Raw genomic sequence first — 57671 nt, forward strand, 5'->3', positions numbered from 1 at the left:
ACTTTGAATGTGTATTTAGACTTTTAAAATCAGTTTTCCAGATTTTTTGCCTTCAGTTTTTAATAAAAGCTGAAAGTAAAAGCAGAATTTGCTTGGCGACCATAGCGTTGTGGACCCACCTGATTCCATGCCGAACTCAGAAGTGAAACGCAATAGCGCCGATGGTAGTGTGGGGCTTCCCCATGTGAGAGTAGGACATCGCCAGGCTTTAAATTTTAAAGAGCCCGTTTTAAAAGACGGGCTTTTTTAGTCCTTAAAGACAACCACTATGCTGATATAGCTCAGGTGGTAGAGCGCATCCTTGGTAAGGATGAGGTCCCCAGTTCGAGTCTGGGTATCAGCACCAGTATTTAGAGTCATCTTGCAGCGCGAGATGCACCCAAGCAAGATGTTGTTTGGCGACCATAGCATTGTGGACCCACCTGATTCCATGTCGAACTCAGAAGTGAAACGCAATAGCGCCGATGGTAGTGTGGGGTTTCCCCATGTGAGAGTAGGACATCGCCAAGCTTTATTTCCACGCCTCAGCATTTGCTGGGGCGTTTTCGTATCTAAGAAATGTCTTCTAATACTAATCTGGAAAATTAACTGGTCAGCTCTATCCATCGTCTCGAACACATCTTGGAGACTCTAGTGGAGCACTCCAAAAAACTATTCCATGCGCTACACACTTTAGAGACGATATCTTCGTAATCCGAAAAAGACTGATTGGCGAGATAGTGTTGTCTCAACCAACTCCATACTTGTTCTATGGGGTTTAGCTCCGGAGAATAGGGTGGGAGCTTGATGACACTGATGTTCTGAAATTCATCAGCAATATCTTCGGTGTGCCATCCTGCGCCATCCATAATGACGACGGCATGACGTCCCTTTTCGGTGACTGCGGCGATCTGCTTAAGGTGTTCAACCATAATCTCTTTGTTAACCCAAGGAACTACCATTGCTTCTCCGAGCTCTCTAGTGGGGTATACTGAGCCAAACAAATAAGCATACTCAAATTGCTGTTGTTTTACCGCTCTAGGCCTTGAACCACGTTCAGCCCAAAGTCGAGTTGTCGTATTTTGCTGGCCAAATCTTGCTTCATCTTGAAACCAAACATCAACTCTCTCAAGTCCCATATGTCCGTGGATCTTAAGGATCGTTTCGATTTTGAATTTTTTTAAAATCGTCTTGGATTTGTTGGGATTGTTTAGGGTGCTTGGAGCGGGAGGTTATCCAAGAAAAGCCCATATGATTGAGCAAATAATAAATAGAATCTGGGTGGTAGTACTTACCAAACTCTTCGGCGATATAGGTATGAATGTCAGCACCAGTTAATCTACCCCTTGATGAATCCTCTGCTCGATTCTTTATGTATAGGCTTAATTGCTCACGTTGTTGAGGATTAAGGAAAGCAGGCCGACCCGTTCTTGGTTTTTCTTGCAACCCATCAAGCCCGTCCTCAAGGAAAGTTTGTACCCATTTGTTGACACTGGTTCTACTGACTTTAAGGAACTTGGCAATTTGGGTGCGAGAATGACCATCTTTAAAGTGGGACAACGCAAGTAATCGCATCTTCATCTGGATAGATTTTTGTTGGCTAGCGAGCTTTTTAAAGTCAATGTTATCGAGGCTGTCCATAGCATCCGTTTTTTCGCAAAAGTAATAGCATCAATTAGATCATATTTTTACTTAGATTGGTATAAGCTTTATTTCCACGCCTCAGTATTTGCTGGGGCGTTTCACACTTCTCGTCTTAAACAGTAACCTTTTCTCAAATCAAAACAGTGTTAGACTCGTTATTATCTTTGTTTGTTTACTAGCAGTATTACGATGGAACGATATAGTCCTTTCATTATCACGGGTGGACCAGGAGCAGGTAAGACGACCTTGCTTGATGCCTTAGCTGCTCATCATTGTGTGACGTTTTCAGAAGTGCCTAGAATGCTCATTGAAGAGCAATCGAAACAAGAGGATGGGATACTTCCTTGGAATCAATTGGCCGCTTTTGCTGAGCTATGCTTTATTGAGATGATGCGTCAAAAGCATAAGGCTTCAAGCAGTGAATCGCTGAGCTTTTTGGACCGAGCTATTCCTGATATATGTGCTTATCTGAACTTCGGTAATGAGCAAGTACCATCAGAAGTACTAGAGCAAGCTAAAACCGGATATCAGAGTATAGTCTTTACCTGTGAACCTAATATCGAGACATATGTTCAAGATGAAGTTCGCCCATATCCGTTTGAAGAGGCGTTACAGATTCATCGACAATTGATAAAGCAATATCAATCCTTAGGATATCGTTGTATCACAGTGCCTTTTTCGCACCTAGATCAGAGGGTTGATTTTGTCTTGACCGAGTCTTACGCTCATTTAGGCCTAATGGCATAGCAAGGAATAGTTAGATGCAAATCAAAGGCTCAGACGTGGTTATCAGTAAGCTGTTATTTATAGGACAAGAAACTTTAAACTTCTCTCGCTACTTAGCGCAAAGAATGTCTCACGATAGAATTAATGTTAATGCAGGCTACCTTGCCTATATCACTTTGTTATCTATCGTCCCTCTTTTAACGGTGCTGCTCTCGGTGTTGTCTTCATTTCCTGTGTTTTCAAACACCGGGGAAGTACTTCAAGACTTTATTATCAGACATTTTGTCCCTGCCGCTGGAGATGCGGTGTACTCTGCGCTAGTCGAGTTTGTCTCGAATACCGGTAAGATGACGGCAATAGGTAGTGCGTTCTTATTTGTTGCTGCGCTCATGCTGATTTCTAATATCGATAGTAATCTTAATTATATCTGGCGTGTGAAAGTTAAGCGCCGTAGAGTTTTCTCCTTCTCGATGTATTGGATGATTCTGACTCTTGGACCTATTTTAATTGGTGCGAGTATTGTAGGCACTTCCTATGTGACGTCTTTAAAAGCTCTGGAGCACGATGTCGTTAGTGGTGCTTTTAGTTTGTTTATCGCATGGTTACCAGCAATCATGGCTTTTTTTGCCTTTATCGGCCTTTATATGCTGGTCCCAAATAAGAAAGTACGTTTTAGTCACGCACTTGTTGGCTCTATTGTCGCTACTGTACTTTTTGAAATTAGTAAAAAGGGCTTTGCTTATTACATTACGCAATTCCCTTCCTACCAACTTATCTACGGGGCATTAGCCGCCATTCCTATTTTGTTTTTATGGATTTATTTGTGTTGGTTTATTGTATTAATTGGGGCTGAATTCACCGCGGCGATGGGAGAGAAAGAACACTGGCTACCCGATTCGAGCGTGTTACAATCTGAAGCTATGATTGAAAAGCGTGATAACAAGGAAAGCATAAGTGATAGCACTAATTCAAAGAGTCAGTGAGTCGTCGGTAACCGTAGATGGCGAAATCGTCGGGAAGATCGACAAAGGTTTATTAGTGCTACTTGGTGTTGAAAAAGACGATGACGAAGCGAAAGCGAAACGTTTAGTCGAGCGAGTAACCACCTACCGTGTGTTTGAAGACGAGAATGGGAAGATGAATCTCAACGTCAAACAAGTTGGCGGGAGTGTTTTAGTCGTATCGCAATTTACCTTGCCTGCGGATACCAAAAAAGGAACAAGGGCTGGCTTTTCGCGCGGAGCTTATCCTACTGATGCTGAACGTCTCTATGATTACTTTGCCGATCACTGTTCCGAAGTTTTACCGACTGAGCGTGGTCGCTTTGCCGCAGATATGAAGGTGTCATTAATTAATGATGGCCCTGTGACCTTCTGGCTACAAGTGTAATCGAGTAGAGCATTAGTTTGCATGCGAAAGGATATCTATGTTTAAGCTTATTACTCCAAAAACTGACAACCAGTTAGCTAAGTACTACCAATTTAGATGGCAGATGCTAAGAGAGCCATGGCGATTACCTTTCGGTTCTGAGCGTGACGAATACGATGAGATGAGTCATCATCGCATGATAGTGGATGGGCGAGGAAGACCTATGGCTATCGGTCGTTTATACATTACCCCAGATAACGAAGGCCAAATTCGTTATATGGCAGTAAAAAGTAATCGCCGTGATAAAGGGATGGGTTCTCTTGTTCTAGTGGCATTGGAATCTTTTGCCCGTCAAGAAGGGGTGAAGCGTCTGGTTTGTAATGCTCGTGAAGATGCGATTTCATTTTACGAAAAAAATGGATTTACTAGCCAAGGAGAGCTCAATGATCAGAAAGGTCCTGTGCGCCATCAACAAATGGTAAAACAGCTTGACCCTTTAGCTAAGGTGTTAAGAAGACCGGAATGGTGTGCTGAGCTGCAAGAACGTTGGGAACAACAAATACCTATCAGTGACAAAATGGGCATCAAGATTAACCAATACACTGGTTATCGTTTTGAATGTGGTGCTCAACTAAATCCAAACCTCAATCCTCATAATACGATGTTTGCTGGCTCAGCCTTTACTCTTGCCACATTAACAGGATGGGGGATGACATGGCTATTGATGCGCGAGCGTGGCCTACATGCAGATATAGTGCTGGCAGACAGCCGTATTCGTTATCGTCATCCAGTAGAAGCGAGCCCGGTTTCCGTAACCTCGCTAGATGGTATCAGTGGAGACCTTGACCGCTTGGCAATGGGAAGAAAGGCGCGCATTATCATCAACGTAACTATCTACAGTGGCGATGTGCCTGCTGTGGAGTTTGTCGGCACGTATATGTTGCTGCCAAACTACAAAGATACGTTGCTCTCTACATAATCATCTTAATCGCAGCTGGTTATTATTGGACCTGCTGCGATTCTTGATTGGTACATGCTCCCTCTTTAAACTCGATATGACCAGTCAGCAATTCAATCTTATAGTACGAACCACACTCGGAATTGAGCATTAATTGCAGGGAGCTCAGTGGATCGTTTCTCAAGTCAATAGCGCTTTCTGCTTGTCCATTCCATTCTTGGCTTGATACTTCTAGCGAAGCAAGGGTTAATTGCCCCCTATCTGCGTTTAGCTTAAGTGGTGATATGGATATATCAGTAGGATCCGATTCATCAGTGCTGAACTGCGTATTGTAGAAATTAGCCTCGAGAGAGCCTGATAAAGTGTGCTGTAGCGATAACTTATCAGCGGTAAGAGCATTGATTGATAATGCCATATCGGCGCGACCAGAGATTTGTATTTTTTTGTTGTCCGTCAAGTAGTTGAGTAGCTCGACGGGGGCTGAATACGCTTCAGCACTAATTTGTAAAGGCTGGCTTGGCGCAGCAAAGTTCAGCTCTGCGGAGGCACTGATATAGCCCTGATCATAGGGGATAAATAACCGGCTGAGCTGCCATTTTCCATGGGTACTTTTTGTTTCTAGTGCCACTTGAGTAGCGACAGTGCTGTCGATACTGGCACTATTGATCGAAGCAATCGCATTTCCTTGCCAAAATCCCCAACGATAATCTTTTTTGATAAGTAGATCTTCCGCCTGTAGATTGAGACCTGTGACTTGCCAATAAGGCTTGCGAGCAAGTTGAATCCATTGACTGCGATTTATATTCAGCGAATCGATAGAGAATTGTCGAAGATCGCTGAGGTGTAAGTGAGTAAACAGATCCGTTAAAGAGTGACCTAGCTGCTCTTGGTAATACTTGATTCCGTCTAAATCGACCTTGTTCAAGGCAATTGAATTTGGGGTCAATGTGCCTGCAATTTGAATTCGTCCCTGTTCTAGGTTGGTGTCGAGATCTTTGATATCGAGTCTATTTGGCGAAACGCTCAGTTCTAAAGTTGGCTCAATAAAATCAAATTGTTGCCATTGCAGTTTATCGGCATCAAGTGACAGATAGGCTTGCTTTTGAGTCCATATCGAACGAGTAAGATCGATATTTTCTAATGAGGCACTGACGTTTTCGGCATGTGCTCCTTGATAGGTAATGTCGGCGTTCAAAACATCTAAACTGTTGATATGACCAACGACAGAAGTCACTGTGCTTAATAGCCCTTTATTGAGTTCGGAGACGTCTATCTTTAGCTTATTGATAGTGGCATTGACTAAAGACCAACGGCCATTCTCTATTTGTGCTTGAGTCGTGATCTGTGCATCTTGCCAGGAGAATGAGGCGCCGTAGATTGTCGAGTCGCTACCTGCCATAGAGCCATCCACAAGAAGAGCATCGATAGCTTGACCTTGATAGTAGAGCTGAGAGGCCCGAACTTGAAAATCTGCCTTAGTTTTTTCAATGGATACACCAATCTTAAGGTTTCTAAGTTGGAGCTGAAGATCGTTGACGATCACATTATGTCCAGAATAATCCACATGATCTAGGGCGATATTGTTGATCTGGTAACCGGCCAAAGAATCGAAGTCTAATGGTAGCTCTGATAGATTAGCGCCACTAACAAACAACTCGTTAATATTCAGTAGTTGTGACGTCGATGTTGGTAACGAAAACCAAACCGACAGTTTGTTGACACTAATGGGTTGGAGCTCAGTCTTTGAAAAGCGAGCATTCAAAAAATCAATTCTATTCGGGTAGTGGTAGCTTATGGTCTCGCTATCCACCTTAATATCCAATGTTTTTTGTAAAGCATAGGTAATAATTGGCTTGGCATACTGGGTATGCAAAGCACCAAAAACGATCAAAACTGAAAGTAAGCCAAGCGCAAGCACTGCTACCCAAAGCGCAATTATCTTTCTTATCACGAAGTTATTTTCCTACCTTCTAACATAAACAATAATTTAGCCTGAATAACACTAAAAAGCCCCTCAAAAAGAGGGGCTAGAGTTAAAAAATTGAACGTTTAGCTAACAATTAGTCCAGTTGAGGGCCCGCAGCGACCAAGGATTTACCTTCTGCGTTATCTGTGTATTTATCAAAGTTAGTGATGAAACGTTTCGCTAAATCTTCAGCTTTGCTTTCCCATTGTAGTGGATCCACATAGGTATCTCGTGGGTCTAGAATGGTTGAGTCAACACCTGGAAGCGAAGTTGGTACTTCTAGATTAAACACTGGAATGGTCTTCGTTTCAGCATGCTCAATAGAGCCATCTAGGATCGCATCAATGATGCCGCGAGTATCTTGAATAGAGATACGTTTACCACTACCGTTCCAACCTGTATTCACCAGATAAGCTTCTGCGCCTGCCGCTTCCATACGCTTCACTAGAACCTCAGCGTATTTCGTTGGGTGTAGCGTTAGGAACGCAGCCCCAAAACATGCTGAGAATGTTGGTGTTGGCTCTGTAATGCCACGCTCAGTACCAGCTAGCTTCGCTGTAAAGCCTGAAAGGAAGTGGTACTTAGTTTGCTCTGGTGTTAGCTTCGACACTGGAGGAAGCACGCCGAATGCATCTGCTGACAAGAAAATTACCTTGTTAGCATGACCACCTTTCGATACCGGCTTGACGATATTTTCGATATGGTGAAGTGGGTACGAGACACGAGTGTTCTCTGTCTTCGAGCCATCATCAAAGTCAATTGAGCCATCGTTACGAACAGTGACGTTCTCTAATAGTGCATCTCGACGAATCGCGTTGTAGATGTCTGGCTCAGCTTCTTTTGAAAGGTTGATGGTTTTCGCGTAACAACCACCTTCGTAGTTGAAAATACCGTCATCATCCCAGCCGTGCTCATCGTCGCCGATCAGCGCACGTTTTGGATCGGTTGATAGGGTCGTTTTACCTGTACCAGACAGACCGAAGAATACAGCTACATCACCGTCTTCACCCATGTTTGCAGAGCAGTGCATTGAAGCGATATCTTTGAGAGGAAGGAAGTAGTTCATCATTGCGAACATGCCTTTCTTCATTTCGCCGCCGTACCACGTACCACCGATAAGCTGCATTCTTTCTGTTAAGTTGAAGACAGTGAAGTTTTCAGAGTTTAGCCCATGCTCTTCCCATTTTTGGTTAGTGCATTTTGCACCATTCATTACGACGAAGTCTGGCTCAAATGTAGCAAGTTCTTCTTCTGATGGGCGAATAAACATGTTCTTAACGAAGTGAGCTTGCCATGCCACTTCCGTGATAATACGAATGCAGAGTCGAGTATCTGGGTTCGCACCGCAATAGCCGTCGATGACAAAAAGGCGTTTATTGGAAAGTTGACCCGTAACGAGTTGTTTTAGGTCATCCCATGCCTCTTTAGACATAGGTTTGTTGTCATTTTTTACTTTATCGGATGTCCACCACATTGTATCTCGGGTGGTATCATCTTTAACGATAAATTTGTCTTTTGGTGAGCGACCAGTAAAGATACCCGTATCTACAGCAACGGCGCCAAGCTCAGTGACTACGCCTTTCTCGTAGCCTTCTAGACCTTCGCGAGTTTCCTCTTCAAATAACTGTTCGTAGCTTGGGTTGCGTACAATGTCAGTTACGCCAGTGATTCCGTACTTGGTTAGATCGATTTGTGCAGCCTTATTAATGTCCATAACGGTCATAGGTGCTCCTTATTGGATTTTTGTAGGGATTTTAAAAATTTTTTTGTAATTCGTTATTTATTATTGTTTTTTATTTTGAACTCCATGCTAGCAACCGCGACCTGAGAAAACAGGGATATAGTTCAAAAATTATTCATCAGTTATTGATGGTTTTAAGCGTTTTGTCACATATTGAAATTAGGCGAATTCTCCCTAATGCAAAGCTTTGCGTTAGATCAAATGTAACACATGATTTACGTCTTTTGTTAGTGCATTTGCATTAATAATTTGCACTTTTGTTAAATAAAACGAACAAAAAAAGCCAGATCACATATGATCTGGCTTTTATGCATTTTTGCACGCTAAAAGTTAGTGGATAGTCTTGTTATCCGACTCTGCGTCTGCGTAAAGTGCTTTGATTTCCGGCTCATCAAAAGAGTAGGTGGTTCCGCAATAATCACAATGAAGAGCTACGGCACCATCTTGCGCTAAAATATCGAAAATTTCTTCTTGGGAGACGGTGATAATTGCAGCCCCGCTGCGCTCACGTGAACAGCCGCAGAAAAATTCAACGTCTTTAGGCTCAAAAAGTTTCACTTTGTCTTGGTTATACAAACGGTAAAGCAGCTCATTGGCCTCTAGACCAAACAGCTCCTCATCTTTAACGGTGTTGGTTAGCTGTTCTAGGTGTTCGAAATCTTCTGGAGTACCAGTGCCATCTGGCATTACCTGTAAAAGCATGCCGGCAGCGTGTTTGTTGCCTTCGACATCGCCAGTACGGATCCACAAACGTGTTTTCAGTTGCTCAGAACGCTCGAAGTAGCCTTCTAATACTTCAGATAAACTGTCACCTTCCAATCCAACAACACCTTGGTAACGTTCACCGTGGTCTGGAGTAATTGTGATCACTAAGTATCCTTTACCCATCATGTCATGGATGGATGCATCGTCAGCAAGGTCACCTTCCCAGCGAGCGACTCCGCGTAGTTTTTGGTTGTGATCACCATTAATCACTGCAAGTGAGACAGGACCATCACCTTGTAATTGCATGGTGATAGAGCCTTCAAACTTCAGCGTAGCAGTTAGCAAGCTTGTTGCGACAAGTAGCTCACCCAAAAGCTTTTGAATTGGCGCTGGATAATCTTTGCTGGACAGTATCTCCTGATAGGCACTATCTAGTTGCACAAGTTCTCCGCGCACTGATAGCTCTTCAAAGAGGTAGCGATTTAATGTGTTGTTAGCCATTTAGGAAACTCCAGCTTATTGATGTTTAAACTTAATAATGTCGCGACGCTGTTTTTTATCAGGTCGGCGTTCAGGGCTTGGGTTGTGAGCATTTAGCTTTCTGCGCAGAGCGTTGTCTTCTCTTTTTGCAATACTCTCAGATGTTTCAGAGTAGAGAGTTTGCGCTTCCGGTGCCCCTCTGCGTTGATCGGAAATGCGTTCGATGGTCACCGTCTTTTCTTCATTGCCTTGTCTCAGGGCAATGACAGCACCCAATTCTACAATTTTGCTTGGTTTAGAGCGTTGTCCATTATAGTGGACTTTGCCACCATCGACCATGTTGCGAGCAATGCTCCTCGTCTTATAGAATCGAGCAGCCCACAGCCATTTATCTAGACGAACGACTTTTTCTTCGGAACTCATGGTGAATCCTATTATCTAACTCAGTATCAGAGTGTTAGTACAGAATCGCCGATAGCGGCCGGTATTAACTGACAAGTCTGGCGAACTTCTGATGTGTTTATAATGATAATAGTTGCTTAAATGGAGTTCAGATCTAATTATTTCAACCCCATTTTCCGGATTGCACTACTGTCAAAATAGATATGCTATAGTTAGATTGTCACCCATATAAAAAATGATTATTGATAAGTTAGCAATTACAATCAATTATACCCTCATTAGACGTTAAGCAAGGCAGGAAATCAGGAGAGTGAAAGGAATATCTTTATCGGCTACGAGTATCAACAGCACTTCTTCAACTTCATTTTTACGTCGTTGCCTGCAATATCAAGCTCAAATCAGCGTAATGCTCACTTTGGTCATGCTAGCGGTGTCTGCTTGGATTGCTGGGATTTTATTGTGGCAGATTTTTCCGCAGACGCACTCTGTGAGCCGATGGGTTGCTCCCGTTGCCGTGAACAACCCTTCGCAAGTTCAGTCGAATGATTTACACTCTTCAGACATCAACAAAGCCAATATTTTTGGGCAGTACAGTCGTGAAAAAAAAGTGGTGAAAGCACCACCAGTCGTAAAAGCCGTAAAAGAGGCGCCAAAAACACGTTTGAATGTCACTTTAGTAGGCTCAGTTGTGAGCAGCAACCCTAATTCAAGCCTAGCCGTGGTCGCTCATCGTGGTAAACAAGGGACCTATGGTGTTGGAGAGCAGATCGAAGGTACTCGAGCCACGTTGAGTGCAGTGATGATCGATCGAATTATAATTTCTAACTCTGGAACTGATGAAACCGTGATGTTGGAAGGTTTAAAATTTGAAAAGCCCGAGTTAAAAACAGCACCACAAGTCGCTGCGTCTAACATCACCGGAAACAATCCCATTAATTCAGAGGAAAAACTGGCAGCGATTCGCAGAACGATTACTCAGAATCCTCAAAGCATTTTTCAGTATGTTCGACTTTCCCAAGTTAAAAGGGATGGTCAGGTGAAAGGTTATCGAGTCAGCCCAGGGCGCGATCCAGAATTGTTTAATGCCGTTGGATTGCAAAGTGGTGATATTGCAGTGGCGCTCAATGGTGCCGATCTCACCGACCCAGCCGCTATGGGAAAAATCTATCAGTCTATTTCAGAGCTTACCGAACTTAATCTAACGGTAGAGCGTGGCGGGCAACAACATGACATATTCATTCAGTTTTAGTTATGCATAAGGTATTACAAGGGAGCACCATGTGAAAAGTTGGCTCAAAGCAACTACCTGGTTATTGATGGGAAGCCTATTGGCTACGCCAGCGGTATCAGCCAATGAATTCAGTGCCAGTTTCAAGGGAACGGATCTTAATGAGTTTATTAATATCGTCGGACGAAATCTGGACAAAACTATTATTGTTGACCCTTCCGTGCGAGGAAAGGTGGATGTGCGTAGCTATGATGTTTTGAATGAGGAGCAGTATTACAGCTTTTTCCTTAACGTCTTAGAGGTGTACGGTTTTGCCGTTGTAGAGATGGATAACGGTATCTTAAAGGTCATCAAGGCTAAAGATGCGAAAACGTCAGCTATCCCGGTAGTAGGAGATTCGGACACGATAACTGCTAACGGAGACGATGTCGTGACACGTGTCGTTACGGTTAAAAATGTGTCGGTAAGAGAGCTTTCTCCGCTGTTGCGTCAGCTAAACGATAATGCCGGAGCAGGCAATGTGGTTCATTATGATCCGGCTAATATTATTTTAATCACTGGACGATCAGCCGTTGTTAACCGACTTACCGATATTATTCGTCGAGTAGACCAAGCTGGGGACAAAGATGTTGAAGTGGTAGCGCTTAAAAATGCGTCGGCCTCGGAAATGGTTCGCATTATAGATGCGTTGAACAAAACGACAGAGGCGAAAAGCACGCCGGCATTTTTGCAACCTAAGCTGGTGGCTGATGAGCGCACTAACTCAATACTCATTTCCGGTGACCCAAAGGTCCGAGAACGCTTGCGTCGTTTGATTAGGCAGTTAGATACCGAAATGGCCACGAAAGGTAATAACCGAGTTCAATATTTAAGGTATGCCAAAGCTGAAGAACTGGTAGAGGTACTCAAAGGGGTCTCGGAAAATCTTCAGAAAGAGAAGCAAGGTGGATCGAAGCAGGCGGTAGCAGCAGGGTCAGAAGTAATGATAAGTGCTCACCCTGATACTAACGCGCTCGTGATTACCGCGCCGCCAGACATCATGAAGGCGTTACTTGAGATCATTCAGCAGTTGGACATTCGTCGTGCTCAAGTTCTTATTGAGGCACTGATCGTAGAATTGGCTGACGTTGATGGCGCCAACCTTGGCGTGCAATGGGGAGATGTCTCATCAGGTAGTATGGTTCAGTTCTCTAATACGGGAGCTTCTATCGGTAGTGTCATGCTAGGTAGAGAGGAAGCTAAAGATAAGGTCACAACGGAAACTCGATATAGGCCGGATGGTACACCGTATAACGTCGAAACGAAAACTACCGGTGACTACACCAAACTAGCGCAAGCACTTGGTGGCGTGCAAGGAGCGGCAGTCGGCATTGCGTTGGGTGATTGGACTGCGCTTATCACTGCGGTTTCCAGTACGTCTAACTCCAATATTTTATCTTCTCCTAGCATTACAGTGATGGATAACGGAGAAGCCTCGTTTATCGTTGGTGAAGAAGTGCCAGTATTGACGGGTGCTACTGCAGGTTCAAATAACTCCAACCCATTCCAGACGGTTGATCGTAAAGAGGTGGGTATCAAGCTTAAAGTGATCCCGCAAATCAACGAAGGTAACTCGGTTCAGCTCACTATTGAGCAGGAAGTGTCGAACGTGCTTGGCGCAAACGGTGCAGTTGACGTACGCTTTGCCAAACGACAGCTCAACACATCAGTGATGATCCAAGATGGTCAAATGCTGGTATTGGGTGGTTTGATTGATGAACGTGCTGCTGAAAGTGAGTCGAAGGTCCCTTTCCTTGGCGATATCCCATATCTAGGCCGTTTATTTACCTCCACCAGTACAACGGTTGAGAAAAAGAACCTAATGGTGTTTATTAAACCGACAATTATCCGCGATGGTATGACGTCTGATGGTATTACTCAGCGTAAATACAACTATATTCGAGCTGAGCAGCTATTCAAAGCGGATAAAGGCTTGACTCTGATGGACAATGCGCACATACCAATATTGCCGGAGTATAAAAATACCACGCGCTATCCATCTGAAATTCAAGCATTCTTTGAGCAGATAGAAGCGAAGTAATTATGGATACTAGCCAGAACTGTCCTTTGGTCACTCGTCTACCATTTAGTTTTGCTAATCGCTTTAAGGTGGTATTCGACTCCTTAGAATCTGACGCCATGCTCTACTACGTAGAGCCGTTGGCGTTGAATGCATTACGAGAAGTCAAGCGAGTGTTTCGTCAACCTTTTTCGTTACACGCCCTCTCTTCTGAGGAATTTGATACAAAGCTCACTCAAGCATATCAACGCGACTCTTCCGAGGCTCGTCAATTGATGGAAGATATCGGGGCGGACAGTGATGATTTCTTTTCGCTAGCGGAAGATTTACCACAAGATGAAGATTTGTTGGAATCGGACGATGACGCGCCTATTATCAAATTAATCAATGCGATGCTTGGAGAAGCCATCAAAGAGAGCGCATCGGATATTCACATTGAAACCTTTGAAAAAGTACTGTCGATTCGCTTTCGTATTGATGGGGTGCTGCGTGATGTGTTGGCGCCCAGTCGCAAGTTAGCACCGCTGTTGGTATCGCGTGTTAAAGTCATGGCTAAGCTAGATATAGCAGAGAAGCGAGTGCCCCAAGATGGTCGTATCTCATTGCGAATTGGTGGCAGAGCGGTAGACGTTCGTGTCTCTACGATGCCATCGTCACACGGTGAGCGTGTGGTAATGCGTCTGTTGGATAAAAACGCGACACGCCTAGATTTACATAGTTTGGGTATGACACAAGCGAACCATGAAAACTTTAGACATCTGATTAAGAGGCCACACGGCATCATTTTGGTAACTGGCCCAACGGGTTCTGGTAAATCCACGACTCTGTATGCAGGTCTGCAAGAGATAAACAGTAATGAGCGCAATATACTGACTGTTGAAGACCCTATTGAATTTGATATCGATGGTATCGGTCAGACGCAGGTTAACCCCAAAGTAGACATGACCTTTGCTCGAGGTTTGCGTGCCATTTTACGTCAAGACCCCGACGTGGTGATGGTGGGTGAGATTCGCGATCTTGAAACGGCTCAAATTGCTGTTCAAGCCTCATTAACGGGGCACTTGGTGATGTCGACACTACACACTAATACAGCTGTTGGTGCGATTACGCGAATGCGTGATATGGGCATTGAACCGTTTCTTATTTCCTCTTCTTTACTGGGCGTTCTTGCTCAGCGTTTGGTAAGGACATTGTGCAATGACTGTAAAACGCCTTACCCAGCTGATGGAGCTACGAAGCAGCTGTTTAGGATGAACGAACATGAGGAGCTAGTGCTCCACAAGGCTGTTGGTTGTGAAACATGCAACCATAAAGGCTATCGTGGTCGTACCGGGATTCACGAATTGTTGATGGTGGATGACAAGGTGCAGACCCTCATTCATGACGAAGCGGGTGAGCTGGTCATTGAAAAAGCCGTGCGTTCACATACTCCAAGTATTCGAGATGACGGTTTCGAAAAGGTGAAGCGTGGTATCACCTCTCTTGAAGAAGTCATGCGCGTTACCAAGGAAGCGTAAGTGGCAGCGTTTGAATATAAGGCTCTGAATGCCAAAGGAAAGCAAGTAAAAGGCTTAGTCGAGGGAGACAATGCCCGCCAAGCACGCTTGCGCCTAAAAGAACAAGGTATGATTCCTATCGATATTGTCGAAGCGAAAGGCAAGTCGAGCAAAACAGCCAATGGTGGGAGCTCAAAGCCTACTTTTAAGCGTGGTATCAGTACGCCTGATTTAGCCTTGTTCACACGTCAATTATCGACACTAGTACAATCGGGGATGCCGCTCGAGGAATGTCTAAGAGCCGTATCAGAGCAATCAGAGAAGCCGCGAATTCGTAGCATGCTGGCAGCAATACGCTCTAAAGTCACCGAAGGTTATACCTTGTCAGACAGTTTGGCGGAGTATCCGCATATCTTTGATGAGCTGTTTCGTTCCATGGTTGCTGCTGGTGAAAAATCGGGCCACCTAGATTCTATCCTTGAGCGTTTAGCGGATTACGCTGAAAACCGTCAAAAACTTCGCTCCAAATTGCAACAAGCCATGATTTATCCAGTCGTGCTGGTGGTGTTTGCTATTGCTATTGTGGCGTTTCTGTTAGCAGCGGTAGTCCCTAAAATCGTCGGTCAGTTTGTTCAAATGGGACAAGAGTTACCTAAGTCGACGCAGTTCTTGCTTTCCTCCAGTGATTTTGTACAACAGTGGGGCATTGTCGTGGTCGCAGTGTTACTGGTGCTGTTCTACCTATTCAAAGCGGCATTGAAAAGACCTGCAATACGAATGAGTTGGGATACTAAGGTGCTCCGCCTTCCTTTGATAGGTAAAATTGCACGTGGTCTTAATACTTCTCGCTTTGCTCGAACATTGGCAATCTGTACCTCGAGCGCGATTCCAATTCTTGAAGGCATGAAAGTGTCAGTTGATGTCATGACCAATCATTTTGCTAAGAAGCAAGTCTCCGCTGCCGCTGACAATGTCCGAGAAGGCGCAAGTTTGCGTAAAGCACTGGAACAAACCAAACTTTTCCCTCCAATGATGTTGCATATGATTGCCAGTGGTGAGCAAAGCGGTGAGCTCGAAAATATGTTAACGCGTGCCGCCGACAACCAAGATCAGAACTTTGAATCGACGATAAACATCGCTTTGGGAATTTTTACACCCGCCTTAATCGCACTTATGGCTGGCTTGGTACTATTTATCGTAATGGCCACATTGATGCCCATTTTAGAAATGAACAATTTAATGTCTGGATAATCTAATCAGATCATGAAATCACAACCCTCTGCCTAGAGGCGTTTTCTTTGGAGTGAGAAATGAGAAAAACAAACAGAAAACAGGCTGGCTTTACGTTACTCGAAGTAATGGTTGTTGTCGTTATCTTAGGTATTTTGGCAAGTTTTGTGGTTCCTAATCTTTTGGGTAATAAAGAGAAAGCGGATCAGCAAAAAGCCATTACCGATATTGTTGCGTTAGAAAATGCGCTTGATATGTATAAATTGGACAACAGCGTTTATCCGACAACGGATCAAGGCCTTGAAGCGCTGGTGACAAAGCCAGGTAATCCAGAGCCACGTAACTACCGTGATGGTGGTTATATTCGCCGTTTACCTACTGATCCATGGGGCAATGACTATCAATATTTGAGCCCTGGTGATAAAGGCACTATCGATATCTTTACCTTAGGTGCTGATGGTCAAGAAGGTGGTGAAGGTGCAGCAGCCGATATTGGCAACTGGAACATTCAAGACTTTCAGTAATCGGTAATCAGTAGGGCGAGTATTCGCCCTACCTTTTTCAGTGGTATGTCATGCGTTCTTTTATACGACAACATCATCAAGGCTTCACCTTACTGGAAGTGCTCCTGGTATTAGTGTTGTTATCCATCAGTGCCGTCGCTGTCATTTCGACGTTACCTCAACCGCAAGACCAACAAGTGAAACAACAAGCTCAGCGCTTATTCCAAAGGCTTCAGCTCTTCAATGAAGAGGCCATGTTAGCTGGAAAGGACTTTGGAATACGAGTTGATGAAGGTAAAAACCAGTATGTGTTTCTAGAGCTTACAGCGGATGGTTGGCAAAGAGTGTCATTGAATCAGATTCCTGACGAAACCGCGCTGCCGGAAGAGATGACTGTTAAACTCGATTTAAGCAATGGTGTCTGGGGCAATGATGACCGATTATTTGAACCCGGCACTTTGTTTGATGAAGATATGTTTGCGGACGTTGAAAAAAAGAAAAAACCGGAAAAACCGCCGCAAGTCTTTATTCTTTCGAGTGGAGAAATTACACCGGGAATCTTTGTTTTAGCGCCTGTAAATCGAGCACTTAAAGCGCAGTCTTGGTATGTACAGATCCAAGATAATGGTTCGTTGCAGCTCATGGACGACGAGGATTGGAATGAAAAAAAACGCTAGAGGGATGACCCTGCTTGAGGTGTTGATTGCCCTCGCTATCTTTGCAACGGCTGCCATTGCGATCATTCGTTCCGTGAGCCAGCATATCAATACCTTGAACTATCTAGAAGACAAGGCCTTTGCCGCTATGGTAGTGGATAATCAAATGGCCAAGGTTATGCTGGATACGTCTGCGTTTAAAGCTCAGAAAGGGAGTGAGAAATTGGCGGGACGCGAGTGGTTTTGGAGCGTCACTCCCGTTAAAACATCTGATGATTTACTTGAGGCCGTTGATGTAAGTGTGGCACTAGATAAAAAAGCCAGTCCCATTGTGACGGTGAGGAGCTACGTTGATAGGTAAGCGTTCTCAAGGCTTTACATTGATTGAAGTTTTAGTGGCTATCGCCATCTTTGCTAGCCTCAGTGTTGCGGCTTATCAGGTGGCGAATCAAGTTCAACGAAGCAATGAGCTCTCACAGGAGCGTAGTACTCGTTTACAGGAAATCCAAAGGGGTTTTGTCTATCTGGATAGTGACTTTAGGCAAATGGCACTTAGGCAGTTTCGACACGAGGGAGAGGCGCCGTTCAATCGCCTAATCTTGTGGCAGCAAAACTTATTGGAGTCTGAAGGGAAGGGGCTACTTTTCACTCGTTTGGGGTGGCTTAATCCGCAAAATCAATTTCCACGCGGTGAAGTGGCGAAAATTGGTTATCGATTAAAGCAAGGTAAACTGGAAAGGGTTTGGTGGCGTTATCCTGACACCGCAGTGGGTGAACCTCCAGTTGTGCTTCCGATTTTTAGTGGTGTAGAAAATTTTGATATGCGTTTCTACAGTGGTGAGGCGTGGCTTGAGGAGTGGCGAGCTGACTTGTCATTGCCATTGGCTGTCGAAATTAAACTCACCTTTGAAGATTATGGTGAAATAAGCAGAATTTATCTGACTACGGCGGGTACCATCAGCACGTCATCACAAGCAAGTGATCGTGAAAGGGAATATGACCAAGAGGGCCAAGACGGCAGTCGTGAGCCAGTTGAGGGTAATCAAGGAGGCGCTGTTGAAGAGAGTGATGGCTAACCCCCAAAAAGGGGTTGCCTTGATTGTTATTCTGCTGCTTTTAGCCATCATGGTATCGATAGCTGCCACGATGTCGGAACGCTTGTTTAGTCAATTCACTCGCGCTTCGAATCAGATTAACTATCAACAGGCCTATTGGTATGCCATTGGTGTTGAGGCGCTGGCCTCTGTGGCAATAAAAGAAAGCTATAAGGATAACAAAGACAGCGTCAATCTAAATCAGCCTTGGGCTCTGGAGGAGCGCACTTATCCACTCGATTATGGTCAAGCAACTGGCTATATTCGAGATATGCAGTCATGCTTTAATGTAAATGCTTTGGCAAATGTGACACCGAATGCCAATAGCGCCACTAAGCCTTTTTTGGTGCGTTTCTTTCAGCGATTGCTGGAAGAAAGTGAAGTAGAGAATTACCAAGCCGAACAGATTGCTGATTCGACATGGGAGTTTATCAATAAGGAAACGACTGTTCGCTCCGTGTCTGGAGTTGGGGACAGTTACTATGAGTCTTTGTCGCCAGCGTATGTTGCCGCCAATAGCCTAATCGCCGATAGCTCTGAGCTAAGAGCAATTAATCAGATGTCTGGTGAGGCTATGTTGAGAATCGCACCGCTAGTGTGCGCGTTACCAACATCCAGGTGGAAGCTTAATGTTAATACGATTTCGGCCGAGCAAGCACCGCTACTCGCAGCGTTATTTGCTCCGAACTTGTCGGTAGATAATGCTAAACAGCTTATTGAAAGCCGTCCCTTTGATGGATGGTCCAGTGTCAATCAGTTTTTAGCAGAATCACAAATGGGTGTTGTGGATGATAATACAAAGCAGCAAGGTTCCCCTTTTCTTACTGTGGACAGTGTTTACTTTGAGTTAGATGCGCAGGTGGTTGTGGATGAATCGAGGCTGCGACTAAGAACCTTGTTTTTTAGCCAAGATAGGCAAGATGTGACGGTAGTTCGCCGTCGTTTGGGAGGATTTAGTGAGCGAGTTTTTAACCGTTCGCCTGAACAGTCAACCGACTAGCCCTGTGCACTGGGCGGTTTGGTCGACTAATCAGCAAGAAGTGATAGCGAGTGGTGTGCTAGACAGTTTAGCGCAGCTCGAAGAGATCAAAGAATACGCGCAGCAGCGTGTCACTATGCTCATGTTATGTGCGCAGGATGTTCACTTCGCTCAAGTTGAGATCCCTGCTGGTGGTGCTAGACAGTTTGAAACCATGCTGCCATTTTTGGTGGAAGATGATATTGCTCAAGATGTTGAACAGCTGCATTTTACAATTCTTAACAAGCATGCTGATACAGCGGCAGTTTGCGCGGTAGATAAACGTTATTTATCCGAGGTTCTTGACGCGTTTTTACAGCATGGAATTGACGTTAAAAAGGTTGTTCCTGATGTTTTGGCTTTGCCCAAGTCACCACATGTTTCTGCGATTGAAATGGACGAGCAATGGCTGTTTCGCACGGCAGAGTGGTCAGGGATGACCGTTGATAATAACTGGCTTGAAGCGGTCATCAAGTCAGATTATTTATCTTCTCAAGAGCAAGAAGAGTCTTCTGCTATCGTGGTAGTGGAAAGCTACTCAGCAGAACCTGCCGTTGTCCATTCGTATTCTGACCATGTTTCATGGCAAACTTTGCCTGCAGAGCCTGCGATGGCACTACTTTCAAGAGGTGTAGTGTATAGCGGTGCTAGCTTACTGAGCGGTGACTTTAAACCTAGAGCTTCGTTCTTAAAACATTGGAAGGTATGGAAGAAAGTCGCTATTGCGGTCTCAATTCTTATCGTTGCTTTAATTGCTGAGCAAGTGGTGCTGTTAAATCAGTATGAAGCTCAAGCGGCGGCCTACCGGGCAGAAAGCGAACGCATTTTTCGCAGTGTATTTCCAGATAAAAACCGCATTCCTACAGTGAGTTATCTGAAAAGGCAGATGCAAGATGAGTTAGGTCGATTAGGGAGTTCCGACATATCCAGCGCCTCTGTGCTGGAGTGGCTAGCAAAACTACCTGACACCGTGGGTCAAGTGAATGGTATGCAAGTTGAGAGCTTTACCTTTGATGGAAATCGCAATGAAGTTCGCATGAGTGTCACCAGTAAAGACTTTGAAAGTTTTGAAGCGGCGCGAATAAAACTGGAAACGCAATTCGATGTGTCGCAAGGTCCCCTCAACCGCAATGGTGAAGTGGTGATGGGTAACTTTGTGTTGAAGGCAAAATAGGGTCAAACATGAAAGGTCTACTTCTTAGCGTACAAAGCCGGTGGCTTAGCATCACTCCAAGGGAACAGCGACTGGTATTGGCGTGTTCTGTCGTTGCCATTGTAGGGATTATCTATTGGGGGATACTTGCTCCGTTTGCCCAGCGAACCGAGAGTGCGCAAATACGTATTCAGTCAGAGCGTCAATTGCTATCTTGGGTTAGTGAGCAAGCCGATACCATAGTAGAAAAACGTCGTGCTGATGGTGGTGTTGTTTCTAAACAGCCCTTAAATAAGGTTATCACGTCATCAACAAGTCGATTTAATGTTGAGTTAATTCGCATGCAGCCTCGTAATGATCAGCTGCAGGTCTGGATCAAACCGATTCCGTTTGAGTTCTTCGTAAATTGGTTATCATATTTGCAGGATAAACACGGAGTGACGGTGGAAAACATGGATATTGACAAGGCGGATCAGAGTGGTGTGATTGAAGTGAACCGTCTGCAATTTAAAAGAGGTAGCTAAGTGAAGCAAGTCATAAAGTATACTTTACTTTGTACTGGTGTGTTCACCGCGAGTGCTATCTATCATTTGCCTGCACGTGTTGCGTTGAGCTATTCGCCATTGCCTCAAGGTATTTATATAGATGGTGCACAAGGGACTATCTGGCAAGGTAGAGCGCAAAATGTTCGAGTTCAGAACCATCAACTAGGAGAGCTTATCTGGTCTTTCTCATGGTCAAGCTTGCTAACCCTGTCACCAGAGTATGCCATTAGGTTTGGCCGTGGCAGTACGCTCGGTCTCTCTGGTAAAGGGAATGTCGGTATTAACTTTTCAGGGCCTTATGTCGATACGTTGTTAGCCTCTATACCGGCCGATAAGGTTTTACAATACTCTCCAGCACCTGTGCCACTAACGGCTGGTGGACAACTTGAATTGGCCATCAAATCGCTGCAATACCAGTCTCCTTGGTGTGCAGAGGGAGAAGGGAGTTTGTCATGGAGTGCGGGCTATATTGAAACCCCTGTTGGCAGTGTAAGCCTCGGTCCGACTATTGTTGATTTAACCTGTAATGATAGTGTCTTAATTGCAAAAGGCAGCCAATCGAGTGAACAGGTCTCTAGTGAGTTTTCTGGGCAGTTGACGCCGAATCGACAATATCAATCCAGCGTCTGGTTCAAACCAGAAGGCGATTTTCCGCCAACCATGCGTCGACAGTTGAGCTGGTTAGGAAACCCTGATAACCAAGGTCGTTATTCCTTTAATTATCAAGGGCGATTCTAAGGGATAGCGACGAAGTAACTGGTAGGGTTAAATGTAAAAAGGAGGCGAAGCTTCCTTTTTACATTTATTGTTGCGCTTATTTCTGAATGAGAATCTTATCCCAAGCCAGTGTTTGGTCACCAGTGACAATGAAATTTGGATTTTCCAAAGTGTCCCTTTGGTTGTAGGACAATGGTGCTAATTCAGTACTTAATATAGCACCACCCGCCTCTTCGACAATACATTGTGTCGCCGCCGTATCCCACTCACCAGTTGGGCCCAAGCGCAGGTAACAGTCCACCGCCCCTTCTGCCACTAAACACGCTTTTAGCGCCGCTGAACCAAGAGGTACCAAGTCGTAGTTCCACGCAGAGCTCATTCTCTCTGTCACTCGGTTAATATTTTGGCGGCGACTAATTGCAATTGCGATAGACTGATCTTGAGCATCATGTTTGAGGACATTAATTCTCAAACTTTCATCCATCGCTGGGATTTTCCACGCCCCTTTATTCTCGTAAGCGTAATAAGTCACGCCTGATACTGGTGCATAAACGATTCCCATAATCGGCTTATGATGTCGAACCAGAGCAATGATGGTCGCGAAATCGCCACTACCAGCAATAAACTCTTGAGTGCCATCAAGTGGATCTACAAGCCAATAGGTATCCCATTGCGACCGTTGTTCCAGACTGATATCTGCCGCTTCTTCAGACAGTACTGGAATATCTGGTGTTAACTGACTGAGCTTTTCGACAATCAGTTTGTGAGCCGCGAGGTCTGCGGTGGTGACTGGCGTCTCATCTTCTTTGGTAAAAGCCTCATATTGCTTGTTTTCATAAATATCCAATATGAGCTGTCCAGCCAGACGAGCAATGGTAATGGCATCAGGAATGAGGTGGGAGAGATCTTTTTTTAGTGCCGTCACGTTATAGTCCTAATTCTGACTTCATTCTTAACATCAGCAATAATGCGGTAATACTGCGTGCCTCGGAGAAATCCATATGTGAAAGTAGCTCGTCTGCCTGAGCCAATGGCCATTTCACAATCTCTAACGGTTCTGGTTCATCGCCTTCAAGTTGCTCAGGATACAGCTCTTGAGCAACGAACAAGGTCATACGACTTGAAAAATAGGATGGCGCTAAGATGACTTCCTTGAGCGGAGTCAGCTTATTTGCTCCATAGCCGATTTCCTCTTTCAACTCACGCACTGCGGCTTGGTTAGGAGACTCACCAAGGTCGATAAGTCCTTTAGGAAAACCTAGTTCGTAACGTTCTGTCCCTGCGGCATATTCGCGAACCAATAAAATATCACCATGCTCGGTAATAGGAACCATCATGACCGCGTTACGACCACTTGGTTTCATGCGCTCATACGTGCGTTTGGTACCATTAGAAAACGCTAAGTCTAACGCCTCAATCTTAAAGAGCCGAGATTCGGCAACGGTCTTTTGAGCTAAGATTTCGGGTCCTTTTTTGGACGGCATGGCTTGTCTCCTTAGCGTTGTTCCATGTTGGTTAGTCGTGTGAGCTCACGGAACAGAAATTATTGTCTTGCTTAATATATATAGGAATTGAGTCATCGCCAAATAGAACCATAAAAAACAGAGCGCAAAGGTTTCCCTTGGCGCTCTGCTCTAACTTCATAGCCGTTAATGGCGAAAAGTCACTTAGTAGTATGAGTGCTCGCCACGATCGTGTTCGGTCATATCTCTAACCGCAGTGAGTTCACCAGAGAACTCTTGAAGAAGCTGCTTTTCAATACCTTCTTTTAGGGTTACATCAACCATAGAACAACCGTTACAACCTCCACCAAATTGAACGATAGCAATGCCGTCTTCGGTAATTTCCATAAGGCTAACGTGGCCACCATGACCAGCAAGCTGTGGGTTTACTTGAGTTTGGATAGCATACTCGACACGTTCCATTAATGGCGCGTCATCAGCGACTTTACGCATTTTCGCATTTGGCGCTTTAAGCGTTAACTGTGATCCCATTTTGTCTGTGACGAAGTCGATTTCAGCATCTTCAAGGAAAGGTAGAGATAGCTCATCAACATAAGCGGATAGGGCTTCGTATTTAAATTCTGTGTCGTTTGACTCAATCGCTTCTGGTGGGCAATAAGACACACCGCATTCAGCGTTTTGAGTGCCTGGGTTAACGACAAAAACACGGATGTTCGTACCCTCTGGCTGTTGAGCCAGTAGTTTGGCAAAGTGGCTTTGCGCACTTTCTGTAATAGTAATTGGATTTGACACGACGAATACCTGAGTATAGTTGTAGGTTATTACCTCTATTCTACTCTTGTAGTGAGTAGATGCCAAAATTATTTGCGTGTATTGTGTGCAACTTGAGGTTTCGGTGATTTTATTGAGTCATTGGGCGTGCGACACAAGCAATAAATATCGATTTTCTCGACTCCTACCTCTCGTAATAATTCGCTTAAATGTCTGACCGTTGCTCCCGTTGTAACCACGTCATCAATTATCGCAATATGATGTGCTTTTGGGTGCTGATGAAGTGAAAACGCGTGTCGAACATTACGTAATCGTGCGGCTTTATCTAAGGTTTTTTGTCTTGGTGTTCTGGAGTGTTTATGAAATATATCGGACATTAGCTGAGTTTGAGGTGTGGATTTGGCGATTTCGTGGGCGATCACTTCACTCAAATTAAATCCCCTCAACAAATATTGATGCCAGTTCATCGGCACAGTAACCATCATAGGCGCGGGATGCGGAATCAAACCACGAAGCATTCGAGCCAGAGGAGGAAGTAGCCAGTAGCGCTTTTGCCTTTTTATCTGCTGTATGAGCGTGGACAGCGGGTATCGGTAGTCAGCCAGGCAATACATTCGCTGCCATGGAGGCGGCGATTTCAGGCACTGGCCGCAGGTAACGGTTTGTGTTTCTGTCTGTAAACCGCAGCAACGGCAACGTTTAACCTGAAACGTCATTTGGTCTTGGCAATGCTGACACCATAGTTGGTGGCTCATCGTGGAGTCGATAGTTAAGCCACACAAATGACATAGCGAAGGGATGATAAGTGGCAGTTTCATTGGTCTAATTTGACGTTTGTGAATATCTGTTTAGCATGAAGCAAAACAACCCCAACATAGTATGAATTCGGTAGGAGATAACGTGAGCTCAGCATCAAAAGTACATTGGCATTCTGAAGGTCAGGGACCCGATATCGTTTTGCTTCATGGCTGGGGCATGAATGGGGCGGTATGGTCCAAGTGCAGTGCTGAACTGGCTCAGTCTTTCACCGTGCATAGTGTTGACTTACCCGGGTACGGCTTCAGTCATGATGTTGAGTATCAGTCCCTTGAGCAGTTTTGTGAGTTGTTACTGGCGGATGCTCCCGACCAAGCCATTTGGTTGGGTTGGTCTTTAGGCGGGTTAGTGGCGACTCATATAGCTCATTATTATCCGCAAAGAATCTCGCAGTTGGTGACATTAGCAAGCTCGCCCAAGTTCTCTGAAGGTGAACAGTGGCGCGGGATTAAAAAGGATGTACTAGCTGCATTTACGGAACAGCTAACTGAGAACTTCAAGCTAACCATTGAACGATTTATGGCACTGCAAGCCATGGGCAGTCCAAGTGCTCGTCACGATGTGAAACAACTAAAAGAGGCGGTGTTATCTCGGCCGATGCCCTCTCAAAAAGCACTGATGCTAGGACTGAATTGGTTGGATTCGCTCGATTTGCGTCAACAGTTGGGAGAGCTGTCGATGCCTGTTCATCGTTGGTATGGTCGATTAGATGGTTTGGTGCCAGTTCGCGTTGCAAAAGAGTTGGATGCGCGCACATGTGGCCATCAATCACATGTCTTTCAGGGCTCTTCTCACGCCCCATTTATTACCGAGCAAAGCGATTTTATCGATAAGGTACAAGCGTTAGTTCGCTGATATTTGCAGAGTTTGTGCACAAAATCGGTAAAGCTTTATGCATTTTGTCCGATACTGTATTGAGGCGATTGACGATAATTCAATCAAAAAGCTAAGTGTAGAGGTATTGGCTGTCATCACTCATTACAGAGGAGAGTGACCATGATCGTGTCTCCCAGCAGTGTAAGTGCCCCGATTATTGCACCGTCCGTGAATCCGCAAACAGAACAGGTGGCTCGCGACAATAAAGTGAGAGAGCCTGTTATTGCTACGGCCGAGTTGGCAAGAACCAATGCTGAACGACGTATCAATGAAGATGAAAAACGTCGCAAACGCAGTGCTTGGGATCCTGCTGAACATCCTGAATATGAGATGGAAGAAGAGGATTCACAGCCGCATAATCTGGTAGACAGCTGGTTTCGGTTATTGTCGCTTAATACTTACAGTCATTCTCAAGGAAAAGGTTATGCGATGCGTTTTCGCTTGCCGAAGAAAATAATAGAGGCAGCGATTCTAGAAGGGAAGATGGCGAAACGCCGCACGGTGATTCGTTACCACTATGGCCATGCAGTCGCACCAAATACGCCATCTGATATTATTGCGGTCACGTAACGAGACAGTTTGGTATCAAGTGAATCAAAAAGAGCACCTTAAGGTGCTCTTTTGTTATCGAGAGAGGCTATTTTTTCGCTTTGGCAAAAGCGGCTGCGAATGCCCCGCCCATAGCATTATTGCCCGCGTCTTGGCGAGGGTTGTGCTGGCGCTGTCCACCTCGAGATTCTCTTGGTTTTTGAGATGAACCGCGACACGGTCGGTTGTCTTGTCCTGGTTCGTCGTTTAAACGCATGGAAAGACCAATTCGCTTACGCGCTGCATCCACTTCCATCACTTTTACTTTGACGATATCGCCAGCTTTAACCACTTCGCGAGGGTCAGCGACAAATTTATCGGTGAGGGCAGAGATATGCACCAGTCCATCTTGATGAACGCCAATATCCACAAAGGCACCAAAGTTAGCAACGTTAGACACCACACCTTCTAATACCATTCCAGGCTCGAGATCGGAGATCTTGTTGACGCCTTCGGCAAAGGTTGCGGTCTTAAACTCAGGGCGAGGGTCACGGCCTGGCTTATCCAATTCGCGGATAATATCGGTGACGGTTGGCAAACCAAAGGTCTCGTCGGTGTAATCAATGGCGTTAATGGACTTCAAGAAGCTGCTATCACCGATAATTGTTTGCACCTTACGGCCCGTTTTCTCAGCAATTGTTTTGACCACTGGATACGCTTCAGGGTGAACCGAAGAGGCATCAAGAGGGTTTTTGCCATTCATAATGCGAAGGAAACCTGCGCACTGCTCAAAAGCTTTAGGACCTAAACGGGCGACTTTCTTCAAGGTTGTACGGGCTTCGAAGCGGCCATTTTCATCACGATAGTCGACAATGTTTTGTGCCAGTGTTGATGAAAGTCCTGCCACTCGAGTGAGTAGTGCAGCTGATGCCGTATTGACGTCAACCCCAACGGCGTTTACGCAATCTTCGACGACGGCGTCTAGGCGTTTAGCCAGCATGGTTTGACTGACATCGTGCTGATATTGACCCACACCAATAGACTTAGGGTCGATTTTCACCAGCTCAGCCAGTGGGTCTTGCAGTCGGCGTGCAATGGAAACGGCACCACGCAGCGATACGTCCATATTCGGGAACTCTTTGGCAGCAAGTTCCGAGGCTGAATACACGGAAGCGCCAGCTTCGCTGACGATAATTTTCTGAACTTTAAGATTGCCACGTTTAATCACATCGGCCGCAAAGCTGTCTGTCTCACGTGAGGCAGTACCGTTACCGATCGCGATTAGGTCGACATTGTATTGACGCACTAACTGCTCAATAACCTGTGCTGACTTGTCGTATTGCTTTTGCGGTGGATGAGGGTAGATCGTCTCTGTCGTTAACACTTTGCCGGTGGTATCGACCACGGCCACTTTACAGCCTGTTCTTAAGCCAGGGTCTAGACCTAGTGTTGCTTTTGGACCTGCTGGTGCAGCCATAAGGAGGTCTTTCAAGTTTGTCGCGAATACGGTAATCGCATCGACTTCAGAGCGCTCTTTTAGTGCGCCCATCAACTCGGTTTCCATGTGCATCGATACTTTGATGCGCCATGCCCAACTGATGACTTGTTTGCGCCAAGCATCCGCTGGCGCTTGGCTTAAGTGAACACCATAATGCTCTGCAATAATGGTTTCACAGTGCGATTCGCGCGCGTTTTCCTGATTAGTTGGATCGGCGTTAAGCGTTAGTTGCAAGAAGCCTTCATTGCGACCACGAAGCATGGCCAGTGCTCGGTGCGACGGAACTTTATTAATGGCTTCGTCGTGTTCAAAGTAGTCTTTGAATTTCTCGCCTTCTTGCTCCTTGCCTTGGATCACTCGAGAGCTAAGCTCCGCATGGCGGTTTAAGTAATGGCGAATTTTTTCGAGTAAGTCTGCATCTTCAGCGATCCGTTCCATGAGGATAGCACGAGCACCATCAAGAGCGGATTTACTATCCGCGACCCCTTTTGACTCATCAACGTACTGCTGTGCAGCGTCTTCTGGAGTGTGACTAGGTTGATTCCAAAGCAAATCGGCAAGGGGCTCTAGTCCGGCTTCAATGGCAATTTGACCTTTAGTGCGACGTTTTGGCTTATAAGGTAGGTACAGGTCTTCAAGGCGGGTTTTGTTGTCAGTATTGTCGATTTCAGCGCGTAATTCAGCGCTCAATTTGCCCTGCTCATCAATGGATTTCAGAATTGTCTGACGTCTTTCGTCCAATTCTCTTAGATAACTAAGGCGAGAGTCCAAAGTTCGTAATTGGGTGTCGTCAAGCCCGCCAGTTACTTCTTTTCGGTAACGTGCAATGAAGGGTACGGTGTTGCCGTCATCAATTAAAGTGACAGCAGCTTCAACTTGCTTCGTGCTGACGCTCAGCTCTTTAGCAATCAGTTGACAGATAGCTTGGCTCATCCGTGTATTCTCTTGTTGTGTGTTAGGGAAAGGCAGGGCCTTTCTTCGATATCTATAGGATATAAGGGCTTGAGCTAAGTTTTGCAATTACTTGGTTATTTTTCTCTATCACTTAGCCGTGAAACACCACAGTAATTTGCTAATTTATTGATAATCGCGTGGATATTCCGTTAATTTTCTGTAAAGTGAAAGAGAGTTGGCAATGAATGACAGTGACAGTTGTCTCAGGGCAAACGGAGTATTTACCGTCGGTCAATGAATGGATGTATTAAAATGAATAGAACAGTAACTAAGTTGGCGTTAATTCTCGCCTCAATGACCAGTGGGTGGGCTATGGCTACACCAGATTTATCGACTACTCAAGCACCTGTACTTTCTATCGGAGATAAACTCGTCCTAGGTCGTGTTGAGAGTGTTTACTATCAAGATATTGAAGCGCTTAAAGGTATCCCTTTTGTTGGCAAGGTCGATACGGGAGCGGACACCACGTCGATGCACGCTGAAGATATCCATGTCACCAGCGACAACCCCAAGTACCAGGGGTTAACGGATGAAAAACTGTTGCAGACTATTGTCGATGAATATGGCGGTTCTGCGAGTGACTGGTGGTTAGAAGAATTTGATAATGAAGAACGAAACTTTGGCGGGATGGTGACGTTTACGCTTCGTCATCCTTATACGGGAGAGAAAATTACTATGGAGCGGCCTTTGGCGCGCACCAGTGTGATTCGCAGTCGAACCAGTGCGACCCCTATTTATCGTCCAGTGATTACTTTACCGTTAACCATTGCAGGTAAGACGGTGGACACCGAGGTGAATTTAACCGACAGAAGCGGATTTAGTGCGCCAATCCTAATCGGTAAGACGTTTTTAGCTGACAATGCATGGGTGATGGCAGGGTACGATTACCTGCAAGAACAAAGAGATGCTCAAGTCATTGGCCGTCGGGAGTCTGGGGAGGTCGACGGTGTACCAGTCGATGTGAGTCTGTCGTTACAAAATAACTACAGTGTCCTCAACGCCCAGAATATTGAATTAAATAAGAAAGAGAATAAGGTGAGTTTTGATTTGGTTGGTAAAGACAAATCAAAGAAGCGAGTGACTTACCCCTTGGTAAAAATGCTTTCTGTTAGTGGTAAAGAATACCCAGTGATCTTTGTGCCATTTAAAGGCGGTAAAGACTTCGAACAGACAATCCAGGTGTATTTAAAAGATCGCTCTAAATACAGCTCTCAGCTTCGCTTGGGTTTAAACACTCTCAGTAAAAACTTTATCGTTGATACAGGGGCGATACATAAGCTCGATAAAAAGAAACAGAGCTTTGAGTCTCGTATGAAGAACAAACCGCTGGTGGTTTCACCTGTGGAAAGTTTGATTCTTGATGGTTACGAGCTGTATGCGGAGCCGTCATTTGCGGTGAGCACACCACTGCTAAAAGTCGCAAGCTTTGAAATGATTGAAGCGAAAGATCGTGACATAGTTGAGTATTACTTGTCGAATGACCAAGGTAATAGCGAGAAAATCCGTAAGACTATCCTCCGTAAAATCAAAGTCGGTGACACGGTGCGTCCTGTGGTTGATGGCGAATTTATCGTAGGTGATAAAAAAGTGACGGTCGAATTTGCTTTGGAAACGTTGGACAGTGATGAAGGTGACAAGCCGTATTTCATCATAGGCAAGCACACCGCAAAATCGGGTGTTCTGGTTAATACTCGCAGTGAAAACTTATTAGATGCCTACCCAGTATTCACGGCAGGTCACATTGAAAATGCCACAGTGGAAGGGTTGCAGTTCCCTGTGAAATTGGACACGGGTGCCGATGTCAGTTCAATGAATGCGTTGGATATCAAGCAGTTTAAGAAAAATGGCAAGGATATGGTGACATTCACCTACGCCAACGATATGGGAATGCAACAAGAGTTTACGCGTGAAGTGGTCGACGTCATGCGCATTAAAGCCAAAGCGGGAGAGGAAGCAAATGTGCGTCCAGTTGTTGAAATGCGAGTGAAGCTTGGGGATGTTGAGAAGACCGTTCGAGTGAATCTACAAGACCGATCTCGCTTCCATTACAGTATGATTCTAGGGAAAAACTTCCTTAAATATGGTGCAGTAGTGAGTAGTGATGAAAACTTCTTACTAGGCAATGATATTGGCAGTCATTAAGCCAATCCAATAAAAACGGCAGCGCTTAAGCGCTGCCGTTTTGTTTTTTGCTAGCAATTATTGCTGCTCATCTTTCTTGATATCGGTGTCCGGTTTCTTTTCAGGTTCTGGAAGCGTATCAATTTCTTCATACTCATCTTCATCAGAACCGTCAATCATGCTGTGTTTTTCTTTCCAATGCTCCCAGCGTTGGTAAGCAAGCTCTTGCATGTCGGTTGTTTTATCAGCTTCATCGACAATCTCTTGACCTAGCAAATGCTCAAAGATGTCCTCTAGCGTAATAATGCCTTGGATGGTGCCGTATTCGTCCACAATCATTGCTATCTGTAGGCGTGCAGCCATCATTTGCTCAAATGCTTTAGGCAACATTATGGTGTTAAACAACACATGAATCGGGCGCATCACTGAACCTAATTGCTTCTCACCACAGCCCTGTTGTTGCAGCTTAAACAGTTCTAATCGGTGGACAAAACCGAGAATATTGTCTTTTTGCTGGCTGTAGACAAGCGGACGCGAGAATGGCGTCTCTTTGTGCTGATCCAAGAACTCATTGATCGTCATTTCAGCGGCAACGCGGAAAACCACAGGACGTGGCGTCATAACCTGCGTTACTGGAATATCTTGAATATTAAGAATATTGTTCAAGATATTAGATTCACCTTCAGCAAACTCACCACTTTCTCTTGCGAGCATAGCCATAGCGGAGAGTTCATCACGCATTTTCGGAGCTTCATGGCCACGAGCAAGGCGTTTAGTGATCTGTTCAGAGAACCAAACAAATGGCGTTAATGCCCATACCATCCAGCGCAGCACGGTAGCCGATGTAGGCGCAAGCTGACGCCAGTATGTGGCACCGATGGTTTTCGGTACGATTTCTGAAAGTACTAATATACCCAGAGTCAATACCGCAGAGAACACACCTAACCATTGGCTGCCGAATACTTTTGCCGCTTGTGCACCTGCTGTAGCAGCACCGATGGTGTGAGCAATAGTATTCAGCGTCAGGATAGACGCAAGGGGGCGGTCAAGCTCTGCTTTTAACTTAGTGAGTTTGTCAGCAGCAGGGTGCCCTTGTTGTCTAAGTTGCGCTAGGTAGCTTGGTGTAATACTAAGTAGAACAGCTTCAAGCACCGAACAGATAAAAGAGACACCGATAGCGACCGTAATGTAAACCGTTAAAAGAAACATTCATTTCCTAATATGTGCACACATCAACCTAACTTTGCTGCCAACGAGCCTGTGCATTGTTGGTGAGTGCTTAAAAAACAGTAGCCGTACAACCGATTTATCAGGCTTATTAATTGTGCGACTGTGCATTTATGGGACTTTATGTAATAAATTACAAGGTTTCAAACTCAATATTCACCTAACAAATTGTGAGTTATTGCTCATAAAACGGTTAAATCTCGGTCATAAGTGATAAAGATAGGCGACAAACCTTTGCCAGATGGGGGCTTTATGATTTAGAGTGGGCTCTAACTCGATAACATGAAGAAGGGAAACCTAATGAACAAGACCCAATTAATCGACTTTATCGCTGAAAAAGCAGACCTATCTAAAGCACAAGCAAAAGCAGCGCTTGAAGCGACGCTTTCAGGTGTTTCTGAAGCGCTAACTGAAGGTGACCAAGTTCAACTAATTGGTTTTGGTACGTTCAAAGTAAACCACCGTGCAGCACGCACTGGTCGTAATCCAAAAACTGGTGAAGAGATCCAAATCGCTGCAGCGAACGTTCCAGCATTTGTAGCTGGTAAAGCGCTAAAAGACGCAGTTAAATAATTTCTACAGCACCGATGTGTACATCGGTGCTGTTTTCCTCTACAGCGGTTGATCGATAAATGTGTTAGCCGACTTAGTGCGCTTATCCATCAATCTCTCTCCCAATACTCAGAATTGAAGTGAACGCCTTGTGATTCATGCTGCCTTACAGTGAGGAGAAGGCGTTGTTTGCCTACGTTGCTTTTATTTGAGGTTTTAAACATCGATGAAGAAAACTCTGTTGGTATCAGTGTTAGTCGCAATGCTAGCTGGTTGCTCTTCTTCCCCGTCACCCTCCCTTAATCAATATTCGGAATACACGGGTGGTCAAACACTAGGGGATGCGACAAGTTTATATTGGTATACCGAGCGTCTAACAAAGCCATTCAGTGCTGCTGACTACGTCAATATGAACGACTATGGTTGGTATAAATCCAATTACCGTTGGAGCGGTGGCACACTGCGTGAGTTTGTACGAGAAGGGGTACAGAACGAGCTAGATTCTGGTTCCGTCAACTACCGTATTCATGTGCGTTTCAATAAAGACGGTGAAGCTATTTATCAGCAATATCGTCGTAATGGTAAAGTGTTACCGATTAAACGCGCCCAATTAGAGAATTATCAGCGTGAAGCTGATTTGCTTGTCGATAGGGTGAAAGAACAAGACAGCGATGGCCTAGAGCTTATTCAAGGGCATTGGAATGGTCAAACATTAGAAACTTGTAGCGGTATTGAGTTTAGCAAGATTAAGTTTGAGCAAAGCTTGCCTGATTTTGTCGTTCAACGCTTAGCGGAAGTGGAAAGTTATGTCGCGTTTCTGGGTAGTACTCGACTTACTGGAGCAAAAGTAGAGCAGTTGTTGATGCTCTCTGATGGTTCGACCGATTGTATAAAGCGTCCAGTACTTATCACAGAATAACTTGATAAACTCGACCATAGATTCGAATAAAAGAAGGGCGCTCAATAGAGCGCCCTTCTTTTATGTATTGATAAAGCGGGGGTTACTCACCTTGTTCACGTGCAATGGCGCGATAGCCAATGTCGTTGCGGTGGAACATACCATCCCAGCGAATCTGCTTCGTTAGCTCATAAGCTCGTGCTTGAGCTTCAGATACCGTGTTGCCTAGTGCTGTAGCGCATAGTACGCGGCCGCCGTTTGTAACAACGTTGCCGTCTTTATTCGTCGTGCCTGCATGGAAGATCTTCTCACCTTCAATGTCTTTAGTGGGTAAGCCAGAGATGACGTCCCCTTTGTGGTAAGATGCTGGGTAACCACCTGCCGCTAGCACGATACCGATAGAGGCACGTGGGTCCCACTTAGACTCAACTTGGTCTAGCTTCTTGTCGATAGCGGCTTGGCATAGCTCAACCATGTCTGATTGCATGCGCATCATGATAGGTTGTGTCTCTGGGTCACCGAAACGGCAGTTATATTCGATAACTTTAGGTGTACCGTCTTTGTCGATCATCAGGCCTGCATATAGGAAACCTGTGTACGGGTTACCTTCTGACGCCATACCGCGAACAGTTGGGTAGATAACTTCTTCCATGATGCGGTTGTGGATGTCTTGAGTGACGACTGGTGCAGGAGAATATGCACCCATGCCGCCAGTATTAGGACCTGTGTCCTTATCGCCAACACGTTTGTGGTCTTGGCTCGTTGCCATTGGCAATACGTTTTCGCCATCAACCATTACGATGAAGCTTGCTTCTTCGCCGTCTAGGAACTCTTCGATAACCACACGGCTGCCAGCGTCGCCAAATGCGTTGCCAGCGAGCATGTCTTTGATTGCGTCTTCCGCTTCTTCAAGTGTCATCGCTACAATAACACCTTTACCAGCCGCAAGACCGTCAGCCTTAACAACGATCGGGGCGCCTTGCTCACGAACGTAAGCCAGTGCAGGCTCAATTTCCGTGAAGTTAGCGTAAGCCCCCGTTGGGATTGCGTGACGAGCAAGAAAGTCTTTGGTGAATGCTTTTGAGCCCTCTAGCTGCGCTGCAGCCTGAGTAGGGCCAAAGATCGCAAGACCGGCTTCTTGGAATGCATCAACCACACCAATCACAAGTGGCGCTTCAGGGCCAACAATGGTTAGCTCAATGTTTTTCTCTTTAGCAAACGCAACCAGACCTTGAATGTCTTCAACGTCAATAGCAACGTTTTCTAGTTTGGGCTCAAGTGCCGTACCTGCGTTCCCTGGTGCTACGAAAACCGTTTCAACATTTGGATTCTGAGCGACTTTCCAACCCAGAGCGTGCTCACGACCACCAGCACCAATAATTAGAACGTTCATTTAATAATCCTTTCAAAGTTTGGATTACTCTAAGCAGTTGGTGTTGTAGCAAGGCAGTGCTTGAATTCATCCCCGGGAGCATAGCCTAGCTATGAGACCGGGGTGAATGAAAGCGCTAACGCGGCTACAGCGCCAAATGCGACGAGTAATTAGTGACGGAAGTGGCGCATGCCTGTAAAGATCATCGCCATGCCATGCTCGTCAGCCGCTGCGATAACTTCCTCATCACGCATAGAGCCACCTGGTTGGATAACGCACTTAATGCCAGCTTCTGCAGCAGCGTCAATGCCATCACGGAATGGGAAGAACGCATCGGATGCCATGACACAGCCTTCAACCTGTAGACCTTCGTCAGCGGCTTTGATGCCCGCGATTTTTGCAGAGTACACGCGGCTCATTTGACCAGCGCCCACGCCAATAGTCATGTCACCTTTCGAGTAAACGATCGCGTTTGACTTCACATACTTAGCCACTTTCCAGCAGAAAAGCGCGTCTTTTAGCTCTTCTTCTGTTGGTTGACGTTTAGAAACCACTTGAAGGTCATCAAGCGATACCATGCCTTGGTCGCGGTCTTGAACCAGAAGACCACCGTTAACGCGCTTAACGTCAAAACCCGTTGTCTTGGTTGTCCACTCGCCACATTCTAGTAGGCGAACGTTTTTCTTAGCCGCAACCACTTCTACTGCTTCCGCAGAAACAGAAGGGGCGATAATCACTTCAACGAACTGACGCTCAACAATCGCTTTCGCTGTTTCTGCATCGAGCTCTTGGTTGAATGCGATGATGCCGCCAAACGCTGACGTTGGGTCTGTTTTGTAAGCGCGGTCATACGCTTCTAGGATGTCTTTACCTAGCGCAACGCCACATGGGTTGGCGTGTTTAACGATAACGCAAGCAGGTTCTGCAAACTCTTTCACACACTCAAGTGCTGCGTCAGTGTCAGCGATGTTGTTGTAAGACAAAGCTTTACCTTGGATTTGGCGAGCAGTAGATACAGAGGCTTCTTCTGGGTTTGCTTCTACGTAGAACGCCGCATCTTGGTGGCTGTTCTCACCGTAGCGCATGTCTTGCTTCTTCACGAACTGTTGGTTAAACGTACGTGGGAACTTAGACTCCTCGTCACCTTCTTTGCTTTCTGTTGCAGAGGAGGCACCGTAAGATGGAACCATAGTGCCGAAGTAGTTCGCGATCATGCCGTCGTAAGATGCTGTGTGCTCAAACGCTGCGATAGCTAGGTCGAAACGTGTGTCTAATGTGAGAGATTTGTCGTTTGCGTCCATCTCAGCAATCACGCGATCGTAGTCGTGTGCATTAACAACGATAGTCACGTCTTTGTGGTTTTTCGCTGCAGAGCGAACCATAGTTGGACCGCCGATATCGATGTTCTCCACCGCGTCTTCTAGTGTGCAGCCTTCTTTTGCTACGGTTGCAGCAAATGGGTAGAGGTTAACCACAACCATATCGATTGGGTTAATGCCGTGAGTTTCCATGACAGCGTCGTCTTGACCGCGACGACCTAGAACACCACCATGAACTTTCGGGTGTAGAGTCTTGACGCGACCATCCATCATCTCAGGGAAGCCAGTGTAGTCAGATACTTCAGTTACTGCGATGCCTTTCTCTGCCAATAGGCGAGCTGTACCACCTGTTGATAGGATATCAACACCACGTTGTGCTAGCGCTTCGGCAAACTCAACAATACCAGTTTTGTCAGATACGCTGATAAGAGCGCGGCGAATTGGACGAGCGTTATTCATGCTTCTGTCTTCCTCAAGATCACGGAGTTAACGTTGCTGTGTGTAGGCATCATGCCTACGACATAAAGATAGTTGCCAAAATAGTGTGGATTGCACCATCATAGGGAGGTGACACGAATATTTTGGCAATTATCCTTGAGCAAAAAAACATCATTAGTGTCGATGGCGCGTATTCTAACCAATCTATTACAAAAAAGCTCGCGCAATCGTTTGGCATCGTAAAAAAAAGTGCAAAAAAAAGGATTCTAGGCAAGTTTTGTAACAAAGAGGTTAATTTAAACGGTTATGTTTCAGATAGGTGAGTTAGCAAAACGCTGCAAAGTCACGGCGGATACGTTGCGATTTTATGAGAAAAACCAGCTTATCGCTCCGGCAGGGCGCAGTGAGTCAGGGTATCGTCTTTATAATGAAGAGAGCCAAAAACAGGTCAGTTTTATTTTGAAAGCCAAAGAGCTGGGTCTGAGCTTAGATGAAATTAAAGAGTTGCTAGGGATTAAACTCGAAGCGACTGAGCATAGCTGTTCAGAAGTAAAAGCGATTACCTCAGCGAAGCTTATGGTTATCGATGAAAAAATCGCAGAGCTGACACGTATTCGCACTGCTCTGAAAAAAATCAATGACGCTTGTTGTGGACATGAACACGATGCGAGTCATTGCTCTATTTTAGCGGCATTGGAATAACCATACCTCCCACCTAACCGCGAGCATACCAACCTAAGTTTTCACCTTTGATCGGTACCATTGTATAGGTGAAAGTTGCCAACACCTCTATAATCGCGCCTTTCCACCGTCATCCTGCTGGTAGCGTGGGGCTATAAAGTGCGGGGACGCGTATGTGAGAGACGAAAATTCATATGGTAGAGGTCTATTTTCAAATCAACGATTGGGTTCTCAGCGTTGATGAAAATAAGCTGTATCGACAAGATAGGGAAGTTTCTGTTGAACCACGCTTAATCAATCTATTACATTTCTTAGCCGAGCACTCTGGCCAGGTCTACTGTCGTGATGAGCTAATTCGTTACGTTTGGGGTGGTGCGATTGTCACCGACCAAGTGGTGACCCAGTCGGTTTTTGAATTGCGAAAAATCCTTCGCGACGGTCGTGAAGAGAACCTTCACTATGTTGGGACAGTGCCAAAACGTGGTTACAAATTAGTGGCCGCCGTGACGCCAATGACGTCAGAGCAGTTCCTTCAGTATCGAGCATCTTGTTGCTCCGCAAGCTTACCTGCGCCAACAGTACCGCTCAAACCGGAGTCATTAGTCACCGAAGAGGAACTGGAAGTTCAAGAGCCGATCGGTTTCCCTGCCGCACCAATCACTCGAGCCCTATATCAAAAGCAAAAGGCGACGCGAAGCCACAAACCAAAACGATTGCTGAGCGCATGGCGCTTAGGGGTTATCAATGCCATTTGGATCGGTATTTTAGTCGCGGCGATTGGTATCTTTACCTACCAGCAATCGGAAGTGAGCATTATACAGGTGATTGATACGCACCTTATCGAGTTTGAATTTCAAGATGATATCCGCAGTTTAGGACGCAGTTATGAATTAGCGGATGGCTTTGCGCAAAAATTGATGTCTGATATGACTCAGGTCAGTGGCTATCGGGTCATGCTACATAAAACCGCCTTTAAAACGGGAATTGTGCCTGGAAAAACGGTTCTGGTGAGAGTTGATGAAGACGATGGGCGTGCTTATCTTGAATTAGAATATCGAGACAATTCGTCCGAAAAGGTCTTGTTTAGTCGTCAATATGCGTTAGCAGACAAGCACTTGAATTCAGTACTTACACAAAGTTCTGTGGATTTGATGCGGGTGCTGAATGTGGCCAATCCCGAGCAGCGTGCGGTGACTATGATGGCAGGGGTGCCAAAAGATCCTAAAGCGTTAGGGTTATTCATTCGCGCTAACCATTATTTGAATGTCTCGGATGCTAAGCAGTTTCAGCATGGTATTGATTTGTTGAAAGAGATTCTAAAGCAAGAACCCAACAATGCTTATGTGCAATCCGAGTTGTTGGCCGCCTATTATGTTGGTAGAGCATTGGATGATTCAAGCTCACTAGATCAAGGTGCATTAGTGAATCTCAGTGTGGCATTGAAACAATACCTAGCGACATCAACAGGGCCCATTCAGCCGCGTATATATGAGGCGCTTGCTTTGCATGAAACTATGCAGGGAGACCAAGAACAAGCTGCTGCTTATTTAAACCAAGCACTTCAACTGCGTGATTCAGTTCTGGCTTATGTTATTAAAGGGAAACATGCAGAGTTATCTGGTGATGTGGATAGCGCGAGTGAAGCTTACAGTGAAGCTTTCTATATCGACACATCTGTAGAAACCTATTTGCTGTGTGAAAATTTGATTTTTTATAGCAATTTAAAACAGATTGACTATGCCATGTATCGTGCGGTTCACCCTTCTGTTGTTCGACTTATCTAAAAATCCCCGATAAAACCGTGAACTTATCGCGTATTGGTTGTTAAAGACGGATAAAGAGAGGCCCTCCATTTTGGAGGGCGTTTTTGTATTGGCGTTTGAAAGCATCTAGGGTTCTAAACAACACGGTGTTTATCACAAAGGCAGAGCCCTGATATTTTTATATTGGTTTAGTCTGAGTGTTTATGTTTTTAACTGCATGTTTTTAATGGGTTTTATTTGATGTTCTTATAAGGTTTATATCAAGGTCTAACATTTATATCTAATGGTTTTATTGATAACTTTAGATTGATTTCTTTGCTTGAAATTGGGCGTAACCTGCATCTCGAAAATTCACGAGGTGTTGCTCAACCTATTTATGGTGACATCTCGAATCGGCTTTAGTTTGGACGTACTGCGTTCAAGTAGAACTAATTTGGAGATGTTATGTCATCGAATACAAAGAAAATCGGTCTGATTGCCTGCACGGGCGTCGTGGCTGGTAATATGATGGGCAGTGGTATTGCATTGTTACCATCAAGTCTGGCTGCCGTGGGCTCCATTTCACTCTATAGCTGGGTGATCTGCATTGTTGGTGCATTAAGCCTTGCGTTCGTGTTTGCTCGTCTAGCGACAAAGAACCCTCAAGAGGGCGGCCCTATTGCTTATGCAGGTGAAATTTCTCCCGTGTTTGGTTTTCAAACGGGTGTTCTTTATTACCATGCTAACTGGATCGGTAATTTAGCGATTGCGATTACAGGTGTCTCTTACCTTTCGGTATTTTTCCCAGTTCTTAATAATCCAATTCCAGCGGGCATTGCTACTATCGCCTCAGTGTGGATATTCACGATGGTGAACCTACTTGGTGGTAGCTGGGTAAGCCGTCTATGTACTTTGGGCCTAGTGCTTATTCTTATCCCAGTTCTTGGTACAGCGCTCTTTGGTTGGACGCACTTTGAACCTACGCTGTACAGCCAAAACTGGAATGTCTCTGCAGGCAGTGACAGTCACGCAGTCATCGCTGCAGTTCTGATTTGTCTTTGGTCTTTTGTGGGTGTTGAATCGGCAGCAGTGTCTTCAGGGATGGTAGACAACCCTAAACGCACTGTTCCATTAGCCACGATGTTAGGTACTGCCATTGCTGGTGCAATCTATATCGTGTCTACTCAAATGATCAGCGGTATGTTCCCTGCGTCTGAAGTCGCTGCGTCTGGTGCTCCATTTGCGCTGGCAACGACAGAAATCTTCGGTCAATGGACTGCGCCTTTTGTCGCTGCTTTCACTGCACTGGCTTGTTTTACCTCTCTCGGCTCTTGGATGATGCTGGTAGGTGAAGCGGGTAAACGTGCAGCCAACGACGGAAACTTCCCAAAAATCTATGGTGAAGTCGATAAAAATGGTGTGCCAAGAAAAGGTCTTATTTTAGCTTCCATCAAAATGACAGCGTTAATGTGTGTACTAATGGTGTTCAGCTCAAAAACTGCTCATGCTGCCGATCTGTTTAACCAACTGACTACTGATGCCGTACTGCTAACGATGCTGCCTTACTTCTACTCCAGCATTAACTTGATTCGTTTTGAAGGTATGACGACTCGCAATGGTTTCGTGATGTTCTTCTCTGGTATCGCGTGCTTGTTCTGCATGGTGGCATTGGCAGGAGCAGAAGGAACAACATTAACAGCCACCTTCATCATGTCACTCATCATCTTGATGTTCTACAGCAAAAAAGCGGGCTTAGCTCAGTACATGGAGCAACACCCTAACGAATTGCCTTCGCAACAAGCGAGTCATTAATTCTTCGCTGGCGCGAAGTGCACCAGCCCACTTATTCCTAGGCGCTCAATTTACTCACTGTCTTTGGCAGGGAGCGCCCTCATTCACCTTGGAGATGTCCAAATGAATATTTTTGCAATCCTTAACCACATGGGTGTGTTCTTCAAAGAAGAGCCAGTTCGTCAACTGCACGCTGCGCTAGAGAAAGCAGGCTATGACGTAGTTTATCCAGTTGACGACAAAGACCTAATTAAATTGATTGAAATGAATCCCCGCGTCCGTGGCGTGTTGTTTGACTGGGATAAATACTCACTTAATCTATGTGAGCGCATCAGTGCGGTAAATGAAAAACTGCCTGTACATGCATTTGCCAATGACCAATCTACGTTGGATATTTCACTGACTGATCTACGTTTGAATGTCAGCTTTTTTGAGTACGCTTTAGGTATGGCGGACGATATTGTCATTAAAGTGAATCAAGCAACGGAAGCGTATAAAAACGCTATCATGCCGCCATTCACTAAAGCGTTATTCAAATATGTTGAAGAAGGAAAATATACTTTCTGTACTCCAGGTCATATGGGAGGTACTGCTTTCCAAAAAAGTCCTGCAGGGAGCATTTTCTACGACTTTTATGGACCAAATACCTTCAAAGCCGATGTCTCTATTTCTATGCCTGAACTTGGGTCACTGCTTGACCACTCTGGTCCTCACAAAGAGGCAGAAGAGTATATTGCGAGAACGTTTAACGCCGACAGCTCTTACATTGTGACTAACGGTACATCGACATCGAACAAAATCGTTGGTATGTACTCAGCGCCTGCAGGCAGTACGGTGTTAGTAGACCGCAACTGTCATAAATCATTAACTCACTTGATGATGATGAGTGATGTGACACCGATTTACTTCCGTCCAACTCGCAATGCTTATGGCATCCTTGGTGGTATTCCACAACGTGAGTTCAGTCGTGAAGTTATTGCGGACAAAGTTGCGAATACAGAAGGTGCTAGCGCACCGACGTATGCGGTGGTTACCAACTCAACTTATGATGGTCTGCTATACAATACGCAGTTCATCAAAGAATCTTTGGATTGCAAACACATTCACTTCGACAGTGCTTGGGTACCTTATACTAACTTCAATGCCATTTACGATGGTAAGTGTGGTATGAGTGGTGAAGCAATGCCAGGCAAAGTGTTCTATGAGACCCAGTCAACTCATAAATTGTTGGCGGCTTTCTCTCAAGCTTCCATGATTCATATTAAGGGTGAATTTGATAAAGCGTCATTCAATGAAGCGTTTATGATGCACACCTCAACATCACCACAGTACGGCATTGTGGCCTCAACAGAAACGGCAGCAGCAATGATGCGTGGCAACACGGGTCGTAAATTGATGCAAGATTCTATCGATCGTGCGATTCGTTTCCGTAAAGAGATCAAACGCCTTAAAGGTGAGAGCGAAGGTTGGTTCTTTGATGTATGGCAGCCAGACAACATCGACACAACAGAGTGCTGGAAGTTAGATCCTAAAGAAACTTGGCATGGTTTTAAAGATCTCGATGATGACCACATGTATCTAGATCCAATCAAAATTACCTTACTAACCCCAGGGATGAGTAAATCTGGTGAAATGGAATCAACAGGTATTCCTGCTTCTTTAGTGGCGAAATATCTTGATGAACGCGGTATTGTCGTGGAGAAAACAGGTCCATATAACTTGTTGTTCTTGTTCTCAATTGGTATCGACAAGTCTAAAGCAATGCAACTGTTGCGCGGTTTAACTGAGTTTAAACGTGGTTTTGATCTTAACCTTACCGTACGTACCATGTTGCCATCGCTATACCAAGAAGACCCTCATTTCTATGAAGGTAAGCGTATTCAAGAAGTGGCTCAGGGTATCCATGAGCTAACCATGAAATATCAGTTACCAGAACTGATGTACAAAGCATTCGATGTTCTACCTGAAATGAAAGTCACACCGCATGCCGCTTGGCAACAAGAGTTGCGCGGCCAGATTGAAGAAATCAACCTAAAAGAGATGGTGGGTCGTGTGAGTGCCAATATGATTTTGCCTTACCCTCCAGGTGTACCACTTGTATTACCAGGTGAAATGGTGACAGATAGCTCACGTCCTGTATTGGACTTCTTGGAAATGTTGTGTGAAATCGGCGCACATTACCCTGGTTTTGAAACGGATATTCACGGTGTTTACCGCCAAAAAGATGGTAGCTATACCGTTAAAGTATTGAAAGACCAGTAAAAGGATAGGGTGATGACATCTGATGTCGTGCGGCATGCTCCATCTCGATGAAGTCACTTCAAAAGTGGCCGCTACCCCCAATTGACGACTACTTAACACCAAAAGCGAGCAGTATGACTGCTCGCTTTTTTTAACCCTTCGAGTTAGTGCTAAGAGACCATAAAGGTGCCTGTGCCCGCACTGAGTTGATGTCCGCTTTCCATTGGCTGTTCACTGGCTTGTGCTAACTTTTGTGCTTCTAGCACTGATTGATGGCCGTGGTCAGCGATTTGCGTCAGGTTGTAGCTGATTTCATCTATTGCCAACAATTTGATATTGATATCTGTTTCAGTTAGACGTTATGACGAAGACTTTGTGGTTATAGTGTGTTCTACGATACGTGATGGTGAAACATGCGGCTATGCCCCAGTAGTCTAGGATTTGGCCTAAGATGCGTTTTAGCGAATGCAATATGGTGGGTAACAGTAGAGTTGTGAGCGGCCAACAATAAAAAAGCCAGAGCTAGGCTCTGGCTTCTTCACAAAAACAATCACAATGGATTAGTTCATGCCGTATTTCTTAAGTTTCTTACGAAGAGTACCGCGGTTGATACCCATCATAGTTGCTGCGCGAGTTTGGTTACCGCGAGTGTACTGCATGATGGTGTCTAGTAGCGGCTGTTCTACTTCCGCTAGAACTAGTTCATACAATTCAGTGACGTCTTGACCATTTAATTGAGCAAGGTAGTTCTTTAGAGACGCTTTTACAGAGTCGCGTAGAGGCTTCTGTGTGATCTGGTCTTGAGATGTTACTGTGGTAACTGTCAATGGTTCTGAAGTCAAATTTTGTTCGAACATAATCGGTTTAGCTCTTCTCGTAATTATGATGCAACGTTTTCAAAATAGCCTTGCAACGCATTCAGCTGTTCGTTAGCAGCTTCAATTGCATTGAAGGCACGGCGGAACTCACTGGCTTGTTCATGTTCTTTTAAATACCAGCCAACATGCTTACGAGCGATGCGTGGACCTAAATATTCACCATAAAACTGGTGAAGTGCCTGAACATGACCTAGCAAAATGCCTTGTACGTCCTCAGTTGGACGCTCTGGCATCAGTGTACCGTTTTCCAAATAGTGTTGGATTTCCTCAAAAATCCATGGCCGTCCTTGGGCCGGACGTCCAATCATCAAAGCGTCCGCACCGGTATAATCCAGTACGAATTTCGCTTTCTCTGGGCTATCGATATCACCGTTAGCGATAACCGGAATAGAGATGGCGTTTTTAACCGCTTTGATGCTGTCGTATTCTGCCTCGCCTTTGTACATACAAGTTCTGGTTCGACCGTGAAGGGCGAGTGCTTGTATGCCGCAGTCTTCGGCTAGTTTGGCAATATGGACACAGTTCTTATTGTCTGTATCCCAGCCCGTACGGGTTTTCAATGTCACAGGAACATCTACGGCATCAACAACCGTACGCAGAATGTCTTCGATGACATCTGGGTACTTGAGCAGTGCTGAGCCCGCGAGCTTTTTATTCACTTTTTTTGCAGGGCAACCCATGTTGATATCGATGATTTGTGCACCGTTCTCAACACTGAATTGTGCCGCCTCAGCCATAAGCTTGGGATCAGCGCCTGCTATTTGCACCGAGCGAATACCGGATTCACCCTCGTGCACCATGCGTTGCTGTGACTTAGCTGTTTTCCACAGTTTGGGGTTAGATGACATCATTTCACTGACTGCCATGCCCGCACCGTAACGAAGGCACAACTCTCGAAACGGTCTATCCGTAACACCCGCCATAGGCGCTACAATCAGGTTGTTCTTAAGTTGGTATTGTCCGATTCTCAAAACATTGCCACAGGTTTACACAAGCAAGGGCGCGCATTTTACGCATTTTTTCGGTGCGTGAAAAGACTAATATTTGAGCATTTACAATTTGTTTCTGCAAATTGCCTGATTTTCAGTCGTTTAGTGGGAAAACTATTCTGTATCAACCAAAAAAAGCAGTGGGTTAGCGGGCTAACGCACTGCTTTGTAAATCATAATGGTTACTTTTTACCCGAGATTCGGCACCACTCATTGAGCTCAACGATTGGGTCGATAGTCATCTCATCGCGATAATGGTTTGCGACGTCTTCAGCTTGGGTGTCTAACACGCCTGACATGGCAAGTTGTCCCCCTTCTTTCACTAAGCCTTTAATGACGCCAGATAGGTCACGAAGTGGGCCTGCTAGAATATTGGCAACGACCACATCGGCAATCAATCCTTCCGGTTGGTTTTGCGGTAAGAAGAGTTCTAATTGGTCAGCAACGCCGTTACGCTCAGCGTTATCTTTCGATGCCGTTAGAGCTTGAGGATCGATGTCGATCCCGATGACTTTTGCTGCGCCAAGCTTGATCGCCGCGATAGCTAGGATCCCAGAACCACAGCCGAAGTCGATAACGGTTTTACCAGCAAGGTCTAAAGATTCTAACCATTCAAGACACAGCGCCGTAGTAGGGTGCGTACCGGTACCGAAAGCCAAACCTGGGTCTAGCATTACATTAACGGCGTCTGGCTCTGGAACATCACGCCAGCTTGGGCAAATCCACAAACGCTCGCCAAACTTCATTGGGTGGAAATTCTCCATCCACTCACGTTCCCAGTCTTTATCTTCAAGTTGCTCAACTTTATGAGTAAAGCCCTCTGCGAGCATGTCTGACGCAGTAATTTGCGTCAGAATAAGCTTGGTGTCTGCTTCTGCATCGTAGAGCGCGACGATGTCAGTATCGCCCCATAGACGAGTTTCACCGGGTAACGGCTCAAAAACAGGGGTATCATGTGCATCTAGGAAGGTGACAGATAGCGCGCCAGTTTCTTCCATCAACATATCGCCGATTTGTTCAGCGTTTTCGTTGGTTGCATTGAGTTTGATTTGAATCCAAGGCATGAGTTGGGTCCTTGCTTGACGAATTTTGCGCAGAGTGTATCAGATTCGTGTTAAGTGAGCATAAAAAAACCCACCGGAGTGGGTTTTTTGTATTTTTAGAAAAGGCTTAGCTCATGCCAAGCTTTTTCTCTAGGTAATGAATGTTAGCACCACCGTGTTGGAAGTTCTCATCATTCATAATCGATTCTTGGAGTGTGATATTTGTTTTAATACCTTCGACAATCATCTCACCTAGTGCATTCTTCATTCGAGCAATTGCCACATCGCGGTTCTCACCGAAGGTGATGAGTTTGCCGATCATTGAATCGTAGTGAGGAGGCACAGTGTAGCCAGTGTAGATATGAGATTCCCAACGTACACCCATACCACCTGGCGCGTGGAAACGCGTGATAGTACCCGGACATGGTAAGAAACGCTCAGGATCTTCTGCATTGATACGGCACTCGATAGCGTGGCCACGAAGCTTGATGTCATCTTGAGTGAAAGACAGTGGCTGACCTGCTGCAACACGAAGCTGCTCTTTGATTAGGTCGACGCCGGTTACCATCTCTGTTACTGGGTGCTCTACCTGAATACGAGTATTCATTTCGATGAAGTAGAACTCACCATTTTCGTATAGGAATTCAAACGTACCTGCACCGCGGTAACCAATTTCAATACATGCACGAGTACAACGTTCACCGATGTACTTACGCATCTCTTCAGTAATACCTGGCGCTGGAGCTTCTTCCACCACTTTTTGGTGACGACGTTGCATAGAACAGTCGCGTTCACCTAGGTGAATGGCGCCACCTTGGCCGTCGGCAATCACTTGAACTTCAACGTGACGTGGGTTTTCTAGGAATTTCTCCATATAAACCATATCGTTGTTGAAAGCGGCTTTCGCTTCTGCACGAGTCATGGCGATTGCTTCAATAAGCTCACCTTCGTTACGTACTACACGCATACCACGACCGCCACCGCCGCCAGAGGCTTTGATGATAACTGGGTAACCAATGCGTTTCGCGTGCGCTTTGTTCTTTGTTTCGTCATTGTCCAAAGGACCATCTGAACCAGGAACGCAAGGTACGCCAGCTTTTTTCATTGAATTGATGGCAGAAACCTTGTCACCCATTAAGCGTATAGTTTCTGCTTTCGGGCCAACAAAAATAAAACCGCTACGTTCTACTTGCTCAGCAAAGTCAGCGTTTTCAGATAGGAAACCATAACCTGGGTGGATAGCAACAGCGCCCGTTACTTCCGCAGCACTAATAATGCGTGGGATATTTAGGTAGCTGTCGATGCCGCGTGCCGGACCAATACAAATGGTTTCGTCTGCGAGTAGTACGTGCTTCAGATCGCGGTCAGCCGTTGAGTGAACGGCAACCGTTTTGATACCTAGCTCTTTACATGCTCGCAGAATACGTAGTGCAATTTCACCACGGTTCGCGATTACTAATTTATCTAACATAATGAGCGCTCTCTATTATTCGATAATTACTAGAGCTTGATCGAACTCAACAGGTTGGCCATCTTCAACAAGGATTGCTGCAATCACACCAGACTTATCTGCTTCGATTTGGTTCATCATTTTCATCGCTTCAACGATACATAGAGTATCGCCAGCGTTAACTTGTTGGCCTACTTTGATAAATGGTTTTGCATCTGGGCTTGGAGCGCTGTAGAACGTGCCAACCATTGGAGAAAGAACTTGGTGACCCACTGGAGCCGCCGCAGGCTCGTCAACAGATGCCGCTGGTACTGCCGCTGCCGGAGCTGCTACAGGTGCTGGCGCTGGAGCAGGTGCTGCTGCGTATTGAACTGGTGCTGGTGCTGCACTTACCGGGCTGTTACGGCTGATACGTACCGATTCTTCACCTTCAGAAATTTCTAGCTCTGCAATGCCAGATTCTTCTACAAGTTCAATTAGCTTTTTAATTTTACGAATATCCATGTTTCTTTCTCTTTATCTTGTGAGTAAGACGGACTCAGATATTGAGCCGTAGAGTATTTGGTTATTGTGCTTTCAGGGCTTTAATGGCAGCTGAAAGCGCAAATTCATAGCCTTGCGAACCCAATCCGCAGATAACACCTTGGGCAACATCAGACAAATAAGAATGATGACGGAATGTTTCTCGGGCATGAACGTTAGATAGGTGTACTTCAATAAATGGGATTGAAACCCCCAACAAGGCATCACGTAGTGCAACACTCGTGTGCGTGAAAGCGGCAGGGTTAATAATGATAAAGTCAGTATTGCCGTGCGCTGCGTGGATGGCTTCAATCAGCTCATATTCACGATTTGATTGGAGATGGGACAATTCAATGTCCGCGAGCGATGCTTGAACAGTTAGGTTATCAACGATTTGCGCTAGTGTTTCATTTCCATAATGACCGGGCTCTCTTAGACCTAGAAGGTTAAGATTTGGTCCATTTAAAACTAGAATTCGTGATTTTGCTGCCATAATGCTGCCATCTTCGGTTAACGTGAAATGAACGTGATTTACTTCAAGTCTACATAAAAAAATGAGGAGATGAAAAGCTCATAACCATCATATTTTTAAAAATTGACCAAGATTATAGCTAATTCACAGCATTTAGCAGCAATTTACTGGTCTAATCACCTATTGTATGTCAGAAAAATTGCAACACAGAGCACATTTTGATGCCGCCTTGATAAATCATGATACAAAAAAACCGCCCCAAAAGTGGGCGGTTTGTTGATGAAGTGTCAAAAAAGTTAAGCGAGTTCGGCTTTTTCTGCGATGAGCTTATCGACCACACTTGGATCCGCGAGTGTCGAGGTATCACCGAGGTTGCTGGTATCACCGGTGGCAATTTTACGAAGAATACGACGCATAATTTTGCCAGAACGAGTTTTCGGTAGTGAGCCTGTCCAGTGAAGGACATCCGGCGTAGCAATTGGGCCAATTTCTTTTCTTACCCAATCTTTCACTTCTTTGTGCAGTTCTGCTGATGGGAACTCGCCGTCATTGAGTGTGATGTAGGCGTAGATAGCTTGACCTTTAATATCGTGTGGAATGCCAACAATGGCCGCTTCGGCAATTTTATCGAAGGCCACCAAAGCGGATTCGATTTCAGCCGTTCCCATACGGTGACCAGAGACGTTAAGCACGTCATCAACACGACCCGTAATCCAGTAGTAGCCATCCTCGTCTCGACGAGCGCCATCGCCTGTAAAGTACATGCCTTTAAACGTCGAGAAGTAGGTTTGCTCGAAACGGTCATGGTCACCATACACGGTACGCATCTGTCCAGGCCATGAGTCTAGAATGACTAAGTTACCTTCGGTCGCTCCATCAATAATGTTGCCAATGTTGTCCACAAGGGCTGGCTGAACACCAAAGAATGGACGTGTTGCAGAGCCGGGCTTAAGTTCAGTGGCTCCTGGAAGCGGGGTAATCAGGATGCCACCCGTTTCGGTTTGCCACCACGTATCAACAATGGGTGATTTCTCGTTGCCAATCGTCTTGTAATACCATTCCCAGGCTTCTGGGTTGATAGGTTCACCAACCGAGCCCATGATACGCAGACTATCGCGGGTTGTACCTTTAATTGCTTCATCGCCTTTCGCCATCAAAGCGCGGATTGCCGTTGGCGCAGTATAAAGAATATTAACCTGATGCTTATCCACCACTTCACTCATGCGGCTGGTATCAGGGTAGTTTGGCACACCTTCAAATAGAATGGTTTTTGCGCCATTGGCCAGTGGACCATAAACCAAGTAAGTGTGGCCGGTGATCCAGCCCACGTCAGCAGTACACCAGAAGGTCTCCCCTGGTTGATAATCGAAAACATATTTGAAGGTCATGGTGGCATACACGAGATACCCACCTGTGGTGTGAAGTACACCTTTTGGTTTACCAGTAGAGCCAGAGGTGTACAGAATAAACAGTGGGTCTTCTGCTTTCATCTCTTCTGGGGGACAAACATCAGAAGCTTGCGCTGTCGCTTCATGCCACCACACGTCACGATGATCATGCCATTCAACATCACCACCAGTGCGTTTTAGCACCATCACTTTGCTGATGGTTTTCACCTCTGGATTCGTCAAGGCTTCATCAACATTTTTCTTCAGTGGAACGGCTCGGCCGCCACGTACGCCCTCATCTGCGGTAATAACCACCTTGGCATCAGAGTCGATAATACGTCCAGAAAGTGCTTCAGGAGAGAAACCGCCGAATACCACTGTATGAACCGCACCAATACGAGTACACGCTAACATCGCGATGGCCGCCTCTGGCACCATTGGCATGTAGAGACAAACGACATCACCCTTATGAACACCTTGCGCTTTCAGTGCGTTTGAGAATTTACAGACTTCTTTATGAAGCTCATTGAACGTTAGTGTCTTATCATCTGCTGGGTTATCGCCTTCCCAGATAATGGCAACCTCATCGCCTTTGTCTGCTAAGTGACGGTCTGTGCAGTTAGCAGAGACGTTAAGAGTACCATCTTCAAACCAGCGAATATCGACGTGTCCTGTGTCGAACGAAGTCTGTTTAACTTTGGTAAATGGTTTAATCCAATCAACGATTTTACCATGCTCACCCCAGAAGGTTTCAGGATCGCTGACGGATTGTTGGTACATGGATAGGTAAGTGTCGTCATCCGCGTGAGTGTTTGTTTTAATATTTTCTTTAACCGGATAAACATGAACTTCACTCATTGCTTCTCTCCTTGTGAATTGAGCTTTCTTGACTAGGGCTGAACTAGATCGTGTATTAACTCTCGACTAGATTGGGTTTTTCAGCAATTAGACTTTAGGCTTAGTATTGGAAAGGTAGGCAAAATTAATGAGTTACAATTCCATGTTAATGAGAGCTAAGTCGCATTCTAATGGATTGATGTCATTAGCTCATCGGACGAAAGGGAGGAAGTGAGCCTCGCGTTAGCTTGAGATACACCATGGCGGCGGCTTTTGCATCCTCCAGCGCATTGTGTTTGTGGTAACTAGGAATCTGTAAATGTCGACAGATGGCCTCCAAACTCAGGTCAAAGTAGCCATTGGGAAGCAACTTGAGGAGTTTATCGTTGTAAATTTGACTGACTTCGATAAGTTCGTTGGGTAGTGGGAATCCGAGATGTTTTTTTGCAGCACGATCAAGGATTTTCTTGTCATATCGGATGTGATAGCCGATAAGAGGGCGATTACCGATAAAGTCTAGCAACGCTGATATCGCCTGTTTTTCGCTAATACCGTGTTTGAGTTCATCGTGAGTAATATGGTGAATTTTCACTGCGTCTTCTCCTAGCGATTTCGGGGCAGACAAACGCACTTCAAATGGGTCACTAGTAATGATTCGGTTATCAATGATTTTCGTTGCGGCGATGGTGACGATCTCTGCCACCCTTGGATCTAGGCTTGTGGTCTCGCAATCTAGGGACACATACTCATTGTGTATAGGGCGTGCAAACAAATACCGATGTATTGAGTGCCGTAAATGATAGCGCCAATAAGCTCTTGAAATCATGTTCATGGTACTGCTTTGCTCCGCTGAAGTTAGTGACGTATTTGGTAGTGATATCCCAGCCACTGTTTGAATTTCTTCACGACATGGAATCCATGACGCAACAGATCTCGCTCTGGTCGCTCTAGGTCATTAAGTTGAATCGCATTGCTCATGTCGTGATGTGATAACTGCTGTTGTAGCCTGAGTTTAAAGAGATGCTTAAGCGCCTCGGCCAAGTTTTCTGCGGTGGAGGTTTCCAAAACTTGCTTACTGACCAACTGCTCGATGCGCTCAAAGGTGTTGGTTTCGTTAATGCCATACTCAAGACTGATGGCGCGCACCCCATGAACGATTGGGAAGATACCACCTTGTTTAACATCTACCCCTTGTTTTGATGATTTGACATTACCAAACAGGGTCAGAGGCACCGCAAAGTTGAGAGCTGGGCGAGTAAACTCGGTTAGGATGGTCTCTTGACCTTCCATTTGCTGCTGCAGGTGCTGTTTCACCGGCATTAATAACTCAAGGTTACCTGCGACGGCTCTCGCGTCAGCCAAAATAGCGATTTCCAGAACACTTTCACTACTGGCGCTAGTGATGAGTTGATCGATACGATGTTTCCAGTCACTGATGGTATTGACCCAATGAGTGTTGCTGACCATAACGTCACCAGGACAAAGCGGGTAACCGAGCCGAGCCAGTGTGTGATTCAACGCTTTGAGTGTCGCATCTTTATTGGGCCAATCTATGCCGTCTTCTAAGATAAGCGCATTATCTTGATCCGTTTTGAGGATTTGTTCTTTACGACCTTCTGATCCCATGACGATCAGACAACAGTGACCATGCACTGCTGGAGGGAGAATAAGTTCAAACGCACGTTCAATGATTTGCTCGTTGATAGCCGAAACCAGTTCCATCATAAATTGAGTTCGGATGCCGTTGGTCACGAGACTATCGACCAGTTGTTGCTGTCGATTAGACGCTAAAGCCAGTTCCTCTACACTGTTAGCTCTAGCGATACTCAACGACAGTACATGTGAGTGTGTGGAGAAGGCGCTGAGAATTTGGGTCATATCTAGCATACCCACTGCTTTTTTCCCCTCACAGACCATCAGTCGTTTTACCCGCTGGCGAGTCATTGTGACCATAGCATTGAATAGGAACTCTTCTTTATCGACATGGTGAACTGGAAAAGTAGCAATTTCACAGATCGGTGTGCTGTTAGGTCGGTTTTCTAACACGACAGCGTGGAGCATATTGGTACGAGTCACTATCCCGTAGGGGAGGGCATTAGGGTTGTGGTGCTGGGAGTCACTATTGAGGTTCAGCTCGATTAATGCGGCATCCACACCATGATTGAGAAGCTGTTGTGTGACGTCTGTAATGGTTAAATCCGGCCCGAGAATTAACGGTGGGTGATAGATGTCTTCGTCAACTTTAGTCAAGATGAATTCAGCAAGATTTTGTTGCTTTTGCGCTTCTTCGATCAGTCGCTGACGAGTAGCCAAGCTATTGTCAAAGTAGGCAGCAAACTGCCCGTTGCTATGATAAAGCGATAAGAAGACCTCTTTAGGCAGCAAGTACACCAACGTATCTTCTAAGGCGACATAATTGTGTTTTACGTTATCACCAAGCAAAGCTCGGACATCAAAGAGATCGTCATAGGTATAGTGCGCAAAGACTTCTTGATTATGCTCGTCGCGTTCCTCGACAGAACCTTTAATAATGATGTGTAAACTGTCGCAGGGCGATCCGGCACGCAGCATGACATCTTTATCCCGAAAATAGGCCACATCCAAAGCGGTTCTTAGCTGATTTTTTTGTTGCTCGGTGAGTCTGTCGAAAGGGGGAGACGACATATTGAATTTATCAGGCATAAAAACGAGCTCCGTAACCGTGGTTATGCTGATAGTCTGGCAAAATTAACGACAAGCTCCAGACGACTTTAGTCGAATAGTAGCCATGTAAAACCTATGGCCTTTGATATAGGGAAATTCATTTCTATAAACAATTCCCTTTTTTGCAAAGGTTTCACATTGCATAATGGGCGCGATCTTATTCAGAGCATTTCTTAGCTCTCTTTCCTGTTGTTGTTTTAGGTTGCTACTATGTTGAGTCCATCCCCATTCGCTTGGGTATCCCAATATTTATTTGGTTTCTTTTTTGCCTACGGAGTTTATCTGCCTTTTTGGGCGTTGTGGTTTGAGGACCAAGGGGTATCAGCCGCAGATGTTGGTATGTTGATGGGATTAGGCTTTGCCACTCGCTGTATTGCAAACCTATTGATTACCCCTCGAATTCACAAAGCAGAAAGTCTGCTACCAGCACTGCGCTGGGCAACGTTAGCGTGCACCATTTTTATCGCTGCTCATCTAGCCGCGGGACCAAGTTTTATGATGCTAGCGTTGGTCACGGTCTTATTTAATCTCAGCTTTGGTCCTGTTGTGCCTTTGTCTGATGCGATGGCGAATTATTATGCGAATCGCGGTATGTTGGATTATGGGCGCACTCGACTTTGGGGATCTGTTGCCTTTATAGCGGGCTCCTCCGTCGTGGGTTACTTAGCGTCTCAGTTTGGCGCCAATATGATTGTTTATACTGCGATTGCCGGTTTCGTGTTCTCTATGTTGCTGGTGATGCGTCATCCTGCGACGATGCCGATTTCACAACACGAGGGTGATGCTGTTAGACCAAAACTCACCTTATTGTTAAAAGATTGGTCGGTGATACGCTTTTTGGTGCTAATTGCGCTTATTCAAGGAAGTCACGCTGCCTATTACAGCTTTAGCTCGATTTATTGGAAAGAAGCGGGGCATCCAGAAAGTCTCATCGGTTACCTGTGGAGCTTAGGTGTGGTATCCGAAGTTCTACTGTTTGCATTTAGTAAAAAGTGGTTTGCGGGTTGGTCGCTGCGCACCCTGTTTGTGATTTCTTCTGTGGGCGTTATGGTTCGTTGGGGATTGACCGCTTCAACGACCGCGGTTGGTGCACTTGTAGTGATTCAATTACTGCATGGCGTGACATTCGCAATCGCCCATATTGCGGCGATTCAATACATTCAAAAGTCAGATGCCAACAAAATGGTGGCGTTGCAAGCACTGTATAATGCCATTCCACTTGGTGCATTTATCGCTCTGATGATGGCGGTCAGTGGTTGGGGTTACGAATTGTGGGGAGCCAAAGTATTCTGGGGGATGGCGGCGATGGGCTTTTTCGCACTGTTTATTAAAGTTGAGCCGAAAAATAGAGGCGTGCGAGATATCAACGAAAATTCTCAGCCTGAGCCACAGAATTGAGGCTGAACGTTTGTGAAATTTAGTGATAGCCCTTTAAATAATAGTTAAGGAATTTAAAGGGATATCACAACATGCAAGGATGGGTAGTCGTCCCCGTCTCACTGGCGTATTTGGGAATTTTGTTTCTTATTGCTTGGTATGGAGACAGACAAAAAAAATGGTTATCTAACTGGCGGCCATGGGTATATAGCCTATCTATTGCGGTGTATTGTACTTCGTGGACCTTTTACGGCACGGTAGGCCAAGCTAGTTCCAATCCTTGGGCATTTCTGCCCATTTATATCGCTCCCATTCTTGTTTTTACATTAGGCTGGCGCGTGATAGCACGCCTTATCCTCATCGCAAAGCGTGAACACATTACTTCTATTGCGGATTTTATCGCCGCACGTTATGGAAAATCTCAGGGCTTAGCGGTGGTGGTGACGCTTATCGCGGTAGCCGGAATCTTGCCTTATATCGCATTGCAGCTTCGCGGTATTACCATGGGGTTGGATGTTGTCGCACCGAATCTAGCGGATGAACTGGGCTACCAAGATCACCATATTTCATGGTTTGTTGTTGGCGCGCTCGCGATTTTTACTATGCTGTTCGGTACACGCCACATCGATAATACTGAGCACCATCGTGGCATGATGATGGCTGTTGCGTTTGAGTCAATCATCAAGTTAGTGGCATTCCTCGTTGTTGGCTTTTTCATTCTTTACTTGGCATGGCAGCGCCCAGATATCCATCTAGGTGAACTGGCATCAAATACCTATCAATCCCCCAATATACCTACCTTGCTGATTCATACCGGCCTGACCATGATGGCGTTCGTATGTCTGCCGCGCCAATTTCACACTATAGTAGTGGAGAATGAGTGCGCCCAAGACTTGCATACCGCAAGGTGGCTTTTCCCTGTCTATTTATTATTGATGGGTCTGTTTGTATTACCAATTGCTTGGGTAGGACAAGGTTTATTAATGGGGACGTCTCCGGATACCTTTGTCATCAGCATACCCAAATTTGTAGAGGCGAATAATATTGCCTTATTGGCATTTTTAGGAGGGACATCAGCGGCGAGCGGTATGGTGATTGTGTCGACTATCGCCTTGGCTATTATGGTGTCGAATGATCTAGTGATGCCGCTATTATTGCGCCGAATTAAATTAGCACACCGCTCACATCGTCATTTATCAGGTCTGCTGCTCATTATTCGTAGAGCACTTATTTGTCTGTTGTTGTTTGGGGCTTGGGGGTTTTATCAGGCGCTAGACACAATACACTCGCTATCGGCGATTGGCTTTTTGTCGTTTTCAGCCATCACCCAGTTTGCCCCTGCCTTGATAGGCGGAATGTACTGGCGTCTTGGTAATCGCAAAGGGGTGTATGTCGGACTGTTTGTTGGATTCGCAATTTGGCTGATTACGCTAATGAGTGAAACTGGGCTGCTGGCTGGCGATGCGACCAACAATCTACTTTTACGAGTGATTACGCCGCCCGATATTCTTTCATCTCTGCATATTGAAAGTTCTGACTGGGGCATGCTGATCAGTGTTGTGTTGAATGCGATTTGCTTTGTAGTGATTTCACTGGCAACGCGTTCAAGCCTAACAGAAAGACTGCAATCGGCTTCATTTGTTGGCACTCCGCTACCTGAAAGTGAGAATCTGAGTTTATACCAAAGCCGAGTCACAGTGGCTGAACTGGAGATGCTCGCTTCTCGGTTTGTTGGCAGAACCAGAGTCAGAAGTGCATTTCGACAGTTCTGGAAGCAGCATGAAAAGCAGCCCTTACCCAATCAGCAAGCCTCTGCAGAGTTGATTCGTCATACCGAACGTGTGTTGGCTGGGGTGTTCGGCGCGTCATCGGCCAAACTTGTGTTAACGTCAGCCTTGCAAGGACGGAATATGCAACTTGAGGAGGTGGCGACCATTGTTGATGAAGCGTCGGAGCTTTATCACTTTAGCCGCGGCTTGTTGCAAGGCGCGATTGAACATATTGGGCAAGGTATTGCGGTAGTAGATAAGCAGCTTAGGCTGGTCGCGTGGAACCGCAGATACCTTGAGTTATTCAGCTTTCCCGAGGGTTTAATACAGGTTGGCAGGCCCATTGCCGATGTCATTCGTCACAATGCTGAGCAAGGGCTATGTGGACCAGGTGATCCTGATGAGCATGTTCTCAAGCGTATTCATTATTTAGAGCAAGGATCCCCTCATACTTCGTCTCGAGTGCGCTCCGATGGAAGCGTGATAGAAGTTCAAGGTAACCCTATGCCCGGTGGTGGTTTTGTTATGAGTTTTACTGACATTACCGTGTTTAGGGAAGCCGAAAGCGCGTTGCGTGACGCCAATGAACGGCTGGAAGAGCGAGTCATAGAACGAACGCAAGAGCTAGAACAGCTCAATAAACGACTGGTGTTTGCTACTAAGAAGTCGGAATCAGAATCGCAATCAAAAATGCGCTTTTTGGCTGCTGTGAGTCACGACCTAATGCAGCCTCTCAATGCGGCTCGCCTATTTGCTTCTTCTTTATCGGAGGCGAGTAAAGACGATGAAACACGTCAACTCTCTTCTCATATCGAGAGTGCCTTAGGGGCTGCAGAAGAGCTGATAGGCGATTTGCTCGATATCTCGCGTCTTGAATCAGGGAAGTTGCAGACTAACGTGCGAGGCTTTCAGTTATCGGAAGTCTTTAATAACTTAAAAGCGGAGTTTAGTGCCATCTCTATCGGTCAACAGATCGATTTTTCTGTGGTGTCTTCATCGCTTATCGTCAAATCCGATCCGAAATTACTGCGCCGTGTGCTGCAGAATTTTCTTACCAATGCCTTTCGATATAACCCTGAAGGCAAAGTGCTGTTGGGTGCAAGGAGAGTTAACGGACGAGTAAGAATTGACGTTTGGGATGATGGTATTGGTATTCCTGAAGAGAAGCAAAAAGAGATTTTTAATGAATTCACTCGAGTAGACCAAGCGCGAGCGGACCAAGGATTGGGGCTAGGGCTTGCGATATCACGTGGTATTGCAAGAGTGCTCAATCACCAGATATCGATG

The 57671-nt window shown here is 45.5% G+C and carries 50 protein-coding genes, 1 tRNA gene, 2 rRNA genes and 1 pseudogene (1 of these 54 running past the window's edge); 30 read left to right on the plus strand and 24 right to left on the minus strand.

Annotated elements, in window-relative coordinates:
• Positions 1-91: 91 nt before the first annotated feature.
• The 3 genes from rrf (VTH8203_RS04990) to rrf (VTH8203_RS05000) all read left to right on the plus strand — a co-directional run bounded on the left by rrf (VTH8203_RS04990) (position 92) and on the right by rrf (VTH8203_RS05000) (position 510).
• Positions 92-207 (plus strand): 5S ribosomal RNA (gene rrf / locus VTH8203_RS04990).
• A gap of 63 nt (positions 208-270) precedes the next feature.
• Positions 271-346 (plus strand) — tRNA-Thr (locus tag VTH8203_RS04995).
• Positions 347-394: 48 nt separating this feature from the next.
• Positions 395-510 (plus strand): 5S ribosomal RNA (rrf, locus tag VTH8203_RS05000).
• 74 nt (positions 511-584) lie between these two features.
• Here rrf (VTH8203_RS05000) and VTH8203_RS24345 read toward each other — a convergent pair.
• Positions 585-1620 (minus strand): IS630 family transposase gene (locus VTH8203_RS24345; protein ID WP_101913383.1). Its coding sequence is split into 2 segments (ribosomal slippage): positions 585-1160 and positions 1162-1620, totalling 1035 coding nucleotides; the frame shifts between segments, so codons are not numbered across the junction.
• Positions 1621-1812: 192 nt separating this feature from the next.
• On the opposite strand from VTH8203_RS24345, the gene VTH8203_RS05015 reads away from it, so the two are divergent.
• Genes VTH8203_RS05015 through VTH8203_RS05030 form a run of 4 tightly spaced genes read left to right on the plus strand, consistent with a single transcriptional unit; the run spans position 1813 to position 4696 of the window.
• Positions 1813-2370: an AAA family ATPase gene (locus VTH8203_RS05015; protein ID WP_096992676.1), complete on the plus strand. Its 558-nt coding sequence runs from the start codon at positions 1813-1815 to the stop codon at positions 2368-2370.
• A 14-nt stretch (positions 2371-2384) separates the two neighbouring features.
• A complete protein-coding gene (locus tag VTH8203_RS05020; RefSeq protein WP_096992677.1) occupies positions 2385-3332 on the plus strand; it encodes a virulence factor BrkB family protein in 948 nt (315 codons plus the stop codon).
• Positions 3304-3738: a D-aminoacyl-tRNA deacylase gene (dtd, locus tag VTH8203_RS05025; protein WP_096992678.1), complete on the plus strand. Its 435-nt coding sequence runs from the start codon at positions 3304-3306 to the stop codon at positions 3736-3738. Before VTH8203_RS05020 ends, dtd begins: the two co-directional genes overlap by 29 nt.
• A 37-nt stretch (positions 3739-3775) precedes the next feature.
• Entirely contained in the window at positions 3776-4696 is a 921-nt protein-coding gene (locus tag VTH8203_RS05030) for a bifunctional GNAT family N-acetyltransferase/hotdog fold thioesterase (RefSeq protein WP_096992679.1), read from the plus strand.
• 22 nt (positions 4697-4718) lie between these two features.
• Here the strand turns inward: VTH8203_RS05030 and VTH8203_RS05035 are convergent, their stop codons facing one another.
• From VTH8203_RS05035 to hslR, 4 genes are all read right to left on the minus strand, one after another.
• Positions 4719-6626 carry an AsmA family protein gene (locus VTH8203_RS05035; protein WP_096992680.1) on the minus strand — a complete coding sequence of 636 codons (1908 nt, stop codon included), beginning with the start codon at positions 6624-6626 and terminating at the stop codon, positions 4719-4721.
• A 109-nt stretch (positions 6627-6735) separates the two neighbouring features.
• Positions 6736-8364, minus strand: a complete 1629-nt coding sequence (gene pckA, locus VTH8203_RS05040) for a phosphoenolpyruvate carboxykinase (ATP) (RefSeq protein ID WP_096992681.1) — start codon at positions 8362-8364, stop codon at positions 6736-6738.
• A gap of 348 nt (positions 8365-8712) precedes the next feature.
• Entirely contained in the window at positions 8713-9588 is an 876-nt protein-coding gene (gene hslO, locus VTH8203_RS05045; protein WP_096992682.1) for an Hsp33 family molecular chaperone HslO, read from the minus strand.
• A 15-nt stretch (positions 9589-9603) separates the two neighbouring features.
• Positions 9604-9990: a ribosome-associated heat shock protein Hsp15 gene (hslR, locus tag VTH8203_RS05050; protein ID WP_096992683.1), complete on the minus strand. Its 387-nt coding sequence runs from the start codon at positions 9988-9990 to the stop codon at positions 9604-9606.
• Between the two features lie 289 nt (positions 9991-10279).
• Between hslR and gspC the strand changes: the two genes are divergently transcribed.
• The 12 genes from gspC to VTH8203_RS05110 are packed head-to-tail and all read left to right on the plus strand — an operon-like array spanning position 10280 to position 21689.
• A complete protein-coding gene (gspC, locus tag VTH8203_RS05055) occupies positions 10280-11218 on the plus strand; it encodes a type II secretion system protein GspC (protein ID WP_370739201.1) in 939 nt (312 codons plus the stop codon).
• A gap of 31 nt (positions 11219-11249) precedes the next feature.
• Entirely contained in the window at positions 11250-13277 is a 2028-nt protein-coding gene (gene gspD / locus VTH8203_RS05060; RefSeq protein WP_096992684.1) for a type II secretion system secretin GspD, read from the plus strand.
• Between the two features lie 2 nt (positions 13278-13279).
• The gene (gene gspE / locus VTH8203_RS05065) at positions 13280-14773 is read left to right on the plus strand and encodes a type II secretion system ATPase GspE (protein WP_096992685.1); all 1494 of its coding nucleotides are present in this window, start codon (positions 13280-13282) and stop codon (positions 14771-14773) included.
• Positions 14774-16003, plus strand: coding sequence for a type II secretion system inner membrane protein GspF (gene gspF / locus VTH8203_RS05070; RefSeq protein ID WP_096992686.1), 1230 nt, complete (start codon positions 14774-14776; stop codon positions 16001-16003). It begins immediately after the preceding gene.
• A gap of 59 nt (positions 16004-16062) precedes the next feature.
• Positions 16063-16506 (plus strand): type II secretion system major pseudopilin GspG, encoded by a 444-nt coding sequence (gene gspG, locus VTH8203_RS05075; protein WP_096992687.1) that lies wholly within the window; start codon positions 16063-16065, stop codon positions 16504-16506.
• A gap of 50 nt (positions 16507-16556) precedes the next feature.
• Positions 16557-17162 carry a type II secretion system minor pseudopilin GspH gene (gene gspH / locus VTH8203_RS05080; protein ID WP_096992688.1) on the plus strand — a complete coding sequence of 202 codons (606 nt, stop codon included), beginning with the start codon at positions 16557-16559 and terminating at the stop codon, positions 17160-17162.
• Entirely contained in the window at positions 17146-17502 is a 357-nt protein-coding gene (gene gspI, locus VTH8203_RS05085) for a type II secretion system minor pseudopilin GspI (protein ID WP_096992689.1), read from the plus strand. Before gspH ends, gspI begins: the two co-directional genes overlap by 17 nt.
• Positions 17492-18217: a type II secretion system minor pseudopilin GspJ gene (gene gspJ, locus VTH8203_RS05090; RefSeq protein WP_244181147.1), complete on the plus strand. Its 726-nt coding sequence runs from the start codon at positions 17492-17494 to the stop codon at positions 18215-18217. Before gspI ends, gspJ begins: the two co-directional genes overlap by 11 nt.
• Complete coding sequence (gene gspK, locus VTH8203_RS05095; protein WP_096992690.1) at positions 18210-19235, plus strand: type II secretion system minor pseudopilin GspK; 1026 nt, start codon at positions 18210-18212, stop codon at positions 19233-19235. Before gspJ ends, gspK begins: the two co-directional genes overlap by 8 nt.
• Positions 19192-20427 (plus strand): type II secretion system protein GspL, encoded by a 1236-nt coding sequence (gene gspL, locus VTH8203_RS05100; protein WP_096992691.1) that lies wholly within the window; start codon positions 19192-19194, stop codon positions 20425-20427. Before gspK ends, gspL begins: the two co-directional genes overlap by 44 nt.
• A gap of 8 nt (positions 20428-20435) precedes the next feature.
• Complete coding sequence (locus tag VTH8203_RS05105; protein WP_096992692.1) at positions 20436-20930, plus strand: type II secretion system protein M; 495 nt, start codon at positions 20436-20438, stop codon at positions 20928-20930.
• On the plus strand, positions 20931-21689 hold the full coding sequence (locus VTH8203_RS05110; RefSeq protein WP_096992693.1) for a type II secretion system protein N: 759 nt from the start codon (positions 20931-20933) through the stop codon (positions 21687-21689).
• Positions 21690-21765: 76 nt separating this feature from the next.
• Here VTH8203_RS05110 and cysQ read toward each other — a convergent pair whose 3' ends face one another.
• The 4 genes from cysQ to VTH8203_RS05130 all read right to left on the minus strand — a co-directional run bounded on the left by cysQ (position 21766) and on the right by VTH8203_RS05130 (position 24657).
• A complete protein-coding gene (gene cysQ / locus VTH8203_RS05115; RefSeq protein ID WP_096992694.1) occupies positions 21766-22593 on the minus strand; it encodes a 3'(2'),5'-bisphosphate nucleotidase CysQ in 828 nt (275 codons plus the stop codon).
• Between the two features lies 1 nt (position 22594).
• Positions 22595-23152 (minus strand): ADP compounds hydrolase NudE, encoded by a 558-nt coding sequence (gene nudE, locus VTH8203_RS05120; protein ID WP_096992695.1) that lies wholly within the window; start codon positions 23150-23152, stop codon positions 22595-22597.
• A 183-nt stretch (positions 23153-23335) separates the two neighbouring features.
• Positions 23336-23923 (minus strand): Fe-S biogenesis protein NfuA, encoded by a 588-nt coding sequence (nfuA, locus tag VTH8203_RS05125; RefSeq protein WP_031493658.1) that lies wholly within the window; start codon positions 23921-23923, stop codon positions 23336-23338.
• Between the two features lie 68 nt (positions 23924-23991).
• Complete coding sequence (locus VTH8203_RS05130) at positions 23992-24657, minus strand: ComF family protein (protein WP_244181148.1); 666 nt, start codon at positions 24655-24657, stop codon at positions 23992-23994.
• 124 nt (positions 24658-24781) lie between these two features.
• On the opposite strand from VTH8203_RS05130, the gene bioH reads away from it, so the two are divergent.
• Positions 24782-25573, plus strand: a complete 792-nt coding sequence (bioH, locus tag VTH8203_RS05135) for a pimeloyl-ACP methyl ester esterase BioH (protein ID WP_096992697.1) — start codon at positions 24782-24784, stop codon at positions 25571-25573.
• A gap of 141 nt (positions 25574-25714) precedes the next feature.
• Positions 25715-26164 (plus strand): ATP-dependent Lon protease, encoded by a 450-nt coding sequence (locus VTH8203_RS05140; protein WP_096992698.1) that lies wholly within the window; start codon positions 25715-25717, stop codon positions 26162-26164.
• 67 nt (positions 26165-26231) lie between these two features.
• Here the strand turns inward: VTH8203_RS05140 and VTH8203_RS05145 are convergent, their stop codons facing one another.
• The gene (locus VTH8203_RS05145) at positions 26232-28553 is read right to left on the minus strand and encodes a Tex family protein (protein ID WP_096992699.1); all 2322 of its coding nucleotides are present in this window, start codon (positions 28551-28553) and stop codon (positions 26232-26234) included.
• Positions 28554-28826: 273 nt separating this feature from the next.
• Between VTH8203_RS05145 and VTH8203_RS05150 the strand changes: the two genes are divergently transcribed.
• On the plus strand, positions 28827-30716 hold the full coding sequence (locus VTH8203_RS05150) for a putative ATP-dependent zinc protease (protein WP_096992700.1): 1890 nt from the start codon (positions 28827-28829) through the stop codon (positions 30714-30716).
• A 57-nt stretch (positions 30717-30773) separates the two neighbouring features.
• On the opposite strand, the gene VTH8203_RS05155 is transcribed toward VTH8203_RS05150, so the two are convergent.
• Positions 30774-31904 carry a CNNM domain-containing protein gene (locus tag VTH8203_RS05155; RefSeq protein WP_096992701.1) on the minus strand — a complete coding sequence of 377 codons (1131 nt, stop codon included), beginning with the start codon at positions 31902-31904 and terminating at the stop codon, positions 30774-30776.
• Between the two features lie 318 nt (positions 31905-32222).
• Between VTH8203_RS05155 and hupA the strand changes: the two genes are divergently transcribed.
• Positions 32223-32495, plus strand: coding sequence for a nucleoid-associated protein HU-alpha (gene hupA / locus VTH8203_RS05160; RefSeq protein WP_006073404.1), 273 nt, complete (start codon positions 32223-32225; stop codon positions 32493-32495).
• Positions 32496-32700: 205 nt separating this feature from the next.
• Entirely contained in the window at positions 32701-33393 is a 693-nt protein-coding gene (locus VTH8203_RS05165; RefSeq protein WP_096992702.1) for a DUF1481 domain-containing protein, read from the plus strand.
• Positions 33394-33475: 82 nt separating this feature from the next.
• Here the strand turns inward: VTH8203_RS05165 and purD are convergent, their stop codons facing one another.
• From purD to VTH8203_RS25390, 3 genes and pseudogenes are all read right to left on the minus strand, one after another.
• Positions 33476-34765, minus strand: a complete 1290-nt coding sequence (gene purD / locus VTH8203_RS05170) for a phosphoribosylamine--glycine ligase (protein ID WP_096992703.1) — start codon at positions 34763-34765, stop codon at positions 33476-33478.
• A 149-nt stretch (positions 34766-34914) separates the two neighbouring features.
• Positions 34915-36522 (minus strand): bifunctional phosphoribosylaminoimidazolecarboxamide formyltransferase/IMP cyclohydrolase, encoded by a 1608-nt coding sequence (gene purH / locus VTH8203_RS05175; RefSeq protein ID WP_096992704.1) that lies wholly within the window; start codon positions 36520-36522, stop codon positions 34915-34917.
• Between the two features lie 158 nt (positions 36523-36680).
• Positions 36681-36764, minus strand: a pseudogene (locus VTH8203_RS25390) (phosphoribosylamine--glycine ligase); the annotation flags it as partial.
• Positions 36765-36807: 43 nt separating this feature from the next.
• Between VTH8203_RS25390 and zntR the strand changes: the two are divergent.
• The 4 genes from zntR to VTH8203_RS05200 all read left to right on the plus strand — a co-directional run bounded on the left by zntR (position 36808) and on the right by VTH8203_RS05200 (position 42977).
• Entirely contained in the window at positions 36808-37203 is a 396-nt protein-coding gene (gene zntR / locus VTH8203_RS05185; protein WP_096992706.1) for a Zn(2+)-responsive transcriptional regulator, read from the plus strand.
• A gap of 173 nt (positions 37204-37376) precedes the next feature.
• On the plus strand, positions 37377-38966 hold the full coding sequence (gene cadC, locus VTH8203_RS05190; RefSeq protein WP_096992707.1) for a lysine decarboxylation/transport transcriptional activator CadC: 1590 nt from the start codon (positions 37377-37379) through the stop codon (positions 38964-38966).
• Between the two features lie 423 nt (positions 38967-39389).
• Positions 39390-40736 carry a cadaverine/lysine antiporter gene (cadB, locus tag VTH8203_RS05195; RefSeq protein WP_096992708.1) on the plus strand — a complete coding sequence of 449 codons (1347 nt, stop codon included), beginning with the start codon at positions 39390-39392 and terminating at the stop codon, positions 40734-40736.
• A 102-nt stretch (positions 40737-40838) separates the two neighbouring features.
• Complete coding sequence (locus VTH8203_RS05200) at positions 40839-42977, plus strand: lysine decarboxylase CadA (RefSeq protein ID WP_096992709.1); 2139 nt, start codon at positions 40839-40841, stop codon at positions 42975-42977.
• Between the two features lie 149 nt (positions 42978-43126).
• On the opposite strand, the gene VTH8203_RS24425 is transcribed toward VTH8203_RS05200, so the two are convergent.
• The 10 genes from VTH8203_RS24425 to VTH8203_RS05245 all read right to left on the minus strand — a co-directional run bounded on the left by VTH8203_RS24425 (position 43127) and on the right by VTH8203_RS05245 (position 53217).
• Positions 43127-43285, minus strand: coding sequence for a hypothetical protein (locus tag VTH8203_RS24425; protein ID WP_158296056.1), 159 nt, complete (start codon positions 43283-43285; stop codon positions 43127-43129).
• A 231-nt stretch (positions 43286-43516) separates the two neighbouring features.
• Complete coding sequence (fis, locus tag VTH8203_RS05205) at positions 43517-43813, minus strand: DNA-binding transcriptional regulator Fis (RefSeq protein WP_006073423.1); 297 nt, start codon at positions 43811-43813, stop codon at positions 43517-43519.
• A 23-nt stretch (positions 43814-43836) separates the two neighbouring features.
• Entirely contained in the window at positions 43837-44805 is a 969-nt protein-coding gene (gene dusB, locus VTH8203_RS05210) for a tRNA dihydrouridine synthase DusB (protein WP_096992710.1), read from the minus strand.
• Positions 44806-45005: 200 nt separating this feature from the next.
• The gene (prmA, locus tag VTH8203_RS05215; RefSeq protein WP_096992711.1) at positions 45006-45887 is read right to left on the minus strand and encodes a 50S ribosomal protein L11 methyltransferase; all 882 of its coding nucleotides are present in this window, start codon (positions 45885-45887) and stop codon (positions 45006-45008) included.
• 106 nt (positions 45888-45993) lie between these two features.
• Positions 45994-47337, minus strand: a complete 1344-nt coding sequence (gene accC, locus VTH8203_RS05220; RefSeq protein WP_096992712.1) for an acetyl-CoA carboxylase biotin carboxylase subunit — start codon at positions 47335-47337, stop codon at positions 45994-45996.
• 15 nt (positions 47338-47352) lie between these two features.
• A complete protein-coding gene (gene accB / locus VTH8203_RS05225; RefSeq protein ID WP_096992713.1) occupies positions 47353-47820 on the minus strand; it encodes an acetyl-CoA carboxylase biotin carboxyl carrier protein in 468 nt (155 codons plus the stop codon).
• A 61-nt stretch (positions 47821-47881) separates the two neighbouring features.
• Positions 47882-48331, minus strand: coding sequence for a type II 3-dehydroquinate dehydratase (aroQ, locus tag VTH8203_RS05230; protein ID WP_096992714.1), 450 nt, complete (start codon positions 48329-48331; stop codon positions 47882-47884).
• Between the two features lie 275 nt (positions 48332-48606).
• Entirely contained in the window at positions 48607-50556 is a 1950-nt protein-coding gene (acs, locus tag VTH8203_RS05235) for an acetate--CoA ligase (protein ID WP_096992715.1), read from the minus strand.
• A 184-nt stretch (positions 50557-50740) separates the two neighbouring features.
• The gene (locus VTH8203_RS05240; RefSeq protein ID WP_096992716.1) at positions 50741-51367 is read right to left on the minus strand and encodes a 3'-5' exonuclease; all 627 of its coding nucleotides are present in this window, start codon (positions 51365-51367) and stop codon (positions 50741-50743) included.
• Between the two features lie 23 nt (positions 51368-51390).
• Entirely contained in the window at positions 51391-53217 is a 1827-nt protein-coding gene (locus VTH8203_RS05245; protein ID WP_096992717.1) for a DUF294 nucleotidyltransferase-like domain-containing protein, read from the minus strand.
• Positions 53218-53448: 231 nt separating this feature from the next.
• Here VTH8203_RS05245 and VTH8203_RS05250 point away from each other — a divergent pair, with 231 nt between their 5' ends.
• On the plus strand, positions 53449-54636 hold the full coding sequence (locus VTH8203_RS05250) for a 3-phenylpropionate MFS transporter (RefSeq protein WP_096992718.1): 1188 nt from the start codon (positions 53449-53451) through the stop codon (positions 54634-54636).
• Between the two features lie 71 nt (positions 54637-54707).
• Positions 54708-57671 carry the 5' portion of a PAS domain-containing hybrid sensor histidine kinase/response regulator gene (locus tag VTH8203_RS05255; protein WP_096992719.1) on the plus strand. Its footprint extends 462 nt past the window's final position, so only the first 2964 of its 3426 coding nucleotides appear in the window; it begins with the start codon at positions 54708-54710; its stop codon lies off the right edge, out of view.

Source organism: Vibrio thalassae, assembly GCF_900089835.1.
Lineage (GTDB): Bacteria > Pseudomonadota > Gammaproteobacteria > Enterobacterales > Vibrionaceae > Vibrio > Vibrio thalassae.

Bases quoted from the DNA above. Each gene is read 5' to 3' on its own strand.
- VTH8203_RS05015 (WP_096992676.1), top strand. From the start codon at position 1,813: ATGGAACGATATAGTCCTTTCATTATCACGGGTGGACCAGGAGCAGGT.
- VTH8203_RS05020 (WP_096992677.1), top strand. From the start codon at position 2,385: ATGCAAATCAAAGGCTCAGACGTGGTTATCAGTAAGCTGTTATTTATA.
- VTH8203_RS05030 (WP_096992679.1), top strand. From the start codon at position 3,776: ATGTTTAAGCTTATTACTCCAAAAACTGACAACCAGTTAGCTAAGTAC.
- pckA (WP_096992681.1), bottom strand. From the start codon at position 8,364: ATGACCGTTATGGACATTAATAAGGCTGCACAAATCGATCTAACCAAG.
- hslO (WP_096992682.1), bottom strand. From the start codon at position 9,588: ATGGCTAACAACACATTAAATCGCTACCTCTTTGAAGAGCTATCAGTG.
- hslR (WP_096992683.1), bottom strand. From the start codon at position 9,990: ATGAGTTCCGAAGAAAAAGTCGTTCGTCTAGATAAATGGCTGTGGGCT.
- gspE (WP_096992685.1), top strand. From the start codon at position 13,280: ATGGATACTAGCCAGAACTGTCCTTTGGTCACTCGTCTACCATTTAGT.
- gspG (WP_096992687.1), top strand. From the start codon at position 16,063: ATGAGAAAAACAAACAGAAAACAGGCTGGCTTTACGTTACTCGAAGTA.
- gspH (WP_096992688.1), top strand. From the start codon at position 16,557: ATGCGTTCTTTTATACGACAACATCATCAAGGCTTCACCTTACTGGAA.
- gspI (WP_096992689.1), top strand. From the start codon at position 17,146: ATGAAAAAAAACGCTAGAGGGATGACCCTGCTTGAGGTGTTGATTGCC.
- gspK (WP_096992690.1), top strand. From the start codon at position 18,210: ATGGCTAACCCCCAAAAAGGGGTTGCCTTGATTGTTATTCTGCTGCTT.
- VTH8203_RS05105 (WP_096992692.1), top strand. From the start codon at position 20,436: ATGAAAGGTCTACTTCTTAGCGTACAAAGCCGGTGGCTTAGCATCACT.
- nudE (WP_096992695.1), bottom strand. From the start codon at position 23,152: ATGCCGTCCAAAAAAGGACCCGAAATCTTAGCTCAAAAGACCGTTGCC.
- VTH8203_RS05130 (WP_244181148.1), bottom strand. From the start codon at position 24,657: ATGAGCCACCAACTATGGTGTCAGCATTGCCAAGACCAAATGACGTTT.
- bioH (WP_096992697.1), top strand. From the start codon at position 24,782: ATGAATTCGGTAGGAGATAACGTGAGCTCAGCATCAAAAGTACATTGG.
- VTH8203_RS05140 (WP_096992698.1), top strand. From the start codon at position 25,715: ATGATCGTGTCTCCCAGCAGTGTAAGTGCCCCGATTATTGCACCGTCC.
- VTH8203_RS05145 (WP_096992699.1), bottom strand. From the start codon at position 28,553: ATGAGCCAAGCTATCTGTCAACTGATTGCTAAAGAGCTGAGCGTCAGC.
- VTH8203_RS05150 (WP_096992700.1), top strand. From the start codon at position 28,827: ATGAATAGAACAGTAACTAAGTTGGCGTTAATTCTCGCCTCAATGACC.
- VTH8203_RS05155 (WP_096992701.1), bottom strand. From the start codon at position 31,904: ATGTTTCTTTTAACGGTTTACATTACGGTCGCTATCGGTGTCTCTTTT.
- hupA (WP_006073404.1), top strand. From the start codon at position 32,223: ATGAACAAGACCCAATTAATCGACTTTATCGCTGAAAAAGCAGACCTA.
- VTH8203_RS05165 (WP_096992702.1), top strand. From the start codon at position 32,701: ATGAAGAAAACTCTGTTGGTATCAGTGTTAGTCGCAATGCTAGCTGGT.
- purD (WP_096992703.1), bottom strand. From the start codon at position 34,765: ATGAACGTTCTAATTATTGGTGCTGGTGGTCGTGAGCACGCTCTGGGT.
- purH (WP_096992704.1), bottom strand. From the start codon at position 36,522: ATGAATAACGCTCGTCCAATTCGCCGCGCTCTTATCAGCGTATCTGAC.
- zntR (WP_096992706.1), top strand. From the start codon at position 36,808: ATGTTTCAGATAGGTGAGTTAGCAAAACGCTGCAAAGTCACGGCGGAT.
- cadC (WP_096992707.1), top strand. From the start codon at position 37,377: ATGGTAGAGGTCTATTTTCAAATCAACGATTGGGTTCTCAGCGTTGAT.
- cadB (WP_096992708.1), top strand. From the start codon at position 39,390: ATGTCATCGAATACAAAGAAAATCGGTCTGATTGCCTGCACGGGCGTC.
- VTH8203_RS05200 (WP_096992709.1), top strand. From the start codon at position 40,839: ATGAATATTTTTGCAATCCTTAACCACATGGGTGTGTTCTTCAAAGAA.
- fis (WP_006073423.1), bottom strand. From the start codon at position 43,813: ATGTTCGAACAAAATTTGACTTCAGAACCATTGACAGTTACCACAGTA.
- prmA (WP_096992711.1), bottom strand. From the start codon at position 45,887: ATGCCTTGGATTCAAATCAAACTCAATGCAACCAACGAAAACGCTGAA.
- accC (WP_096992712.1), bottom strand. From the start codon at position 47,337: ATGTTAGATAAATTAGTAATCGCGAACCGTGGTGAAATTGCACTACGT.
- accB (WP_096992713.1), bottom strand. From the start codon at position 47,820: ATGGATATTCGTAAAATTAAAAAGCTAATTGAACTTGTAGAAGAATCT.
- aroQ (WP_096992714.1), bottom strand. From the start codon at position 48,331: ATGGCAGCAAAATCACGAATTCTAGTTTTAAATGGACCAAATCTTAAC.
- acs (WP_096992715.1), bottom strand. From the start codon at position 50,556: ATGAGTGAAGTTCATGTTTATCCGGTTAAAGAAAATATTAAAACAAAC.
- VTH8203_RS05240 (WP_096992716.1), bottom strand. From the start codon at position 51,367: ATGAACATGATTTCAAGAGCTTATTGGCGCTATCATTTACGGCACTCA.
- VTH8203_RS05245 (WP_096992717.1), bottom strand. From the start codon at position 53,217: ATGCCTGATAAATTCAATATGTCGTCTCCCCCTTTCGACAGACTCACC.
- VTH8203_RS05250 (WP_096992718.1), top strand. From the start codon at position 53,449: ATGTTGAGTCCATCCCCATTCGCTTGGGTATCCCAATATTTATTTGGT.